This window comes from Chitinophaga nivalis, from assembly GCF_025989125.1.
Classification (GTDB): Bacteria; Bacteroidota; Bacteroidia; order Chitinophagales; family Chitinophagaceae; genus Chitinophaga; species Chitinophaga nivalis.
This window is the reverse complement of sequence record NZ_JAPDNR010000001.1, coordinates 922744-974202: the sequence shown is the minus strand read 5'-3', so window position 1 is coordinate 974202 and position 51459 is coordinate 922744. Positions and strand designations below refer to the sequence as shown.

At 45.9% G+C, this 51459-nt stretch carries 38 protein-coding genes and 4 tRNA genes (1 of these 42 only partly in view); 18 read left to right on the top strand and 24 right to left on the bottom strand.

What is annotated here, in order from left to right; genetic code table 11:
* The first annotated feature begins 191 nt into the window (after positions 1 to 191).
* The 4 genes from OL444_RS04060 to OL444_RS04045 all read left to right on the top strand — a co-directional run bounded on the left by OL444_RS04060 (position 192) and on the right by OL444_RS04045 (position 2162).
* Positions 192 to 266 (top strand) — tRNA-Phe (locus OL444_RS04060).
* A 198-nt stretch (positions 267 to 464) separates the two neighbouring features.
* Positions 465 to 523, top strand: a tRNA-OTHER gene (locus tag OL444_RS04055).
* Positions 524 to 806: 283 nt separating this feature from the next.
* Positions 807 to 1904: a slipin family protein gene (locus tag OL444_RS04050; RefSeq protein ID WP_264734513.1), complete on the top strand. Its 1098-nt coding sequence runs from the start codon at positions 807 to 809 to the stop codon at positions 1902 to 1904.
* 51 nt (positions 1905 to 1955) lie between these two features.
* Entirely contained in the window at positions 1956 to 2162 is a 207-nt protein-coding gene (locus tag OL444_RS04045) for a YwbE family protein (RefSeq protein ID WP_264734514.1), read from the top strand.
* Positions 2163 to 2165: 3 nt separating this feature from the next.
* On the opposite strand, the gene pth2 is transcribed toward OL444_RS04045, so the two are convergent.
* The 3 genes from pth2 to OL444_RS04030 are packed head-to-tail and all read right to left on the bottom strand — an operon-like array spanning position 2166 to position 4050.
* On the bottom strand, positions 2166 to 2561 hold the full coding sequence (pth2, locus tag OL444_RS04040) for an aminoacyl-tRNA hydrolase (protein ID WP_264734515.1): 396 nt from the start codon (positions 2559 to 2561) through the stop codon (positions 2166 to 2168).
* Between the two features lie 30 nt (positions 2562 to 2591).
* The gene (locus tag OL444_RS04035) at positions 2592 to 3470 is read right to left on the bottom strand and encodes a hypothetical protein (protein ID WP_264734516.1); all 879 of its coding nucleotides are present in this window, start codon (positions 3468 to 3470) and stop codon (positions 2592 to 2594) included.
* A 19-nt stretch (positions 3471 to 3489) separates the two neighbouring features.
* Complete coding sequence (locus OL444_RS04030) at positions 3490 to 4050, bottom strand: hypothetical protein (RefSeq protein ID WP_264734517.1); 561 nt, start codon at positions 4048 to 4050, stop codon at positions 3490 to 3492.
* 190 nt (positions 4051 to 4240) lie between these two features.
* On the opposite strand from OL444_RS04030, the gene recD reads away from it, so the two are divergent.
* From recD to recB, 3 genes are read left to right on the top strand one after another with little or no spacing between them, the layout of a single operon-like run.
* Complete coding sequence (recD, locus tag OL444_RS04025; RefSeq protein ID WP_264734518.1) at positions 4241 to 6058, top strand: exodeoxyribonuclease V subunit alpha; 1818 nt, start codon at positions 4241 to 4243, stop codon at positions 6056 to 6058.
* Positions 6059 to 6085: 27 nt separating this feature from the next.
* On the top strand, positions 6086 to 9274 hold the full coding sequence (recC, locus tag OL444_RS04020) for an exodeoxyribonuclease V subunit gamma (protein WP_264734519.1): 3189 nt from the start codon (positions 6086 to 6088) through the stop codon (positions 9272 to 9274).
* A gap of 13 nt (positions 9275 to 9287) precedes the next feature.
* The gene (recB, locus tag OL444_RS04015) at positions 9288 to 12707 is read left to right on the top strand and encodes an exodeoxyribonuclease V subunit beta (protein ID WP_264734520.1); all 3420 of its coding nucleotides are present in this window, start codon (positions 9288 to 9290) and stop codon (positions 12705 to 12707) included.
* Positions 12708 to 12732: 25 nt separating this feature from the next.
* On the opposite strand, the gene OL444_RS04010 is transcribed toward recB, so the two are convergent.
* Positions 12733 to 13845 (bottom strand): glycosyltransferase family A protein, encoded by a 1113-nt coding sequence (locus tag OL444_RS04010; RefSeq protein WP_264734521.1) that lies wholly within the window; start codon positions 13843 to 13845, stop codon positions 12733 to 12735.
* 108 nt (positions 13846 to 13953) lie between these two features.
* A tRNA-Gly gene (locus OL444_RS04005) sits at positions 13954 to 14026 on the bottom strand.
* Positions 14027 to 14418: 392 nt separating this feature from the next.
* Here OL444_RS04005 and OL444_RS04000 point away from each other — a divergent pair.
* From OL444_RS04000 to OL444_RS03990, 3 genes are all read left to right on the top strand, one after another.
* On the top strand, positions 14419 to 16002 hold the full coding sequence (locus OL444_RS04000) for a vitamin K epoxide reductase family protein (RefSeq protein WP_264734522.1): 1584 nt from the start codon (positions 14419 to 14421) through the stop codon (positions 16000 to 16002).
* 87 nt (positions 16003 to 16089) lie between these two features.
* Positions 16090 to 18279 carry a peptidase domain-containing ABC transporter gene (locus OL444_RS03995; RefSeq protein ID WP_264734523.1) on the top strand — a complete coding sequence of 730 codons (2190 nt, stop codon included), beginning with the start codon at positions 16090 to 16092 and terminating at the stop codon, positions 18277 to 18279.
* 12 nt (positions 18280 to 18291) lie between these two features.
* Entirely contained in the window at positions 18292 to 18780 is a 489-nt protein-coding gene (locus tag OL444_RS03990) for a restriction endonuclease subunit S domain-containing protein (protein WP_264734524.1), read from the top strand.
* Between the two features lie 116 nt (positions 18781 to 18896).
* On the opposite strand, the gene OL444_RS03985 is transcribed toward OL444_RS03990, so the two are convergent.
* Positions 18897 to 19085, bottom strand: coding sequence for a hypothetical protein (locus OL444_RS03985; RefSeq protein WP_264734525.1), 189 nt, complete (start codon positions 19083 to 19085; stop codon positions 18897 to 18899).
* Between the two features lie 85 nt (positions 19086 to 19170).
* Entirely contained in the window at positions 19171 to 19371 is a 201-nt protein-coding gene (locus OL444_RS03980; RefSeq protein WP_264734526.1) for a hypothetical protein, read from the bottom strand.
* 249 nt (positions 19372 to 19620) lie between these two features.
* On the opposite strand from OL444_RS03980, the gene OL444_RS03975 reads away from it, so the two are divergent.
* Positions 19621 to 19824 carry a hypothetical protein gene (locus tag OL444_RS03975; protein WP_264734527.1) on the top strand — a complete coding sequence of 68 codons (204 nt, stop codon included), beginning with the start codon at positions 19621 to 19623 and terminating at the stop codon, positions 19822 to 19824.
* Positions 19825 to 19936: 112 nt separating this feature from the next.
* Here OL444_RS03975 and OL444_RS03970 read toward each other — a convergent pair whose 3' ends face one another.
* From OL444_RS03970 to OL444_RS03960, 3 genes are all read right to left on the bottom strand, one after another.
* Entirely contained in the window at positions 19937 to 21067 is a 1131-nt protein-coding gene (locus OL444_RS03970) for a rhomboid family intramembrane serine protease (RefSeq protein WP_264734528.1), read from the bottom strand.
* A gap of 772 nt (positions 21068 to 21839) precedes the next feature.
* On the bottom strand, positions 21840 to 23036 hold the full coding sequence (locus OL444_RS03965) for a cytochrome P450 (RefSeq protein ID WP_264734529.1): 1197 nt from the start codon (positions 23034 to 23036) through the stop codon (positions 21840 to 21842).
* Positions 23037 to 23334: 298 nt separating this feature from the next.
* The gene (locus OL444_RS03960) at positions 23335 to 24528 is read right to left on the bottom strand and encodes a cytochrome P450 (RefSeq protein WP_264734530.1); all 1194 of its coding nucleotides are present in this window, start codon (positions 24526 to 24528) and stop codon (positions 23335 to 23337) included.
* Positions 24529 to 24892: 364 nt separating this feature from the next.
* On the opposite strand from OL444_RS03960, the gene OL444_RS03955 reads away from it, so the two are divergent.
* The 4 genes from OL444_RS03955 (at position 24893) to OL444_RS03940 (ending at position 30318) form a co-directional block, all read left to right on the top strand.
* Positions 24893 to 25765, top strand: coding sequence for an isoprenoid biosynthesis enzyme family protein (locus tag OL444_RS03955; protein ID WP_264734531.1), 873 nt, complete (start codon positions 24893 to 24895; stop codon positions 25763 to 25765).
* Positions 25766 to 26338: 573 nt separating this feature from the next.
* Entirely contained in the window at positions 26339 to 28153 is a 1815-nt protein-coding gene (locus OL444_RS03950; protein WP_264734532.1) for a M57 family metalloprotease, read from the top strand.
* Between the two features lie 349 nt (positions 28154 to 28502).
* Complete coding sequence (locus tag OL444_RS03945) at positions 28503 to 29537, top strand: hypothetical protein (RefSeq protein WP_264734533.1); 1035 nt, start codon at positions 28503 to 28505, stop codon at positions 29535 to 29537.
* A 229-nt stretch (positions 29538 to 29766) separates the two neighbouring features.
* Complete coding sequence (locus OL444_RS03940; RefSeq protein ID WP_264734534.1) at positions 29767 to 30318, top strand: hypothetical protein; 552 nt, start codon at positions 29767 to 29769, stop codon at positions 30316 to 30318.
* A 137-nt stretch (positions 30319 to 30455) separates the two neighbouring features.
* Here the strand turns inward: OL444_RS03940 and OL444_RS03935 are convergent, their stop codons facing one another.
* The 7 genes from OL444_RS03935 to hflX form a co-directional block, all read right to left on the bottom strand.
* Positions 30456 to 30953 (bottom strand): SRPBCC family protein, encoded by a 498-nt coding sequence (locus OL444_RS03935; protein ID WP_264734535.1) that lies wholly within the window; start codon positions 30951 to 30953, stop codon positions 30456 to 30458.
* Positions 30950 to 31270 carry an ArsR/SmtB family transcription factor gene (locus OL444_RS03930; protein WP_264734536.1) on the bottom strand — a complete coding sequence of 107 codons (321 nt, stop codon included), beginning with the start codon at positions 31268 to 31270 and terminating at the stop codon, positions 30950 to 30952. Before OL444_RS03930 ends, OL444_RS03935 begins: the two co-directional genes overlap by 4 nt.
* Before the next feature lie 415 nt (positions 31271 to 31685).
* Complete coding sequence (locus OL444_RS03925) at positions 31686 to 33356, bottom strand: RNA-binding domain-containing protein (RefSeq protein ID WP_264734537.1); 1671 nt, start codon at positions 33354 to 33356, stop codon at positions 31686 to 31688.
* Positions 33357 to 33497: 141 nt separating this feature from the next.
* Positions 33498 to 33571, bottom strand: a tRNA-Asn gene (locus OL444_RS03920).
* 160 nt (positions 33572 to 33731) lie between these two features.
* A complete protein-coding gene (locus OL444_RS03915; RefSeq protein ID WP_264734538.1) occupies positions 33732 to 35366 on the bottom strand; it encodes an ArnT family glycosyltransferase in 1635 nt (544 codons plus the stop codon).
* Between the two features lie 68 nt (positions 35367 to 35434).
* A complete protein-coding gene (locus tag OL444_RS03910; RefSeq protein ID WP_264734539.1) occupies positions 35435 to 35776 on the bottom strand; it encodes a Rieske (2Fe-2S) protein in 342 nt (113 codons plus the stop codon).
* A complete protein-coding gene (gene hflX / locus OL444_RS03905) occupies positions 35776 to 36966 on the bottom strand; it encodes a GTPase HflX (RefSeq protein ID WP_264734540.1) in 1191 nt (396 codons plus the stop codon). Before hflX ends, OL444_RS03910 begins: the two co-directional genes overlap by 1 nt.
* A 185-nt stretch (positions 36967 to 37151) precedes the next feature.
* Between hflX and OL444_RS03900 the strand changes: the two genes are divergently transcribed.
* Together OL444_RS03900 and OL444_RS03895 are read left to right on the top strand one after the other, a co-directional pair.
* Complete coding sequence (locus OL444_RS03900; RefSeq protein WP_264734541.1) at positions 37152 to 39179, top strand: S9 family peptidase; 2028 nt, start codon at positions 37152 to 37154, stop codon at positions 39177 to 39179.
* 101 nt (positions 39180 to 39280) lie between these two features.
* The gene (locus OL444_RS03895) at positions 39281 to 40057 is read left to right on the top strand and encodes an enoyl-CoA hydratase-related protein (protein WP_264734542.1); all 777 of its coding nucleotides are present in this window, start codon (positions 39281 to 39283) and stop codon (positions 40055 to 40057) included.
* Positions 40058 to 40191: 134 nt separating this feature from the next.
* On the opposite strand, the gene OL444_RS03890 is transcribed toward OL444_RS03895, so the two are convergent.
* Positions 40192 to 40896, bottom strand: a complete 705-nt coding sequence (locus OL444_RS03890; RefSeq protein ID WP_264734543.1) for a porin family protein — start codon at positions 40894 to 40896, stop codon at positions 40192 to 40194.
* A 283-nt stretch (positions 40897 to 41179) separates the two neighbouring features.
* On the opposite strand from OL444_RS03890, the gene OL444_RS03885 reads away from it, so the two are divergent.
* Positions 41180 to 44128, top strand: coding sequence for a PAS domain S-box protein (locus OL444_RS03885; protein WP_264734544.1), 2949 nt, complete (start codon positions 41180 to 41182; stop codon positions 44126 to 44128).
* On the opposite strand, the gene OL444_RS03880 is transcribed toward OL444_RS03885, so the two are convergent.
* From OL444_RS03880 to kdpA, 6 genes are all read right to left on the bottom strand, one after another.
* Entirely contained in the window at positions 44125 to 45840 is a 1716-nt protein-coding gene (locus tag OL444_RS03880; RefSeq protein ID WP_264734545.1) for a sensor histidine kinase, read from the bottom strand. The two genes, OL444_RS03885 and OL444_RS03880, sit on opposite strands and share 4 nt — an antisense overlap.
* A 2-nt stretch (positions 45841 to 45842) precedes the next feature.
* The gene (locus OL444_RS03875; RefSeq protein ID WP_264734546.1) at positions 45843 to 46967 is read right to left on the bottom strand and encodes a sensor protein KdpD; all 1125 of its coding nucleotides are present in this window, start codon (positions 46965 to 46967) and stop codon (positions 45843 to 45845) included.
* A gap of 9 nt (positions 46968 to 46976) precedes the next feature.
* On the bottom strand, positions 46977 to 48059 hold the full coding sequence (locus OL444_RS03870) for a porin (protein ID WP_264734547.1): 1083 nt from the start codon (positions 48057 to 48059) through the stop codon (positions 46977 to 46979).
* Positions 48060 to 48179: 120 nt separating this feature from the next.
* Positions 48180 to 48743 carry a potassium-transporting ATPase subunit KdpC gene (gene kdpC, locus OL444_RS03865; RefSeq protein ID WP_264734548.1) on the bottom strand — a complete coding sequence of 188 codons (564 nt, stop codon included), beginning with the start codon at positions 48741 to 48743 and terminating at the stop codon, positions 48180 to 48182.
* A 26-nt stretch (positions 48744 to 48769) separates the two neighbouring features.
* Positions 48770 to 50815, bottom strand: a complete 2046-nt coding sequence (gene kdpB, locus OL444_RS03860) for a potassium-transporting ATPase subunit KdpB (RefSeq protein ID WP_264734549.1) — start codon at positions 50813 to 50815, stop codon at positions 48770 to 48772.
* A 19-nt stretch (positions 50816 to 50834) separates the two neighbouring features.
* Positions 50835 to 51459, bottom strand: partial view of a potassium-transporting ATPase subunit KdpA gene (gene kdpA / locus OL444_RS03855; protein ID WP_264734550.1) — the 3' portion only. Its footprint extends 1088 nt past the window's final position; only the last 625 of its 1713 coding nucleotides appear in the window; its start codon lies off the right edge, out of view — the gene reads right to left on this strand; it ends in the stop codon at positions 50835 to 50837.

The following is a 51459-nucleotide window of genomic DNA, read 5'->3' as shown; positions in this document are numbered from 1 at the left end:
TATTCGTTGCGGGGTATTGTCAGGAATGCCATGTATCACGACACTGTTGTTTATGTTAGCCCCGGTTTGTTTAACCCTATACCTGGTGCTGGTAGTTTAAAGGCAGAACATCCGGTTGTGACCCGGAAAGTCAGGGTTCGAATCCCGCCTGCACCCTTTAGGCAATGGTGTATAACGCACCATTGCCACATGAACAAATAGCTCCAATGGCAGCGCAGCGGTTTGAAGCACCGCCCGTGCAGGTTCGACTCCTGCTTTGTTCACCAGGTAAATGAAAAGCATTTACCCAAAAGCTTCCTTTACCGGAAGAGACGTATGGTTGTTGTCCGGTATGGCAAACCAGGCGAGGGTTTCAAAGCACCCCGCAGTACAACGGTAGTAACTGGTTGTATGCTATTGCCCCGGAACGTCATATGTCTGCTCATCGTCCGTGTGTCGAAGGTTCGATCCCTTCCCGGTTTATACCGGTAGCTCAGTGGTAGAGCAACAGACTACCTTGCAGGTTCGAATCCTGCTCTGCGTATATGCGTGGATAGCAAAACTGGTAACGCAAAAGGAAGTACGCCGCTTCCCATCAAATGGCGACCCAAAATTGAAGGCCAGCGCTGCCCGCCGGCTATGGCTGCTCAAAAGGGGCAGTCAGCAATTCCCCGCATGCCCCGCAAACAGGCGCATCGCATCGGACCGTAACTATCAGCCAGTACTTCCGCCCTGACCTGGTAGCTTATTCTGATGGTAACCTGTTTCCGCATATTTGGAATGGCAGCAGCACTGGCTTTTTTTCACAACCCCCAAAACAAAAAAACATGAAAAGAGTAACTGTAAATGCCTATGAAGCAGGATTGGTTTTCAAAAACGGCGTATACAAACGTATGCTGCGGGAAGGCCACTACTGGCTGTTTGGAGAAGATATCATCCGGTATGATCTGAACAAACCATTTGTACCCAATATAGAACTGAACATCCTTTTGCAGGATAAAGATATCGCTGCCGCCCTGGAAGTAGTGGCCGTAAACGACGATGAAATTGTACTGCAATATGAAAACGGTTTATTAAAAAATGTATTAACAGCGGGCAGATATGCTTATTGGAAAAACAGTATTGCGTATACCTTCATTCGTGCAGATATCAGCAAAATTGATATCCGGGAAGATATTACACCGGCTACCCTGAGCCATAAGCTGGTAGCGCCCTATGTGCGTACCATCCGGGTAGAAAACTATGAAAAAGCCGTATTACTGGTAGATGGTAAATATGCACAGATTTTATCTGCCGGTGTATATCACTGGTGGAAAAATGATATCAGCATTTCGGTGAGTAAAATTGATACCCGGCAGTTGCAGGTAGAAATCAATGGACAGGAAATACTGACCAAAGACAAAGCAGCACTGCGTATCAACGCCTGGGCACAATACCGCATCACCGATATTGAAACGGCGGTATTGCATCATAAAGACTATGAACGGCAGTTGTATGTATTGTTTCAGCTGGCATTGCGCGAATATGTAGCGGCATTGACTTTCGATGAATTGCTGGAGAAAAAAGAAACCCTGGCAGCACATATCCTGCAGGCAGTGAGCGAACATAGTGCAGCGATGGGTGTATCAGTCACCGGCTTCGGTATCCGCGACATCATTTTACCCGGCGATATAAAAGATATCATGAACCAGGTATTGGTAGCGGAAAAGAAAGCACAGGCCAACATCATCATGCGCCGGGAAGAAACTGCCAGCACCCGCAGCCTGTTGAATACAGCGCGGCTGATGGAAGATAATCCAATGTTGTTCCGTTTAAAAGAAATGGAATACGTGGAAAAAATCGCGGAGAAAATCAACAACATCAGCGTCAACGGCAATGGTGTATTGATTGATCAGCTTAAGCAGCTGTTTATCAGCAAATCATAATTTTAAGAAAAGAGTTAGCTTTGCGGCTGACTCTTTTCTAATTTCATTGCTATGCACGGACGTAACAGAAGTGATATATATCCCGGCCTGGAAGTGGCCATCATCCTGAAAAAGGATCAACGCAGCGGAAAACTGACCTATGGTATTGTACAAGATATTCTTACGTCTGCCCCTTTTCATTCCCGTGGTATCAAGGTACGCCTGGAAGACGGCCAGGTAGGCAGGGTGGCCGAAACCAACGTTACGGAAGAAGATTAACGGCTACAACAGCTTTAAATCTTTGGTAATCCGGTCTATCGATTCATTCAGATCAGGCCCGATCGCACAACAGGTTTTGGTGGGCACACCGCCAAACTCTGTTAACCCCGAATCGGTAATCAATGTGGCATTCAGCCCGTCTTCCACCGCCAGTTGGTAGATACGTTCCAGTTCTTCTTCAGAATCTACCGACAAACAAATTTTTGTAAATCCTTTTGTCATCCATTCTGTTAATTCTTCGGGATTTCTAACATGTGTCCGGAAGGTATGCCCCTCTACCACGGCCTGCCTGGTGAGAAATGCAATGGATGCATGCGCTCCCTGTGCTATCATTTTACCTTTGCGCATATTCAGGTCTTTGCGCATCACGATTACCTGCTTAATTATCCTGGATGCCATATAAATTATTTAATTGCTGAGCTACTTTTATTATTCCCTATGCTGCTGTTCCAGCAAAAATAAATCATGATTTTTCAGCTGATCATCTTTGTATAAAATATATTTTTTCCCTGCCAGCAGGATGGTGCTAAAAGCATTAAAATATTTTTTATCCTCATTTACTTTAAACCACAGCGAATCTTTTCCTTCCACCAGCCGGTAATAGCGGAGATAGGAGGGATAAAAGTAAAATACAAAATGATTACCGGAACTACGGTTGGCCACCACAACACTGTCGAATGCCTGCAGCCACTGCGACGGGGAAGGCGCCGGATGCGTATGCAGTTTATTACCCGCCCTGATCATGCTGTCAGTGGTGGGAATATCGGTATATCCGTACACGGGCCCTTTGGCCGTTTTAAAAATATAGTAAGGCCTGTCAATAATGCGATAGTCATAGGTTGCCACCGAAGTGCTGGCATCCATATATTGCTGCACCTGCTGTGGTGTTTCCAGCTTCACTTCCGGCATCGTTTGTAAAGTATAGGCAGGTGCTTTAAAATACTGATCCCCGAAAAACAGGTTGTGTTGTTCATCGATATAATGCAATGCCGATGTAGGATAGGAGGCGGTGAAAGGTGTTGCCTGTGTTCTGCTGCCATTACGGAAGATGATTAACCGGTAGGTATCACTGGCGATTTCCGGACTGGTAGGATTGATCACATTCACTACCACCAGCAGGCAGCTGCTGTCTGCCGGAATGGTGGCCCATACCAGACTTTCATCGGGCAGCGTTAGTTTTTGTAAGGTATATGCCGGGCCGTTGTATGCCGGAAAATCCGGAAATGCGGGGTATTTATCTGCATGCGTCCGGGAGTAGCCACATGCCATTCCCAGGCACCAGACAGCCAATAGCCAATAATGTTTCATACTGTAAAATAGTGAGATCCTACCAGATCACATATCCCACTCCCAGCCGGGTGCTGGGAAAACCATCCCAGGAGCCGGTACGGGAGATATATCGTAATGCCCATCCGAAGCGGACATCAAAATTAATCCGTTTACCCCAACTGCGCTGTATGCCCCAGGCCGGCGCAATGGAATACATGGCATCCATCTCTTTATTTTTGGCGATCAGCGGTACCATGCTGTAACCAGCGGTGAGGCTAAAGAAATTACCTGCATTGTTCCTGATTTTTCTGCCATGGGCGGCAGATCGGCGCAAGCCATAGTACTGCCGGAATTCTCCGGAAACAACCGGGGTGAAAATATATCCCCAATGGCTGCCATTCATATCGGAACCGGCATAACCAAAACTGAAATCGATACCGGCTTCCAGATTCATGGTAGCTGTGCGGTATACCCGCCACTCGTAATGCAGGCCGACGCCCAGTAAATTGAGGTTGGCTTTAAACTGACTGGCTTTTCTGTCCAGACTATCCTGTGCGACGGCACAAAGATTCATCAATAATAATCCTGTAACAATCCGGGAAAACAATCTTTTGCTCATAACAGTTGTGGGTATCATCTCCGATAAAAATAAAATCGTGCTCAAAAGTTGCGCAAACCTAAATTTTATTTGCGATAAGTGTCAAAATACCGGTCTCCGTCATATCCGGTATGGCTATACGTAGCATCACTTTATACAGATGACGCAGAAAATGTCGTACTTTGATATTTATCAAGTGTATCACCAGACCATGCGAAACATTTCGACCCTGAACGACGTTCACCAGCAATTTGCAGAGTACTTCGATATTCCTGCATTAAAGCCTTTCGCTTACCTGCTGTCGAAGAAACTGAGTGAAGGGCATATCTGTCTGCATCTCGATAAAATTAAAGCCGACCAGGACGCACTTCCGTCTTTTTATTATATACCGGAAAACATCCCGGCGGCACTGGCGGCCATTCCGCTGATTGGTAAGCATGGTGACGACCGGCAGCCCTTTGTATTATACCAAAACCGGCTGTACCTGCAACGGTATTTCCGCTACGAAACCAATTTCCTGGAGCGCCTGCAGGCCTTTCTCACGGCCGAACAGCTGCTATTACCGGAAAGAATGGCATTGCTAAAAAATCAGCAACCATTTATTACCCGGTTGTTTGAGGCGCCCGCTGCCACGACAACAGGCGGTGATCCGGTCAACTGGCAGCTGGCAGCTGCTATTACCGGGGTGTTGAATAATTTCACCATCATCACCGGCGGCCCGGGTACGGGTAAAACTACTACCGTAGCCAAACTGCTGGCTATCCTGTATGCGACCGACCCCGCCCTGAAAGTAGCGCTGGCAGCACCTACCGGTAAAGCCGCCGCACGTATGGCGGAGAGTCTCCGTAATACTACCATCGATATAGATCCGGCGATTGCTGCCCAATTCCGGCTGCTGCAACCGGCTACCATTCACAGGCTGCTGAAGCCCGAAAGAGATACCCCTTACTTCCGGCATAACCGGGAAAATCCGCTTAACTACGATGTAGTGATTGTAGATGAGTGTTCCATGATTGATGTGGCGCTTTTTTCCAAACTGCTGGACGCCATCCATCCGCATACCCGCCTGATTTTGCTGGGCGACAAAGACCAGCTGGCCTCTGTAGAAGCGGGCAGCTTGTTTGGAGATCTTTGTCAGGCGCAGGAACAACTCAACCTCTTTTCACCGGCACGGCGACAGTTCATCAATACCTTTATTACGGATACGCTGCAACAAATTCCGGCAGCACAGGAACGGGATCATTATCAGCACCCGCTGTTTCAACACCTCGTGGAATTGCGGCGCAGCCACCGTTTCACAGGACATCAGGGTATCGGAAAATTTACCCGCGCGGTTATCGACAACAACGTGGCCGCTATTCAGGCGTTTCTGCCTGCCGATGCCGATCCGCAGGTAATCATAGACCAGGCTGCCGATCCGGCATTGTTTGAACAGTTCATTGCCGGATATACTGCTTTCATCACAGAAAAAGATACGGCTACCGCACTCCGTAAACTGAATACCCAACGGGTACTCACCGCTGTCAGAGAAGGACCGCAAGGCCTGTACGCCGTCAACAAACAAATAGAAAAATACCTGCACGATAAAAAACTCATTACTGCCAATGCAGAATTTTATGAGAACCGTCCTATTATCCTCACCCGTAACTATTACGAACACGGCTTATTCAACGGAGATACCGGCATTATCCGGCCCAACAGCAACGGCACGCTGATGGCCTGGTTTGAAGACAGTACCGGTGGACTGAAAGGTGTATTACCGGGCTATCTTACACAGGCGGAAACAGCTTTTGCCATGACGATTCACAAAAGTCAGGGTTCTGAATTCGGAGAAGTATTGGTAGTATTGCCGCAGGTAGCGGAAGTACCCATCCTTACCCGGGAACTGCTGTATACCGCCGCCAGCCGGGCAAAAGAAAGGGTATACCTCCAGGGGCCCGCCACCGTCATATTGATGGCAGCCGCCCGGTTTGTAGAGCGTGCCTCCGGTATTGCCGCCAGATTCCTGGCAGCAGGCGCCGGCAACTAATTTAACAGACTAAGCTCAGATACATACATGGCATTGTATTTAAAAGTGTCTAATTCACTGAACAGCCTGGCGCAGGGCCTTTCTCAGGACCTGCAAGCCGCCGGCAACAGTGTTTTTCAGCCACATTACATTATTACCCAAACCGAAGGGATGAATAACTGGCTCAAGTTGCAACTGGCCTACCAGCTGGGTATTGCAGCCAACTGCCGGTTTATGAAACCCAACGACCTCCTGCATCAGCTATACATGATGCTGGGAGGGCCCTACACTGCCGTGCTTTCTCCGCAAAATCTCAGCTGGCTGCTTTTCAAACTGCTGGGAGAAAAAGCGTTTACAGAAAAATATCCGGATACTGCCGCCTATTACCAGGATCAGGGCCCCGACAGCGCATTAAAACGGATGTCGCTCGCAGAAAGAGTAGCCGATCTTTTTGACCAGTACCAGGTGTACCGGCCGGATATGATCCAGGAGTGGACCCGCGCAGATGTTGCGGCCATGCAGCAAGCCGACTGGCAGCAATGGCTGTGGATGAAGATAAAAACCATGTCTGGCAAAGCTCTGCCCGACAAAACCATTATTGGCGCCTATATCCTGGATACCTTACGCATAAATGGACCCAAAGTGAATCTGGCAAGCAGGATACCCGCCATCCACCTCTTTGGGTTATCCATTATCACAGCGTATCACGTAAAGATCCTGCATGAATTATCGGCTTATATAGATGTCTATTTTCATATTATTAACCCGGCGCCGGCTGTCTTCTGGTTTGACGACAAAAACGAAAAACAACTGGCCCGCTGGCGGCAGAAAGGCCTGCAGGAACTAGCGGCCAACACGGCCGGCAACACCCTTCTCACCGGGTGGGGGAGTGTGATACAAAACAGCTTCGGCCTTTTCTTCGCCTACGATGCTTTTTTAAATGCCTACGAAGACATCGACATCGTGGAACCGGAACCGGATTCGCTGCTGCACAAAATCCAGCACGATATCTTTATGGCCGCCACCAACGAACGGCAGCCCCTTTCCCTGGAAGATACCAGAGATGGTTCCGTCACCATCAACTCCTGTTACACCATCGCCCGGGAAGTGGAAGTACTGTATAACTACCTGGTACACCTGGTAGATCAGCGGCATGAAGCCTTGTCGCCCCGCGACATTGTAGTCATGGTCAGCGACATTGATGCCTACGCACCTTATATCAAAGCGGTATTTAATCATGCGCCATACCGGTTCCGCTACACCATTGCCGATGAAAGCTATACTGATAACGACAACCTTTTTAATGCCCTGCATGCCATCTTAACCGTTACGGCCGACAACTTCAAAGCCGAAACCGTAATACAGCTGCTGGACTTTTCATATATCCGTAAACGTTTTGCCCTGCAGGACCCGCTGCGGATACGCGCCATTGTACAGGCAGCCAACATCCGGTTTGGTATTGAAGGCGACAAAACGGAAGAAACCCATTTTGTCAGCTGGCGGTACGGTATCCAGCGGATCATGTATGGTATCTGCATGAGCGGCAATGAAGAATACGGCACAGGCGCCGACAGCTTTTTCCCGCTGGACCAGCTGGAAGGCAGCGATGCCCACGAAATCATCCGCTTCTGCCATTTTGCGGCGGTACTCATGGACTCCATCGAAGACCGTACACATGACCGGAGCATTGCAGAATGGGTGACCTATGCAGAACGCCTGCTGCATAACCTCGTATTTGAACCGCAGGAAGAAGTAGATGAGGACTATACCACCCTCATGAAAGAACTCACCGATTACAACACGCTAAATGAGTACATGGATGATAAAATATCCTTTGAGGTATTTAACCATAGCTTCCTGCAAACCCTTACAGGTACTACCCGCGCCGGACTATTTGTAAACGGGGGCATCACCTTCTGTTCGCTCATTCCCATGCGTAGTATTCCGTTTAAGGTAGTAGCGTTGATGGGCCTTAACTACGATAAATTCCCCCGCCGGGAAAACAAGTCCAGCTTCAACCTGATGGAACAACAACGGCAACGGGGCGATCGTAATGTAAAAGAAAATGATAAACACCTGTTCCTGGAAACGGTATTATCTGCCCAAAACTATTTATACATCAGCTATGTAGGTAAAAATGCCAAAGACAATACCATCCAGCCACCTTCTGCCCTGGTAGATGAACTGGTAGATTACATAGAAGCCGGTACCGATCCGGCTGAACAATCCCAGGTACGCTCCCTGCTCATTACCCAGCAGCCCTTACAGGGATTCAGCCGGAAATATGCTACCGGCAACGATCAGCTGTTCAGCTATCTGAATAATAATACCCTGCATAAAAAGACGGTACTAAAGGAACAAAAGATAACAGACCCGTTAAACTTCGATGAAATTACGCTGGATGAACTGGTCAGCTTCTTCCGGAATCCTTTCCGCGCTTATTACAATAAAGTGCTGGGCATCTATTACAACAATGAACAAATTCTGCTGAAAGAAACAGAATTGTTCAGCCTCGATAACCTGGATCAGTGGGATATCAAAAACCGACTGTTGCCCGTGGCGGCAAATGAAACCGGTATCCTGCAAAAAATGCTGGTCCGCAAAGGCAGGCTGCCGCTGAGTAATATGGCTACGGTAGCCCTGCATCAGGTAGAAGAGCTGGTAGTACCGGTACGCGCCCTCTATGATACCCTCACAAAAGGCACTGAAGAAAAACGGCTGCCGGTGGAGTTATCGGTAGATGGCAGCTTACTGAAAGGTACTATCCCCCAGGTTTTTGATGATAAATTCCTGCAGGTATCCTGGTCGAAAAAAGAAACCAAATACCTGATAGCAGCTTATATCCGTTACCTGGCAGGTACGGCAGCAGGCGTATTAACCGGTATGCATTTTATTTCCGGCACTAAAAAGGAAGCCGTTTTTGCCGCAGTACCTTTGTCGCAACAAACTGCCCAACACCGGCTGCAGGAGCTGGTTCGCCTCTATAAAAGCGGATTCAGTAAAATGCTGCCATTTTACCCTGACTTTGAAACGGAACCTGCCGAACTGGACACCCTGGGTACAGATAAGTTTCTGGTGATGATCAGTAAAAAGCTGGAATCCAACACAGATCCGTATATCATGCAGGAATATGAAAAAGGATTTTTTGAAGAGGAAGATACCCTGGCAGCTTACAAGGCCATTTGTCAGTTGCTGATTACGCCACTGGCCACCATCTTCCCTGAATATTATGTGTAAACAGCCCTGTGACATGATTGAGGTAAATACATATCAGCATTTCGACGCCGCCACCGTATCACTGGACAGCAGTAACCTGATTGAAGCCAGCGCCGGTACCGGTAAAACATATTCTATTGCCATCCTGGTATTACGCCTGATACTGGAGCAAAAGCTTTCCATCAAGGAAATCCTGATGGTTACTTTTACCAAAGCAGCAGTAGCCGAGCTGGAAGACCGTATCCGGTTGTTTATACGCCGGGCCTATAAGGTCAGCTACGGCTTTGCTGTCAATGACGAAAAGATAGAAAACCTGGTGATACAGGCGGTGGAAAATACCGATGTACACCAGGTGCGGCAACAGCTGCGCGATACCATCCTGCTGCTGGATGAAACAGCTGTATTGACGATTCACAGCTTCTGTCAGCAAACCCTGACCACATTTGCCTTTGAAACCAACCAGCTGTTCGGCGCTGAAATGGTACCGGATCTCACTCCCGTCATAGAAGATGAACTGAACAAATACTGGCGTAAAAATATTACTACCCTTCATACCTGGCTGCTGCAGCGGATCTGGATAGAAAAGATGCGGGATGAGCTGCAACAGGTAATTACAGAACATCTCAGCGGTAAAAAGTACCTGGACTTCGACGAAAGTATTGCCTACGCCATTGACAAGCCACAGCAACTGGAATGGGTACACACCTTCCGGGAACTGGCTGAAAAGGAAAAGCAACTGACCGAAGCATTACATCAATACATCCATCAGCATGCCGACGAAATCCGTACGGCGTGTATGGCTAACCGTTATGCCAAGAAAAACTGGCCCGACCTGATTGCCGACCCGGAGAAACTGATTGCGGAAATCAAAAAGAAACGGAGCTCTGCCTACATCCCGATTGTTTTTCCGGAGATCCTGGAACAACTGGACATCATTGCATTGGAGCAGGAAGCCACTACCGGACTCGCACAAACGATCCGGCGGCAGCTATACTGTATGGCCATCAAAGAAGTAGGAGCAGGGGTGCGCAGCTTCAAGGAACGCAGCAATATGCTGGGCTATGATGACCTGATCACCAACCTGCACAATGCCCTGGTAAAAAGAGACAACCCACAGCTGATAGCTGCCTTGCAGGAAAAATACAAAGCTGTTTTTGTGGATGAATTCCAGGATACCGACCGGCAGCAGTTCGAAATATTCGATCGCGCTTTCGGCCAGCAAACCATCCTGTTCTATATCGGTGACCCCAAGCAAAGTATTTATGCGTGGCGGAAAGCGGATATATTCACTTACTTCAACGCCAGAAACAGCGTACAGCACCTCTACGACATGAACCTGAACTTCCGTTCAGCCGCCAATCTCATTACGGCCATGAACCAGTTCTTTCAGCCTAAAATACCTTTCGACACCTTTTACTTTGAAGGAGAACGCGACAGCATCGAGTATATTCATGTAGATAGCCCGCCGGAAAATAAGAAAGGGTTTTTATATCATGGCGCAGAGAAAGTTACGCCTATCATCATCTCCGAAAGTTCCAGCAAAGACAAAATCAGTATGGCTGTAGCCACACAGGTAGCACAGCTGTTGCAGGATCAGTCGTATCGTATTGGCCAGGAAAACGGGATGCGTAGCATTACGCCCAGCGACATTGGCATATTGGTACGTACCGGAAAAGACGGTAAACTGGTGAAAGATCAGCTGGCCCGCTTAGGCATTCCGGCAGTAACCATCGACGATGCCAAAGTACTGGATGCACCCGAAGCATTGTATGTACTGTATCTGCTGGAAGCCATGGAAACACCGGACCGGTCTTCCATCAACCGGGCATTGTTATCACCCTTCACCGGTTTTGATATTCCGCAGATCCTGAAACTGGACGATGAAGTAACGCTTTCCCTGTTCAGCAAATACCGCGACCTATGGCAACAGGATGGCGCCTATACCGCTATCATGGCGTTTATTGCCGATTTTGGCGTACGACATGTACTCCTGGACGAACATCCGGAAAACGGCGAACGTATCATCACCAACCTGTTTCAGCTAACAGAACTGGTACATCAGGTACAAAGCCGCAAAAACCTGTCCATGCGCGACCTGATTTCCTGGTTGAAACGTGGCATCGATGGAATGGCCACTACCGGCGATGAATATGCACAACGGGTGGAAAGCGATGAAGAAGCCGTGAATATTGTCACTATTCATAAAAGCAAAGGACTGGAATACAAGATTGTATTAGCTCCCTTCCTGGATTTTGTAGAAAACAGCCGGATCGAATTTGTCAGCTTCCGTGATCCGGATACCGGCGACTATTCCGGTGCAGAGAAGCAACGCCTCACCGATACGCAGCAGGCGTCCTATAAGCGGCAGCAGGAGCAGGAAAACCGCCGGCTGATTTATGTGGCGGTCACCCGGGCAGTATATGCCTGTTATCTCTACCGGAACACTTATTATCCGAAGTCTTCTTTAACTGCTTTTACCGGCGCTTTACTGGAAAACATGCCTGACCCGACCCTGATCCGGTTTGCCACAGGTTTACCGGAGAAACCGGCACAAAGCTACCGGCAATATATGCAGCGTGCCATCATTCCCGTTAGTCAGCCCGCAGTAGCCTTTCAGCTGGAAGAAGAAAACTGGCGGAAGATGAGTTATACCATGCTGGCCGCCAAAGCAGAACAACGGCCACGTACCCGCTCTTTTCAGCAGGACGATACCTACGATAACTTTATTTTCAACACCCTGCGGCGGGGCGCTAAAACCGGGAACCTCCTGCACTTCATCTTTGAAAATATCAACTTCTCTGACAACAGCAAGTGGGATGAATGGCTGGAAGAAGCCGTCCGGCGTTTTGTGCCGGGGCAGCGGGAACTGTACCTCCCCATGTTACTGCAGCTATTACAGCATGTTTTTCAAACTACCATCGACATCAATGGTGCCCGTTTTCAGCTGGCATCTGTAGGCCGGCACAAACGGCTCGCTGAATTTGAATTTGATTTTCCGGTGCCTGTATTCCAGGCCAATCTCCTCAATCACCTATCTGACGATATACTCACGGTGGGGGTTAAACGATTTTCAGAATACAGCAACCAGGAGCTGGAAGGCATTATGAACGGGAAAGTGGATCTGTTCTTTGAACATGGCGGACGTTATTACATCCTGGACTGGAAATCCAACTACCTGGGCAGCCAGGTGGAAGACTATGCGCCGGAAAACCTGGCAGCAGCCATGAATGAGCATAACTATCACCTGCAATACCTGATATATACCGTGGCGGTGAAAAAATACCTGGAAAGCCGTATCCCCGGATTCGATTATAACACCCAGTTTGGCGGGGTCGTTTACCTGTTTGTACGGGGAGTGAGGAATAACAGTAGTCATGGTATTTTTACGGCGATCCCTTCCACAGAGAAAATCAGTTTCCTGGAACAATTACTAACCGGTAGATCCACCAGGTAACCACCCTTCTCTGGTGAAGCTGGTGTTATGATACCCCGACTTCTTCCAGGATAATACGCTCGGCAGAAAAATTACGGTATACCTTTCCGGCGCCAAAACCCTGTGGGTTAATGATGTGGGCATGTTTCCGGTTTTGCATGTAAATTTTTTTGCCCAGATGTATGGCACGTTCCAGTAAAAAAGTTTCACGTAAATCACAGGAATCCACCCGGTAAAAGAGACGTTTATCTGCCGCCAGCAGATGCCCCTGTGGCTGGTTGGCCAGTATCATCCATATCTTCTCATTTTCTTTCATCAACCAGGTGGTATTGCCTTCTGTTCTGTAGGTGCCTGCATATCTTCTGCGGGGTTTCAGCAGGTAGTTATTTCCTGGCTGTGCGTCAAACTGTACGCCTGCTGCTTTGTACTGCAAGGGATCGTTGCTGACATAAAATCGTTCAAATACATTGTTTTCCTGCAAATAGATCACCTCCGACACCTGTTCATCTACCGGGGCAATAAACAGGTCTTTTGTTTTTCTGACCGATATACCTTCCGCAATCCGCATATGATCGTCATGCCGGATTGCTTGCAGATACGCCGGATTATGAATACAGGTTCGGCGCCGGCCATACTGTTCCAGCCGGCTTTTCAGGTCCTGGTCTTCATAGCCATAGTCCGTTACCTGTTCATCATAGCCTCTGTTGTAGTAGAAATCGTCTTTCCGGAGGCATAGCCGGCCTTGTACATCCCACCATTTTTTATCGGGGCCGATGCGGGGAGGAGCCAGGAAAATAGCGGTGTCTTTATTGAACATCTCATTCACATAGGTCGCAAATCCGGCACCAGTAAAGTTATCGGCGTCGACACTACAGATGATATCGCCGGTAGCCAGCCTGAAAGCCATATTTTTGGAATGGCTCATATGAAAATACTGTGGGTCTTTCGTGGAAAAATACGTCAGTATACCTGCATCAATGTAGGCGCGCAAATTGTCCTGTGCCCAGCTATATAGATCATCTTTAGAACCATAATCCAGTAAAACGAATTCAATATTGTTATAATCACGGTTATCATGAATATTCCGGGGCAGGGTTTCTTTGAGGTGCATGGCCCTGTTCATACAAACAGTGCAAAAGGAAATCTTATTATATTTCATCCGTTATTCTTTAATGGTAGGTGCGATGAAAAGATAACAAGCTGGTAACTATATTGTTCTGCGTATACAGCAAGGAAGATATCGGGCAGCGCGACAAAAACAGGAAAGAGCGGAAGACGGGACTCGAACCCGCTACCTACAGCTTGGGAAGCTGTCGCTCTACCAGGTGAGCTACTTCCGCAGGTAACCTCTTAAAGATATAAAAAAAGGAAATAATTATCATCTGCTTATTTATAAAAACACCAGGAAATCCACCTCCGGGGCCACTGCATGGTGGATACAATAAAAAAGGGTAATATCTAAGTATGCCAGTGCGATTCTATATCAGTGGCAGTTACTAATTTTAAATGGATCGATCGTGTTTATCCTATGCATAAACAGGGCAGAACGTGAACTGTTAAGACAAATTACCTGTAGTTTTTATTATATTGAGGAAACTGTGATTTATCCGTAGCAATAAATGATCGGCTGAGATAAAAGATCCTGTAATATCCTTATCTGGTTTATAATGTCTGTCATTCAAACAACGATTTCCTGTGCCCTTTAACTATAACCCAAAAAACCTTTCCGGTTATGAAAAAACAAGCAAAAGACGATCTCTTTGAAGATATTGCCTGGCGGTGGCTGCGTAGCAACAAGATTAATGTTGATAAAAAGTTTATGGCCACAGAGTTGCAAACCCACCCCGACTATCCTTCTCTCGTATCCCTGACGGATTTCCTGGAAGTTGGCGGCATGCAATACTATGCCATTGAAAGTGAGTGGCAGTATGTTTCTCAATTTAACTACCCGCTACTGGCGCATGTAAAAGAAGAACATACAGAATACATGCTGCAGGTAGATACCATTCAGGACTGGACCCGGAACAAAGACCTGGAAAAGGGCTGGACCGGTATTGTGCTGATTCCGGAAGAAAATACTTCCTGGCATAATGAAGAAAATACCCGCCAGCTTAAACAAAACCGGTCTTTTAACCTGATGTTCGCCGGTTTCCTCGCATTGTTGCTGGGGGTAGTAGGCTATATTTTTCACGACAACTTCACGCCACTGAATATCATATGGGGACTGTTGTCTCTCGCTGGTCTGGCTATAAGTACCGCCACTATTGCCACCGAACTGGGCGTACAGATCAAAGTGGTAAAAGAAGTCTGTAATTCCGTGAGCCCGCGGGGATGTGATGCCGTACTGAAAAGTAAATATGCAACCGGTTTATGGGGCATTACAGTAGCCGATGCGGCGATTACCTACTTCGGTGTACAGTTTGGCTGTTTCCTTTTATCCAACAGCCATCCGCTGTTATTTGCCACGATACAAATGATTGCCTTGCCACTGACGGCTGTAGCACTGGTGAGCGTATATGCGCAGAAATTCATACTTAAAAGATGGTGTGCCCTGTGTTTGGGTATTGTAGCCATATTGGTGGTACAAGGTATATTGGCAGCTGTGAGCTTCCAGGCCTTTTACCCGGCGGTGGAACCACTCACCATCCTGTATTTTTTCATTGCCCAGGCTATCTGCTGTGCGTTCCTGATACCCCTGAAAAAGTCTGTAAAAAGCATCCGGGAACAACTCAGCCGTGCGATGGAGCTACAACGCTGGAAAAGAGACAGCTCCCTGTTTATTGCCCAGTGGTCGCAACAACCAGCGGCAGACATCACACCGTGGGAACATGAACTGCAATATGGCAACCCTGAAGCACCCATCGACATCACGGTAGCCTGCAGCCCCCATTGCGGCCCGTGTACACATGCACACAAGATGCTCGACGAACTATACGAATTGTATAAAGATACCGTACGCTTTAAGGTTCGTTTTGTTTGCAGTCCGGGTGAAACCAACCAGATCACCACTTCCGTGACCGCCATCCTGCAACGGGCAACAGTGGCGCAATCCAGCGACGACATCCCACATATGCTGTCAGATTGGTTCACCATGGGTAATGTTGAAAAATGGACCCAGAAATGGGATACTTCCGCTAAGGTAGATGTAACAGACCAGCTGAAAAGACATTCCGCCTGGATAGATGCTGCCGGTGTAAAAGGTACGCCTACCGTATTTATCAACGGACGCCAGCTCCCTAAGAATTATCAGCTGCAGGATATGACACAGCTGATACCGGCACTGGCAGAAACGTCCATCGCCCTGCAACATTCCTGACCGAAAAAACATTCATCACAGATACTAACCTCCAGGCATACACGACAACCCGGAGGTTAGCATCTTTAGATCCTCTACGCACGATATATGTTTTCCCGGTTTAAAAAATTCGCTGCTTACCACCAGTTGGAAATGATGGACTGCGGCCCTACCTGTTTGCGGATGATCGCCCATCATTATGGGAAGCATTACAGCTTACAGACGCTCCGGGTACTGACCCGGCACGGAAAAGAAGGGGTCAACCTGCTGGGTATTGCAGAAGCAGCAGAAAGTATTGGTTTTGAAGTAAACGGCACCATGCTGTCTTTTGCCGAACTCCGGACAGAAGCACCCCTGCCTTGCATTGTGCACTGGCGGCAACAGCATTTTGTAGTCGTATACAAGATCACTGCCCGATATGTATATGTAGCCGATCCTGAAACCGGCCGCATGAAATATACCCATGCTGATTTTTTGAAACACTGGTCCCAGGAAAAAGAAGATGGCATTGCCCTGCTGATGGAACCTACCGACGCCTTCTATCAGCAAACCGGAGAAACTAAATCCCCGCAGGGATTCCGGATGTTATGGGGACATGCCGTACTGTATAAGAAACTTATCCTGCAGATCATACTCGGCCTGGGAGCCGGTACCCTGTTACAACTGGCCTTTCCTTTCCTCACCAAAAGTATTGTGGATGCCGGGATCAAGGAACGGGACTTTTCACTGATTCTGGTTATTCTGGCCGGACAATTTATGCTGCTGGCTGGCAGAACCAGCCTGGAGTTTATCCGGCGATGGGTGCTGTTGCATATCAGTACCCGGATCAATATCTCCATCATCAGCAACTTCTTACTAAAGCTGATGAAGCTGCCCATTCCTTTTTTTGATGGCAGAATGACCGGCGACATCCTCCAGCGCATACAGGACCAGAACAGGATTGAGCAATTCCTCACCGGCTCTGTATTGAATATTTTATTTGCGCTCCTCAACCTGGTGGCATTCACCATTGTACTGGTCTGGTATAATCCGGCCATATGTGGATTATTTATTGGGGGCAGTGCCCTTTACCTCTTATGGATCAGTGTATTCCTACGCAGAAGAAGAACGATTGATTACCTGAAATTTGAAATATCTGCCCGTAATCAAAGTAAACTGATGCAGCTGATTCATGGTATACAGGAAATCAAATTAAACAGCTGCGAAGCACAGAAAAAAGAAGAGTGGGGAGACATACAGGGCAGCCTGTTTAAAGCCAATATCAAAAGCCTCTCACTCACCCAACAACAAGAAGCCGGCGCCTTGTTTATCAATGAAGGCAAAAACCTGCTGATTACCGCTTATGCCGCCACCTGTGTCATCAACGGACAATTATCATTGGGTGCCATGCTTGCCATTCAATATATCATAGGCCAGCTGAATGGCCCTGTAGAACAGATGATTCACTTTATTCAGGCCACCCAGGATGCCCGCATCAGTATGGAGCGGCTCCAGGAAATACATGAACTGGGTGACGAGGAAAGCGATAGCGTACATATGACGAAACAGCTGCCTGCCTGTAAGGACATCACTGTTTCCGACCTGACCTTCACCTATCCCGGTGCAGGTAATGAGCCTTCCCTCCGGGATATCAGCCTGTTTATTCCCTATGGTAAAGTAACAGCCGTCATAGGCAGCAGTGGCAGTGGCAAAACCACCCTGTTGAAACTATTGCTTAAATTTTATCAGCCGGAAGCAGGGGGGATCACGGTGGGTGATACGCCGCAGGAATATATCAGCCATGCGGCATGGCGCGCCAAATGTGGAGTAGTGATGCAGGATGGTTTTATTTTTTCAGATACCATCGCGCAGAACATCTGTATTATCAACAGCGAAATAGATGAAGCCCGCCTGGATTATGCCATACATATTGCCAACATCCGCGACCTGATCGACTCGCTGCCATTGGGCATCCACACGCAGATCGGGCCGGAAGGACATGGCATCAGCCAGGGACAACGCCAGCGTATATTGATTGCCCGCAGCGTGTATAAAAATCCGGATTTCATTTTCTTTGATGAAGCGACCAATGCCCTGGATGCTACCAATGAGAGTATCATCATGCATAATCTCGCTACTTTCTTTAAGGGAAAAACAGTGGTCATTGTAGCACACAGGCTTAGCACCGTAAAAAATGCAGATAATATTATTGTGTTGCAGAAAGGTGAGATCATTGAACAAGGTACACACCGGCAGCTGGCTGCAGCCAAAGGCGCTTACTATACATTGGTAAAAAACCAGCTGGAGCTGGACGATTAAAAGCCCTACATTATGACAGAGGAATCCTTGTATTCTAACACGACCACTACTGAAACCGCCATCAATGAAATACTCAACAGCAAACCCAACTGGCTGATCCGCTGGGGCACCTTGTTATTGATAGGTCTGATGGCAGCCTTGTTTGGCCTTGTCAGCATACTACCTGCGCGTATATCCACCACCGTTAGTATACTATCCATCCAGCCTGATACGCTTGCCACTACGCCAGGCTGGATAGCCACTGTGCGTGCTCCCCATACCATCGTAAAGCCCGGAACAGCCATTACGCTGATGATCGGCGAACCCGCCGGTCAATCACTGCCAGGAGAGATGGTGGCCTATCGTAGCACAGATGATACTACCAGTGTGCTGCAGTTACGTATATATCCCACGAAAAGTATGCTTCCCGGCCAATACGCCAGCATACTGTCTGGGCGGCCACAACAGGGTGTATTGATTAAAAGAGGCCGGCTACTGGAGAAACTTAGCCAAACAAACTGATATTATTCTTTTTCGTTGTCCTACAGTATCTATCTGATATTATTCCAATTAACCTAACAACGTTTCTGGTCGTTGTTAAAAATAAAGGCTGACTTTATAGCCAGCCTTTACTGTTTTTACCGGGGCCCTGGCAAACAAACGAGATTTCCGCTTCCCAGCACTTTACAATGGCAGCCCCGTTCCGTACAGGTATTACAATCTTCGTCAAAGAAAGGACAATGTGTAGCGGCGGCTCCTGCACCACCGTGTACATTTTTCAAGGCATGTCTGTCCAGGGTCTTACCAGGGAATAATCGTTTTTTCATATTTACATATTGAAAATGGAAGAATAACAAACTGCTGCTGACAGCAGGTAAGCGAAACGTATTTTTTCATAGCGGTATAGCAGCGTTACTCACATGCCACCACACAATTATCCATGCAGGCCAGCAAATCGGGAATTACATCTCCGTAGTTGTTGCGGCAACAGATATTACAGCGCATGAATCCCTCGTCACAGCTGCAGACAAAAGGGTAGGAGGCGGAACTGTATTTAATGCTTTTCAGCCGGCTTCGGTGGAGCAATTTACCGGGTAATGACAGTTTTTCCATGAGTTAAAAGGTTTATTACAGGTATCGCTGTACAGCGGTTTACGTATAGCAATTGTAATTTAAGAGAAAGGGTTGCTGTACGGCCGCATTTGTGATGAGTAGTATACCGCACTATTCCTGCATACATATTGCAGCAACCGGTACTACCTTAGTTATCAAGGTTGTTAGCTTTCTGAAACCCACAACCTTATTTACATGAACCCTACTGTAGTTCTTGCATGCTTTCATTAACACGCAAATCTCATTATTATGAAACACTTACAAACTTTAGGTAAAAACCTGAACAGAGGCGATCTTAAAACCATTAGCGGTGGCAACATGGCCAGTATTAAAGACCTCTTTGGCACCCGATGCACCAGCTCTTCCCAATGTACCGCGCCTTGCCAGGCAGATGGCTACAGAGGTGGTATCTGTATTGGCCTGGGGATTATGACGTGCAGATGTTATGCATAATTCACCCTCTTTTCCACTTACATTCAGCCGCCCCGCTTCTGCAGCCACTCGCCGGAAGCGGGGCGGCTATTATGTTGATAGCAGCAGGTTAGCTGCCAGCAACTTATTCTAATCATTCAAAGATATGCTTACCCGTATTGCGAATGGGGAGCACCGGCAGTACACCGCAAATAAAACCAGCTATCAGGCCGCTGAGATGTTCAGCATTGGTTGCATTGGGAGTAACCCATCTAATCGTCAGGTTCAATCCCACATACAATGCCAGGGCCCACCATATTAGCACTCTCGATTCTGCCGGTATTGCTTTTCGTATTAATAGTCCGGCTAATACACCATATAAACCGAATGTAGCACCGGGGGGACCCAGGTGTACCACATCCTTTCTCCATAACATACTACATATCGCGGCAATAATGCCGGTAATAAGGTATACTGCCAGTAATCGTCGGGCACCGATAAAGCGCTCCAGAAGCAAGCCTCCCGACACCAGACCTATCATGTTGTAACCAAGGTGCATCAGGCTTGCATTCACAAAAATACTGACCGGGATACGCCAGTATTCTCCGGTTGTCACCAAAGGATAATACAGCCCTCCAAATGGGAGCAGCGAAGAAGCCGATACGCCGAAAGGATTTAAACCACCTAAAACCATAAAAACAAAATACAACAGGTTGAGATGAATCAGAATGGCCGTCATCGGGTACTTCCCACGGGGATGCAGGAACTGAAATACCCACTGGAACATATCATCCTGTAGGGGTAATCCTTTTTTGAAACGGCGAAGTTCTACATCATCTATCCTACAAAACAGCACGACCATAAAGTAAAGCAATACACCTATACCGATTGTACCTATTATCCATGGCAACGAATTCATCCCCCTACTTTCAAATGCTGTATAACGAGGTATTAGTATCACGGCATGCTTTCCTGCATCAGGAAACCGGCTGGTTATCGCCTTTTTGAACTGCTCCGATTCATCACTCCAATGCAGGCATTCAAAATAAGTTTCCTGATGAGAATTATACCTTCTCCATTTATCATCTACCGACTGCAAAAAAGAGGTGTATTCCGCTTCTGTCTCTGCTATGCTCAACCGATTATTAATGCGATGCTGATATTTCTGCCCCAGCCACACCAAAGGAACCGAACCACTATTATAACGGCGCAGGGGTATTGTGATGTAAAATGAAAAATTGAGATCCTCACGATGTTTTCCGCTTGCGACCTCCTCTCTATGCATAGTGGCAGCAGTAGTATCTATCTGATAATGAGCGATCTTATAATACCGGTTATAAACAGCAGTCCCGATATCTTCCGGGTATTGTACCTCTATTAATGGATAAGCGGTACGGGTAATATAAGCCTGTGCCATCATTACAGGAAGTACCAATGATACAAATACTCCCATCAACATAGAAACGGAGGCTCCCTTTTTAAGCTTTAATATTTTATACCTGCGTCTGATAACCAGGGTAAGTATTACCGCTATCACACCAGGTAACAAATCGTCCAGTATCAATCGCTTTACAGGCAATATCTGCCATTTAATATCCAACAACCATCTCAGGAAGGTATAACAGGGAGTAAATAATAAAACTGCTATCAGATAGGGCAGGCATATAATGAAAAATTTATCCTTCAAAACTTCTTTTTGCACGTTATTATTGATTGGCATATATCTCAGGTACCCGGGATGGCGGAAACCATTTTAGCGGGCAAAGGTACATGTCTGCGCTATTATTGCACGGAAAAATAATGCGGCGTTGATAACATAACGCCTCCATCATTGCTGCCAATAGGGATGGGAGTAGCCTATCCGGGAAATATATGCCGGAATAAAAAGTTGTCTTGCCACAGTACAAACAGGTAATACAACGTGATCGATAGCCGGAAACGAAAGTTAACAGCCGGGCGCCATGGGGAGGGCCTGTTTGAATAAGCATTTCGTTTCCAGCCTGCTGTTATGGGTTACAAGTATTCTTTGCGTGCTTGCTAATAAGGGTTATAGATGGTTATTTCTCGCCATTATACGTGAAAGTAATGGGTAAACTTTTCAAACAATTAACGGTCGTACTCGGGTGCAGGGTTAATGCAGCGCCTTCTTTCAATTTAATGTCACTGAGCTGTGGCAGGAGATAACCAAAAGCAGCCCTGGCCTCTTGTCTGGAAACCGCTTCACCCGGGCAGTAATGAATACCATGACCAAAGTTTAATATCTGTCCCAGATTTTTCCGGTTGATATCAAAAACATCCGGCTCAGGAAATATCGCATCATCAAAATTAGTGGCGCCTAACCAGGGTACCATAAAATCTCCTTTATGGATTTGTTGCCCACCCAACTCTACATCTTTAGCTGCTACTCTGGAAAAGGTAAATATGGAAGGATAAAAACGCAGCACCTCATTGAGCATAGCGGGGAGATCTGCCGGCTGCTGTCTGACCTGGTCTTGTATATCCGGGTAAGTAATCAGTGCCCTCATCACATTGCCCAGAAAAGCGGTGGTAGATTCCACGCCTCCCAACATCACCGAAAAAGAAAGGGATACCATATCCAGCACAGATACCGACTGATCTTCGATCTTGGAATTGAGTAAAATTCCGATGAAATCGTTCTTCGGTTCTACTTCATGTTGCCGGATAACTTCCTCCAGAAATTGTTTGCCTTCCAGCTGAGCCTTAAAGAACATTTCATAATCTCTCGTCATTTCCGGGCTGGCCAGGATGGTCCCTGACAGGTTCTTCACCACCTCAAAATCTTCATCCCTGATACCCAGTATTTTCATTACAATCCACAACGGTAACAGATCTGCAAAGTCTTTCATAAAATCCATCTCGCCTTTTTCCAGGAATGGCGTCAACATCTGCTGGGTTAGCTCGACTACTGTTGACTCCATGCGATTTACCAGGAAAGGGCTTAAACCTTTACTGAGTACCTTACGCAGTTTTGTATGATCCGGCGGGTCTTTAAAAATCAAGGATTCTCCCAATAAGACATTATTGGCTGATTTAGGTATATATGCAGAAGTAAAGGAACCGTGATCCCGAAACACCTGTGCAACATCTTCATACCTGAAAACATGCCATGCTCCCGTAGTACCACTAAATAGTGTGAATCTGCTGTCAAAAAAAACCGGGTTATCCTTTTGCATCTGCCGAAACCAGGGTATCGGCGCTAATAATGAGTCTGGTACGCTATTGATTTTTTCCATTGTAAATAAAATTTACTTGCAAATAACTGTTACACCACATGAAACAATTTATCAGTGCAATATTTTAACATAGGAAGTGCCAATAAAGGCCTCCAGCCGGTATCGACACGGTATATCCTGAAAATATATGGCGGAGCAAGAAGCTATCTGCAGTAATAGGAGCGGAAAAAGGCTCCCACATGATATGGGCACAAAGGCAAACTTAACAGCCAGATACCTTATTGGGGCTGTTCTTATAAATTATTTTCTGTTACGGGTGGCTAATACAATCGTGTATTGTACTAATGCGCTTATGTAGTTATTGCTCCCCATTATACGTGAAAGTGATGGGCAGATTTTTCAAACAGTTAACAGTTGTACTAGGATGCAGTGTTAATGCAGTATCCTCTTTCGGTTTAATGTCACTGATTCGCGGCAGGATATAACTAAAAGCGGCCTTGGCTTCCTGTCTGGAAATAGCTTCCCCCGGACAGTAATGAATACCGTGACCAAAGTTCAGTATCTGCCCCAGGTTTTCCCGGGTTATATCGAAGATATCCGGCTCAGGAAATACCGTATCATCAAAATTAGCAGCACCTAACCAGGGTATTACAAAATCTCCTTTATGGATTTGCTGTCCTCTCAGCTCTACATCTTTAGCTGCCATCCTGGAAAAGGTAAATAAGGGCGGATAAAAACGTAATACCTCATCGAGCATAGCGGGCATATCATCAGGATGGCGGAGCACCCGCTCTTGTATATGCTGATGCGTAATGAGTGCTCTCATAACATTACCCAGAAAAGCAATGGTTGTTTCTACGCCCCCTAACATTACTGAAAAACAAAGGGATACTATTTCCTGAATAGGTAACGACTGATCTTCTATCCCTGACTTGAGTAAAATTCCGGTGAGGTCATGCTGCGGTTCCAGCTCATGTTGCCGGATGACTTCCTCCAGAAAGTGTTTGCCTTCCACCTGCACCTTAAAGAACATGTCATAATCTCCGGTCATTGCAGGATTAGCCAGTATTTTCCCAACCAGGTCTTTCACCACATCAAAATCTTCATCTCTGATACCAATTACTTTCATGATAATCCATAGTGGCAACAGATCCGAAAAATCCTTCATAAAATCCATCTCTCCTTTTTCCCAATAAGGCGCCATCAGCTTCCTGGTTAGCTCATCTACAGTTGGTTCCAGCCGGGTCATCAGGAATGGGCTTAAGGCTTTACTGAGTGCCTTACGCAACTTGGTATGATCGGGCGGGTCTTTAAAAATCAGCGAGTCTCCCAGCAAGCTATTTGTGGATTTAGGTACATATGCGGATGTATAAGCGTTGTAGTCCCGAAATACCTCTGCCACATCTTCATACCTGAAAACCTGCCATGCGCCCATACCGCCGCTAAATAGCGCGAAGTTACTATCAAAAAAAACCGGATTATCCTTTTGCATCTGCCGGAACCATGAAATGGGAGATAATAATGAGTCTGGTACACTATTTATGTTTTCCATTGTTGATACAATTTACTTGCAAATAACAGCTACACCGTATGAAAATATTTATCAGCACCCTGATTTCACAAGAAAAAAATATACTACAATCCTATTGCTGTACAATCCTATATCTTTAAACCATTACCGGATATCCCTCCCTGACAAAAGATAATAAAAGTATTGTATCACATCTTCCTTTAATGGCGAGCCATTAACAATACCGTATTGTTTTTACTCTCTGTTGCTGCTGCTGTATTTAGTCAGCAGCAGGAAGATGGCACCCGGAGAGTTGTATAAGCGATACTTGTTATCGATGTATCAATTAAGCTGATAAAAATGTCGTCTGTTAAAAGCATACTTATAACCAAAATCAAATTTAATTATGAAAACAGCACTAAGAGATATCCTAAAAGCAACCATAAAAGAAAGAATACCTTTTTCCTATGTAGAAAGTATGGCTGTCAGAGAACTGGAGTCAAAATTCAGATACTGGTGTGAAGAGGAAATCAGCCGGTTCCATCCCCATCAGAATTATTTTGAAATTTCGTACCGGGTATCGCTGTATTGTTATCCGAGAATTGATATGCCACATGATCTGTTATTTTCCTTCATGAAATGGCTGGCCGTTATTTTTTTTATAGATGATAAAGTGGTAGAAGATCGAAAAAATTATTTCACACAGGGATACAGCAGTTTTATTCATAACACGATCGCTGAAGATGAACTCGTCGCATTTTATATTGATCAGGCAAGGTCTTTCATGCACAATGCCTATGCCACCGACGCACCGCATGTGGTAAGGGTTATGCAACACTGGATGTCTATATCTGTAATTGAAGATGTGATTACCAGTACGGATTTTGAGAATAAGCATTTAATGAACTATATCAGAATGGGAACAATAGGGATGTATATGCTTTTTGAAGTCAATAAAACCTTGCTGCTAAAAGAAGGTAAAAGTGCACGCACGGCCGATCTGGAAGTATATCGGCTGGGTGCCTATGCTGTAGCCTTAATAAATGATCTTTATTCCTATAAAAAAGAATTAAATGAAGATGGTACGGAAATTAAGGGCAACGCTTATATCAGACAATTCCCCAATACTGACTTTGATATTATCTTTAACAAAGCACTGGAAGAAATCATTATTGTTTTTGATAAATATAAAACACTTATTACCCCTTACAATCAATACATCACGGAATCGGTACTGGGCCAGCTGATAGCGCATGATTATCTGGACAGATATAGCTGATTCACTTTCATACTGCATCATTACAACCTGCAGTTATCCTGGTAGTCATGCAGACACTTTAGAAAATACCGATCCTGTTTTTATTCCGCCGGATGACATTTCATACATGCCCTAAAACGTCAGTCCGGCGGATGTCGCATTAACGGCTGTCTTATTATCATAATTTGTCTTTCTCGCATCTTAAACATCTCTATTAAAATCAGGCAATAGATGCATCCATCAGCATAACGGATACGGATATACATTTTCGCTGTTGCCGTCTGCATATAAAGTGTTGTAAAAAAATATCACTGTATATATTCCCGGCAAATGCTGTATGTAATAACATTGCAGCCGGAATGAATATTTTTAACAAGTGTAAAATACAGGTATCCCATATACACACTATCATTGAACAACAATACTTATGATAGCAACTCCTATATTCAGCAACCTACAATAGCCTATTATTAACTATAGTATAATACTTCAAAATCTCTCTTTTGTATTTGCATGAATAACCATTTTTATACTTGAACATTATTCCTTTCCGGAATGCCAATTTTTATGTTTAAAACCCTTCAAATGAACCTCATGAAAAAAAGTAAGTACCTGGCGTATGCCTGTATGCTAACGAGCATACTCATCTCTTCCTGCCAGAAGGAACAAATCCATCAAAAAGAAAAACCTGGTGAAATTACCAGTACAGTACTCAACCAAATAAAATCGCTGGGATTCAGTACCAAAAACATCCAAAAAACAGCCGAAGGTTATCTGGTAGAAAATGATATCCTCTTAACTCCCCAAAACCTGGAGCAGGCGGGTACTATTACCAGTCTGCTTATTGCCAAAACAGAGCAATACCAGACTACCAATCTTGTAACATCCCTTCCTCGTACTATCACAGTCACCGTTTCCGGGCTGAATAACTATTTTGTTCAGGCAGCACAGGAAACGGTTAACAATTACAATGCGCTGGGACTCCGGCTGCGCTTCCAGTATGTAAGTGGTAGCGCTGATATTATAATACGGGGCGAATGTCTTGGTGCCGGGCAGTTAGGCTATTCCGGTTTTCCTACTGGTGGCAATCCATATCCTACGGTAGTGATGAACTCCTGTTCTCCTTATTTTGGCAGTAATGTGGGATTTATCAGAAGTGTGCTCGAACATGAAATTGGTCACTGTATAGGATTCAGGCATACTGACTGGTTCGATCGTTCCTATAGTTGCGGTTCGGGGGGCAATGAAGGCGATGCAGGAGTAGGCGCTATCCATATTCCGGGCACGCCTTCCGGCACAGATGCCGGTTCCTGGATGCTGGCATGTAACAGTGGCACTGCACAGAGCTTCAACGAAAATGACAAAACAGCATTGCGTTATCTCTATGGCGCCCCTCAACCTGCCCTGCAATTAACCTCTGCTCCGGTGGTGATCGCAAGGGGAGATGATACCTATGGCGTTGGTATTTATGCGAAAGGTCCCAACAACAACCTGTTCCACCGGTATTTTAATTCTCAAACAGGGTGGTCTGTCTGGGAAAACCTGGGTGGACAACTGGCTGAAGCACCCGTAGCGATTCATAGAAGTACAGATGGTTATGGTGTAGGCATTTACGTTAGGGGGGTTAATAATAATCTCCTGCATAAATACTTCCAGTCAGGAGTAGGCTGGTCGGCCTGGGAAGACCTGGGTGGACAGCTGACTACCCCACCAGCAGTTATCAAAAGAGGGACCGATCCTTCCGGTGTCGGCATCTATGCCAGAGGCACTAATAATAATCTTATCCACAAATACTTTACGCCTGGAGTAGGCTGGTCTGCATGGGAAGATCTCGGTGGACAATTAACCTCCGCTCCCGCAGTTGTATCAAGAGGCAATGATGTTTATGGTGTTGGCATTTATGCCAGAGGTGTCAACAATAATCTTATCCATAAATATTTCGAATCAGGTTCCGGCTGGTCTGCCTGGGAAGATCTGGGTGGCCAATTAACTTCTGCCCCTGTAGTCACCAGGAGAGGATTTGATGCCTATGCGGTAAATATTTATGCGAAAGGTACCAACAACCATCTCATTCACAAATTCCTCCAGGCTGGTGTAGGATGGTCGGCATGGGAGGACCTCAGTGGCCAGCTGATTTCTCCACCAGTAGCCGTCATCAGAGGCAATCCCGATGGCATAGGTATTTATGCAAGAGGGTTCAATAATGAGCTGATACATAAATACTTTGCTCCAGGTGCAGGATGGTCAGCCTGGGATATCCTGGGCGGACAGCTAACCAGTGATCCGGCTGTCGTAAGAAGAGGCAATGATCCTGTTGGGGTAGGTGTTTATGCAAAAGATATAGACAATCACCTGATTCATAAATATTATGACCCGGCAACGGGTTGGTCCGGCTGGAGCACCCTGTAACCAACAACAAACTGCTATCCCTCTCCGGCGGCCACTTTCAGCCGGAGAGGGTAGGAGGTTTACCCATTCTGCCCCGGTAATTAACAGCTAAACACCTGTCTGTATTTACCACTATCGTATAACGGACATGACTATATGCTCCTTCATACGATAGCTATTGGCAACATTTTAATACCAACAAACCATTCCGGAAAGGAATGCCCGTTTTTATGTTTAAAACGCTTCAAATGAATTATATAAGAAAAGTAATTGCTTTTCTTATATCAGCCTGTCACCTCTTTTTAATTTAAAATAGTGTATATCTCAAATGCAAAAAGTATCTTTAATACATCAGTAAATATGCATTGTCATGAGAAACATCATGAGATATATCCCTTTCTTTCTATTGAATAGTTTAATCGTTTGCTATACGATTCCGGCAAAAGCACAACAAACAACTACATCTGCCGCAGCCAGCATCCAGCATTGGATGACAGCGTGGGAACTGGTCAGTGACCATATTTTTCATTTATCTCCTACCTCTGCTCCTGAGTTATTATTTTTTGACGATACCTATAGTTATACCACCTCAGCAACCAGTGCACCCAACGGCACGCCTTTCAAAGGCCCTGCCTTCCGGGGAAAGCAGCTACCCTGGCGTGTTGCCCCCTATCGCGACAGCCTGATCCTACCCAATGCCACCAAAGTACCTGTGGGTCTGATGAGCTTTGCCGCCCCTTTCAAAAACGGGAATGGTTTCTTTGTAATGGGCACACCACCATATTGGGAAAAAGCAGGTATTCAAAGCCAGGAGCTCGGATTGAAAAAAATGCTGACAGGTGTATTCCTACATGAATTTGCACATACCCGTCAATTCAACGGCATAGGCAGACTGGTAGATAGTATTGAACAACAACACGCCTTTACCACTATTAACCTGACAGATGATATTGTACAGGACTATTTCAAAAAGGATAGCATTTATGTGCGTGAATTTCAGCAGGAAGTAAACAAATTTTATGAAGCGGCATTTACAACAGATAACACCCTATTCATCAAACTGGTTAAAGAAGCGCTCTCCCTGCTACGCCAGCGACAAGCAAAATATTTCACCGGAGAAAAAGCCGTGTTGAAACCTTTAGATGATATTTTTCTGTCGATGGAGGGATTAGGACAGTATACAGCGGTGCGCTGGTTAATACATCCCCGTGGTGGAAACCTGTCTTTTGATACCGCCGTTGAAGGCTTCCGCAGAAAGCGGAACCAGTGGTCTCAGGAAGAAGGATTAGCCATGTATTTAGTGCTGAATAAGCTGGCGCCTCCCGATTGGGAGCATGATATTTTTGGGAGCCAGCCCCGCTTTATTACCGACTTACTGGAAGCTGCAGTGAATAGCCGCCAATAAAAAGCGACTCGTTTAACGATTGTAAAATTATTCCATCTTAACCCCAATTTTAGATGCTGCATTCGCAATGCAGCATGCGGCAATATCTTTATATTCTTTTTTGCCCAATCCATCTTATCAGTTACACTTTCCGCTATATCTATTGTCATTACGTCCTATAGCTTGTTTATTTATCTATTGCTAAACTGGAAGCACTACACAAATTTTTACCCCCTTAAACTATCACCCAATGAAAAAATTATCTTTTCTGTTGTTAGCAGTTATTTTTTTCTATGCCTGTACCAAACAAAGCATTCAACCAGCTATTCCATCTCCGGCATCCCCAACAACCGCTCAAAAACAAGATGACAAAAAATTACAAGATCCCAACAAGGTCCTCCTATATAATTTTTATTCAGCAACATATGGACACCTGTTTACGACCAACAGTAATTACGCAAATGACCATCCAGGCTGGAGACGAATTACCGGCAACGATCTCATTTATGTATATAACACCCAGATTGGCAACTCCGTACCCGTCTACATCATGCAACATAGAACCCGGGCCGTATACTGCCTGACCACCAATAATACCATTCACCTGAATGAATGGGCCACTACCGGCGTGGCTGATTTTTACGCCTTTTCGAGTCAGGTCCCCGGTGCCGTACCGGTACACCAGTTTTATCATTCACTGAATCCTGCATACGGATATTTTTATGACCTGACGTTAAATCCGGTTGTAAATGGCTGGGTAGAAAATACCGTGAAGTTTTATGCTTTTAACTCTCCTAATTAATTGCAGGTAAATACATTTTAATTGCCAACACAAAAGGTATGTGCATAAGCAGCTGATAACAGCTGCCTGTGTACATACCTTCAGCTGAATAAGCACGGAATCAATGATATCATCGTTCATCCCGATAGCTATCGGGATCAGGAGCGTTTCGATAAAGTCGTCAACAGGTTTTCAAGATTGGTCAGGCTCATAGTGAATCCTTCTTTAAAGCCCATTTCAATCATCTTCTCCATACGGGCAAGAGATTCATTATAAATAGTCATGTGCACGGTTGTCTTTCCGTTCTGTTCCTTAAAAGTGTAATCCCAGTCGGAACCCGGTAATTCAATGTTTTCATCTTTGTCTGCAAAAGCATTAAACAGTTTGAAATTGGTTTTGGGGCTGATGGAAATGTATTGCTGGATGGCCCAACGCTCGTGTCCTTCGGGGCTTACCATTGCATAAAATCTTCGTCCGCCTACCTTGAAGTCCATAAATTTTGTTTTTGAGGTCCAGGGTTTAGGCGCTACCCATTGGTCAAGCAATTCTGCCTGGGTAAATGCATCCCATACCAGCGATAGGTCAGCATCAAATTCTCTCGTTATGAATACCGTTTTCGCAGCTTTGTCAACAGTAAAATCAAATAGTAAATTCATTTTTTCTTACTTTTTAAGGTGTACAATACTTCATCGAGTTGTTTGAAACTTACTTCCATCCTCTTCCGGAACTGGTCTAGCCAGGTATCGATTTCTTTCATTTTATCGATTTTCAGTGCATAGTAGATTTCCCTGCCTTCCTGCTTTGGAGCCAGGAGGTCGCATTCGGATAGGATGCGCAAGTGTTTGGATATTGATTGTCTGCTGATGTCAAAATGCTCCGCAATGGCATTGGGAGTCATTGCCTGTGCGGCGATCAGGACAAGGATAGCTCGTCTGGTGGGATCTGCAATTGCCTGAAAAATATCGCGTCTCATGAATTGTAATTATGAAGCCGTTTGGTTGCAAATATATGCGAAGCCGATCGGTTGCGCAAATTTTATTTTTGCGTCATTGTTAAAAAACAAAATATGAAGTATGAATCAATACAGGAATTAAAGGATAACAAACGGGGCATGTATCAAAGAGAAAAGGCCTGCATTATTGTAAGCCTTTCTTTCGTTCCTCCTAACAGGAGAAATATCTAATCAATGGCTACCAGATCAACTCGCATTCAGCAAATTATCATTGCCCAAGCTCGAATATTAGAAGATATTAGACCACTAAAAGTCAGCCACACAATAAAACAAAACTGAAAATCAACAACTTACAATCAACCTTCACAACACTTTCTAATTAACGCTCTAATTAACTCTAATTTAAAATGTCACAATATCTCTGAATATCGAATGATTAATTCTTCCAGGCTAATACCCATTTTGGAACTGCATCAGACCCAACATTTTTAACTCTCCCTTTTTTTCTGAGAGTGGAAAGTAAATTATTAATCTTAATTTTCTTTTGCTTATCATCCATCCAATCTGGCAATTTCTTCCATAGCAGATCATCAACATCTTTCCTATTTAAATGATCATGCTCCTTAACTGATTTTTCAATAAAGTCAAGATAGTATGCATTATCAAATCCTTTATTTTTCGAATAATCTGCTTTTTTCCCTATTCCCTCCGCGACCTTTTGAGCAATATAAAAATTCGGTTTCCGTCCTTCAATAAGGCGTTTTGACTTTAACTGTTTTTCTTCTTCAATGCTTAATGGTAACCTTTTCTGAACTTTATCAAGAAGAATTATTTCTACTAAGGTAAGATCCGAATTAGAAGCAAGAATACGTGCATAAGCCTGATTTAAGATCTTTCCAGTCAACGTAACTTTGACTCTTTCATTACTCAAATCATAATCAGGTAACGGAAAAAAACGATCCCGCTGATAGTTATACATCTTTCTAATCCCACCTCCAGCAGTATCAACCATTTTCAGGTTAAACATTGCATTAGCCAAAAAATTATTTCGATACTGTTCTTCAGGAGCATTATCAATTATAACCTTCTCTACTGACCCAGGAATAAAAGTACCTACATTAGTGAATGTTAACTGATCTTCAGACTCAATCACATTAATTCGTCCCGCTTTGGTATAGTCCTGGTGAGCAATACAATTATTTATAGCCTCTCTGATTGAATAAGGCTCATATTGGTCTATTTCTTCAGGGAACAGGGTACCATCTTTTATATAACGATACTTTAAATTTCTAATTTTGGCATACACCTTATCTACAGCAAGCAACATTGGAGGTCCAAATATTGCATAGTCTTTATCATTGCCTGAGCTATCTTTTAAAAGCCAGCGAATTTTTACTTCTGCGGGATTAATGTAATGCTCAGATTCTTCTTTTCCCAATAGAATAATTGCAGTTCGTGTAATTTGTCCTTTAATAAGGAGCTTTGATTTATTTAAAAAAGTTACATCATCCCACTTGTCGACTTCTTTAGCATTTGAAGCAAACTTGCTTGTATAATTTAACCTTGCTAGCTGAATAGCCATTGGGTCCAAATCGTCTATAGTAGCATCGGGAATTATGACCACACTCCAATCTACCGCCAAAGCTTGAGATCTGATCCTATCAATTTCCTCAATATTTAGAGGGTTAAGTTCCTCATTATCCCGACCATAGTAATGACCTTCCCATGCAATCGGAATTCCTTTTGGAGCCGCCGGAATTTGAAACATTATTACTCTACCTTCTTCCAAAAAGATCTCATAAATATCGATAAATGTAATTCTATTAGTCGCTCTATTTGCAATTTCAGACTTAAGACTATCCAAATCTTTTCTATTAGGCCGAAATTGGGACCCAACTATACCATGATGCTTGTTTTCAATTCCAAATACTAACCATCCATATGGCTTTCCTTTTAAGTTGGCCTCATTCGCAATTGCAGAAAAGTACTTTCCTAGTTTATTAAAATCATAGTTAGTTTTTGCCTCTTTGAATTCAACAACTTCAGTTTCTGCAGACAAATTGCGCAAATCAGCTAATATCTTTATTAACTCAAGCTCGTTTTTCATTAAATGAAATTAAGGAAACCAGATAGAAGAATTACATTGACCATGTAAAAGTGTTTTTACTTGATCATCCATAAGTGATGGAGCAAATTATACCGAAAAACAAAAAAGGTCCGCATCACTGCAGACCTTTCTTTTTTTTCGCTCCCCCTGCTGGACTTGAACCAGCGACCCTCTGATTAACAGTCAGATGCTCTAACCAACTGAGCTAAGGAGGAGTGTTTCCCGTATCGTTTGTGCGATTTGGGATTGCAAAAATAGGTAATTTTTTATTTTCACAAAATCCTTTTGCACTTTTTTTGAAAAATTTTTTCAGAAAGAAAAATAAATCCGCTCAAACCAGCCACCACAAAGCATTCCATCAAAAGAAAAATTTTTCTATTTTTCTACACGCACCAGGGATCTTTCCACCAAAGCACTGGCACGGGTGGCTTTCCGGACGAAAGGAAGATCCAGTTTACTCACGTAAAAGTGAGGGAACGTTTTGATAATCGTACAGGTATAACCTTGCTGTTGCAAGCCCGTAATGGCTTCCGGCGTAGTAAACAATACTGCCGGCACCGTAAACGTTGCTGAATCATACCGGTTGACCGGTGCCTTCAAATAAAAATCAAACCCATAGGAATTAGCCTGATAAAGGCTTACCGGCGTTTCTGGCAAGACATTATTGGCATAAACAGCAGCGCTGCTACCACTCTGATATTGCATCATATCGGGGTAGAGGATGGTGTTCAGGTAGAGATTCAACAGTATGCTGATGGCCACTGTCCGGTAGAAAACAGCTTCCCGGGTAGTTTTATCCAACCAGTAGTGCAGCAGGATATAAAGCAGAATCAGGGCGCCCGCAGGTAGCAACCACGCATAGTGCATCGCAGGTTTGTATAACAGGTCTATCACAGTACCGGCAACGGCTATCAGGATAATGATCGTGTACTGGGTTGTCCGGTAGAACTTCATGCCTTTGTCGGTGTGTATAGACAAGATGTATTTCGCGGTAAGGATGGCGAAGAAGGGGAAAATAATGTTGAGGTAGTGCGGCAGCTGGAATTTCGACAGGGAAAACAAGGCGAAAGTGGCCAGGCCGGCACAGATGCAATAGTATTCCTGCTGTTGTTTCCAGCGCTTTACAAACAGGATGATGGCGGTATACAGTAATATGGACCAGGGCAGGAAGGCCCATAACAACGTATGAAAAAAGAAAAACGGATCACCGGCGCCTTTGATCGGACCTGTATTCATAAAACGGCCAAATTGGCTGTCCCAGAAGAAAAACCGCAGACCAGATACGCCTGTATGGCCAAATACCACTTTCTCCGGATGCAGGTCAAACTGTTGGTATAAGGCATATAGTTCCGGTATGATGAATAAGGCGGTGAGCAACAGGGCTAATACCCATCTGAGATGGAACAGTGCCTTCCAATTGCGTGTAAACAGCAAATGACCGCCAATAGCGGCACCAACGGGCACAATGGCAAACATACCCTTGGTCATGATGGCGCAGGCCAAAAACAAGGCGCCAGGCAGGATTTTTTGCCGGTAGAAATAATAAACCGCTGCGATGATTAAGCCGGTGAGATAAGGCTCTGCCCTGACATCATTATTGGAAATAACCAGGTGTTCGGCGGTGAGCAGGATACAAACAGCCCAGCAGGCTACTTTTTCACCATATAGGGAAAGGGCAAAACGATAGGTGTACCAGGCCCCCATCAGGAGAAACAGGATAGCCGGCAGTTTATAGGACCAGGTGTGTATACCGAATAGCCGGAAGCTCAGCGCAGCCATCCAGAAGGGGAAGTGGGGCTTATCCAGCCAGTCATGGCCATCGGCATACAGGTTCAGGTAATCATGTTTCAGTACCATGGTTTTGGCAATACCTGCATATAATGCGCCATCAGGCTCTAATATAGGTACAAACAGGGCACTGAACTGTAATAATATCACCGTGACAGTCATCAGCAGTAAAACCTGCTTTTCGGTGAGTACTCCGGATCTGGTTGTAGGTATAAAAAGCATGATGAAAAGTTACAGGCATATACCGGTTACTTAAGCGCCCCTTTTTACTATTAACAGAAAGATAATCCCTACCAAAGCCATCCGCTCTTCTCCATTCCTACGTACGCACCGTCATCCCGTTGTTCTATAGGATAGGTCTTCAGGTAGTAGCCTTCCCCACTGCAATTGTAACCGTTTTTAATACTGAATTTATACCGGTGCAGGGGACAAACAACATTGCCGGTGGCATCAATGACCCCATCGGCCATTATGCCGCCGGCATGCGGACATTTAAAGGCAAAGGCAAACAGCTGTCCTTCATACAGGGTACAGCAGATCTTTTTACCATTTACCTCTATTACGCTGATGGCTTTTTCCGTAAAAGGCAGGTTGCCTTCATCCAGCTTATGCCAGGAATACGTTTTGGCCATTAGTAGAAGAATTCAGTTTTATAGGGATAACGTTCCTTATACAGCTGAGCCACTTTATCCATAATGGTTTTACGCAGTTCCTCAATATTTCTTTTTTCCAGTGCAGAGATGAATACGCAGTTACCGTTGGTTTTAACATCCCAGTGCTGTTTCAGACCAGTCAGAATGTCCTGTTTCACGTCTTCTCCCAGCCATTCGTCGAAGGTGTTGGCCTCATACAGATCCATTTTGTTGAAGATCATGATAGTTGGCTTTTCAAAGGCTTTCAGCTCCTGCAAGGTGCGGTTTACCACTTCAATCTGCTCTTCATATTGCGGATGTGAAATGTCTACCACATGCATTAAAATGTCGCTTTCCCTTACTTCATCCAGGGTGGATTTGAAGCTTTCTACCAGGTGATGCGGCAGTTTACGGATAAATCCTACCGTATCGCTCAGCAAAAAGGGTGTTTGTTCAAATACTACTTTTCTGGTGGTGGTATCCAGGGTAGCGAACAGTTTATTTTCGGCAAACACTTCACTTTTACTCAGCAGGTTCATGATGGTGCTTTTACCTACGTTGGTATAGCCTACGAGGGCTACGCGGATAAATTCACCCCGTTCCTTGCGCTGCGTGAGGGCTTGTTTGTCGATTTCCAGCAGCCGTTTACGTAAGAGCGCTATTTTGTCTTTTACGATACGACGGTCTGTTTCAATCTCGGTTTCACCGGGACCTCTGCTGCCGATACCGCCTCCCTGACGTTCCAGGTGGCTCCACATACCACGCAGGCGGGGCAGGATGTACTGGTACTGCGCCAGTTCCACCTGCACTTTGGCCTGTGCCGTACGGGCGCGGCGGGCAAAGATATCCAGGATCAGGTCACTCCGGTCGATCACTTTTACCTTCAACACCTTTTCGATGTTGGCGATCTGAGATCCGGTCAGCTCATCGTCGAAGATGACCACGGAAATATTACGGCTTGCTATAAACTGATGAATTTCTTCCAGCTTTCCCTTACCTACAAAAGTGGCCCGGTCAGGATGTCCCAGCTTTTGGGTAAAGCGTTTGATGGTCACGGCGCCTGCTGTCTCTGCGAGGAACACCAGCTCGTCCAGGAACTCCTGTACCTGACGCTCCGATTGCTCCCGGGTAATAACACCCACAATGACAGCTCTTTCTTCCGTTTGTACCACTTGTTTTTTCTCGATCAATGTATTTCAGAATTTGCAGCAAAATTAGGTAGAATTTAGGGATTTACGGAGTGACCCCGTCCGGCTGCGGAGATGCTGCACAGACCCGCTGCAATATGCTGTTTTTCTACCGCTGCCCCCTTTAATGTCTGCAATCCCAAAATCTCTTTTTACATTTATAAGATCCAAAACAACCTTTTTACATCATGTATAAACCTTTTTTACTGGCAGGATTATTTATTTCGACTATGACAGTAGCCCAGGACAAAATGACCCCGGAACTGCTATGGCAGTTGGGCAGGGTAAGCGGAGAAGCGGTGAGCGCCGATGGCAAAACCGTTATCTATGGCGTATCCCAGGTGAAACTGGCTGACAACAAAGGAGAAAAAAACCTGTATGCCATTCCATTGGCCGGCGGCACCCCGCAACAACTGACAAACACTCCCGGCGCAGAAGGAGATGTTGCCATCTTACCTGGTAATAAAATCGGCTTCTCCCTGAAAGGACAGTGGTGGGAGATGAATGCTGACGGCACTAACTCGGTGCAGAAAACAAAAGTAGAAGGCGGTATGCAAAATATCCGGATAGCACCGGATGGTAAGCATATCCTCTTTTCCAAAGAAGTAAAAGTGAAGAAGGTCAGCGGCGCCGATCATTACCCCGACCTGACCAAATCCAACGTACAGATATACGACAACCTCAACTACCGGCACTGGGATACCTGGGAAGACGGCAGTTTCCAGCACGTATTCTATGCTACGTACAACAACGGCGAAGTAGGCGCACCAATAGACATCATGGCCGGTGAGCCCTACGATTGCCCGCAGATGCCTTCCGGTGGCGCCGAAGACCTGATCTGGAGCCCCGATGGCCAAAGCATCATTTATGTATGCAAAAAGAAATTCGGTAAAGATTACGCGATCAGCACCAATACCGATATATACGAATACAACCTGGCTACGCAGAAAACCCGCAACCTGTCTGAAGGCATGATGGGGTACGATACCGCTCCGGCCTTTAGCCAGGACGGCAAACACCTCACCTGGCTGAGCATGGCCAACGACGGATTTGAAGCCGATAAAAATGATGTCATCATCCTGAACCGCGCTACCGGTGTAAAAACCAACATTACCAAAAACTGGGATGGTACCGCTTCCGCAGTAAGTTTCAGCAACGACAGTAAAAAAATCTTTTTCCTGGCAGTTATCAAAGGCACCGAACAACTGCTGGAAATCAGCCTGCAGAAAGATCCTGCCCAGACAACGGAAAAGCATATACGCCAGGTAACCAGCGGCGATTTCGATGTCAATGGCATCGTAGCGCAATCCGGCAATACCCTCGTGGTTTCCCGCACGGATATGAACCATGCAGCCGAACTGTTTACCGTAGATCTGCAGAAAGGAGCTATCACTGCGCTGACCAACGTCAATAAAGCTACCTATGAAAAAATAGGCCTGTCTAAAGTAGAAAAACGCTGGATAAAAACCACCGACGGTAAAGAAATGCTGACCTGGGTCATCTATCCACCGGATTTTGATCCTGCTAAAAAATATCCAACGCTCCTGTATTGCCAGGGTGGACCACAGTCCCCGCTGTCGCAGTACTATTCCTATCGCTGGAACTTCCAGCTGATGGCAGCACAGGGCTATATCGTAGTAGCTCCCAACAGAAGAGGGATGCCCGGACATGGCGTAGAATGGAATGCCGCTATCAGCAAAGACTGGGGTGGCCAGCCTATCCGCGACTACCTGAGTGCCATCGACGAAGTAAGCAAGGAAAGCTTTGTGGATAAAAGCCGCTTAGGCGCTGTAGGAGCCAGTTATGGCGGCTACTCCGTATATATGCTGGCTGGCATACACGAAAACCGCTTCAAAACCTTTATTTCCCACGATGGTCTCTTTGACCTGAGAAGCTGGTATGGTACCACCGAAGAGCTGTGGTTTGCCAACTGGGACCTGGGTGCTTACTGGGATCCGGCCAATGCCAACACCTATAAACACTACAATCCCAGCGAATACGCCAACAAGTGGAATACACCTATCCTGATCATTCAGGGGGGTATCGACTTCCGCGTTCCCATTGAACAGGGCCTGCAAGCCTTCCAGCTGGCACAGCTGAAAGGCATCAAAAGCAAGTTGCTGTACTTCCCGGAAGAAAACCACTGGGTGCTGAAACCACAGAATGGTGTGGTATGGCAGCGGGAATTTTTCAGCTGGCTGAAAGAAACCCTGTAGTATCACGTTCTATCAATATCATACAGCGCAGTGGCCACTTCCCCAATAGCCACTGCGCCTTTTTCCTTCCACGATTGATCTCACCACCAAAATTCCATATCATGACAGCTTTATTATTGGATATTCAAGATGGTATTGCCACCATCACCCTGAACAGACCGGAAGTATACAATGCCTTTAATGATCCCCTCAGCTACGAACTGCAGGATGCCCTGAAACAGGTAGAAAAGGATGCTGCTGTAAGAGTGGTGGTACTTACCGGTGCCGGCAAAGCCTTTAGCAGCGGGCAAGATCTGAAAGCTTCTATGGCAGCAGGTAAACGAAATCTGAGTGAGTCGCTGCACAAACGGTACAATCCTATTATCCGGGCGATCCGCAATATGCCCAAACCGGTTATATGCCGGCTCAATGGGGTGGCTGCCGGCGCCGGATGTTCCCTCGCCCTGGCCTGCGATATGATTATTGCCGCCGAAAGTGCCTCCATGATTGAGATATTCGTAAATATAGCCCTGGTACTGGATTCTGGTTCTTCCTATTTCCTGCCCCGCACCGTAGGCTACCACCGTGCTTTTGAACTGGCTACCAAAGCCACGAAGATCACGTCGGCAGAAGCCCTGCAAATGGGACTGGTCAACAAAGTAGTACCGGATGCCGAACTGGATGAGGCGGTACAGGCAGAAGCAGCCTATTACGCCAGCGCCCCCACGAAAGCCATTGCCCTGATGAAAAAGATGCTGACCAAAGGCATGACCGAAAACCTGGATGCGGCACTGGAGTATGAGGCGTACTGCCAGGATATTGCCGGTAATTCGGTCGATAATGCAGAAGGGATACAGGCATTCCTGGAAAAAAGGAAACCGGCCTTTGCAGGCGCCTGAGGAAGGAGTGATATTACAGCATCACCAGGGGTGATGCCATAAAAACATTACGCATGGCAGAACAGTTGGTGCGGAAATCATCCGCCAGCCGCTGTTTTACCATGCGTAATTTTTATGAGATGTAAGCTGTAATCTTACAGGCCACTGATACAGATACCAATCTGGTATGGTCTGATATCGATATTGTTGTTATCTTTTAATAAGGTGTTGAGCGAGTAGGCGCCAAATACAGCGAAGTTACCATAACCTACACGAGCCGTAGCGGCAAAACGCCATGGGTTAAAGAAACCTTTGTTGGCCACCTTGTCAATGTTTTTGCTACCATTGGCACCGGTATTCTTACCTTTTGTATGTGCATCTACCAATGCGCCGATTTTCATACCGATGGCTGCTTTGAAGCCTTTGTTGGCATTATCCGGTACACTGCGGTAACGTATTTCAATTGGTAACTCCACATAAGTGGTCGCTACTTTGAATTTCTTGTATGCATTATTATTGGCAGGGAAAGAAGCCGTGTTGCGGTTAGATTTTCCTGAGATGTCCATGATGTTATCTTTCAGAAACACACCACTGGTGCTGACACCCAGACCTGCAGCCAGACTGATAGGCGAATTCTTTAAGGGAACATCGTACATCAGGGCTACGTTGAAGCCGCGGTTGAACCCTGTCTTTACATTGTCAGGGGCACCGGACCATCCATCATAGGCCAGTTGTATCATCAGAAAATCCCTCGAATGGGTAGCCCTGTTCACCGCTTTATTCATCGGCGAGCCGCCATCCTGTGCAAAAACGCCCATAGCTGCAGCTATCAAACCAAGGGTAAAAATTATTTTCTTCATAAAATATACATACTTAGGAAAAAGAATATTAGGCAAATTTAATGGAATGATTGTAAAACAATTGGTTAAAATATTGCAAAAACATATTTACCAGCTCGCCTAACCGGCGGGAAGTTACACAAAAAGTAATATTGATAGGCCTATTCTTTCCCTGATAACCAAATTATATTGAACAAGATGAATAACGATAATGGCATAAAATATACTTAATTTGAAGAGAGAATCTGTTACCTGATCCCTTAATACCCTTGAATATATCTTTTATTTAAGTCTGCGAAAACCCATGAAGAAAATCGCAAATACCGTCATTGTCCTCGTAGTAGTGGTGCTGATAACACTATGTGTCTTCGTGTTTTATGCATGGATGGTTCAGAAAAGAACAAGGGATGCAGCTACTTCTATTAAAAACAGTAATCTCATTATAGATAAAGCCCGTAGCATTGCGGCACTTGATAACAGCTATACCACCAGCATCCGGGATATGCTGCTCATGGATCAGCAAAAACTTCCCCCACTGGGATTTCAGCCACCAGACAGCATGCAACGGGCCCTGCACCAACTCATGCAAATGGTTAGCCTCAGTCCCCCCAGCCAGAAAGTACTGTTATCCATCCAACACATCCTCCGGGAAAAAATAGCCTACAACCAGGAAATATTACAAACCGCCACCACCAACCTGCCCAAAGCCCGACAACTCATTACCGCTCCCAAAGGACAACAACTACGCCTCCGGCTGCAGCAACTGGTAAGCACCTTCCTGGAAACAGAACGGACGCTCCTCATCCAAAGCATCGACAAAGACGCCTACTATACCCGGTATTCTTTCTGGTCCATGGTACTGGCCAGCCTCCTCATACTGATCCTCCTGGGCGGAGAAGCCCGGTACATTTTCCGGCTCTTCGAAAAATTAAGAAACTGGTCCAACCAGCTGCAAAAGAGTGAGCAGTCTTTCAAACGACTCACCGAGGAAATGGAGCCCATCCTCTTTACCACCGACACCAACGGCCTCTTTACCTACGTCAGCAAAGGTGTTGCTGACATCACCGGCTATTCACATACCGCCCTCATAGGCAAACATTACTCCCTCTTTCTGGAAGAAGATATATTTGAAAACCTGGATACCTTCTACCGGCAACAGGTAGAAGAAGGGCAGGACTATTCTTCCCGGGAGTTTGAAATCATTACCAAAACAGGCGCAAAACGCTGGGTAGAACAACTCACTTCTATTGTACGCCGCGAAGATGGTAAGCTAAAAGAGTTCCAATGTATCGTCCGGGATATAGACAGCGAAAAAAGAAATGATGCCACAGTAGAATACCTGCAAAAACGCCTGGAAGCCATCATCGACTTTATGCCTTCCATGATGTTTGTGAAAGATATGCCCGGCAAATACCTGCTGGTCAATAACCGCTTTACGGAAATCATGCAGGTAGATAAAGATGATATCATTGGTAAAACAGATGCGGAATTATCCCATCATACCTGGGTAGCCCGCTATGCAGAGCTGGACCGGCAGGTGATGAGCACCGGCAACCGGTTTAAAATGGATGATACCATCGAAGTAAAAGATAAAACCTATCACTTCCTCATCACCAAATTCCCGCTTCGCAACAATGCCGGCGAAATGATCGGCGTCTGCGGCATCGGACAAGACCTCACAGAAAAAGTAAACTATATCGCCGGCATCGAAAAAGCCAATAAAATAGCCAAAGAAGCCGTCAATTCCCAGGAGATATTCCTGGCCAATATGAGCCACGAAATCCGTACACCCATGAACGGTATCATTGGTATGACCAATCTGCTCATCCAGCAACAACAGCTTACGCCTACGCAGATTGATTATGTCATGGGCATAAAAACCTCTGCCAGTAACCTGTTGGTGATTATCAACGATATCCTCGACTTCTCTAAAATAAAAGCAGGCAAACTACAACTGCTACATGAACCATTCGAGCTGTTTGAAGTCATTAACCAGGTATTGTTCCCTTTAAAATTACAGGCGGAACAAAAAGGCGTGTCTTTTTATCAGGAGATAGATGATAATATTCCTGCCTATTTACTGGGCGATGAGGTAAGACTGAATCAGATCCTGGTAAACATTGTGGAGAATGCCATCAAATTCACAGTAGCCGGCAGTATCCGGGTAAAAATATGTCTGGCCGGAGAAGATAAAGACCGCTCCACCATCCGCATTGGCTTTACCGTAAAAGATACCGGCATCGGCATTCCACCGGAAAAACAGGCTTCTATCTTCGAAAGTTTCTCCCAGACACATACCGGCAGCAGCCGCAAGTTTGGTGGCACCGGCCTGGGACTGGCCATCTGTAAACACCTGATTGCCCTCCAGGACGGCATTATCCGGGTAGAAAGCAATATCAACGAAGGATCTGTTTTTTATTTTGAATTACCTTTTACCAAAGATCTGTTTGCGACCCAGCAAAAGAAAGATCCGCAAAAACATGCCACGCAGGATAAAGCCCTCGCCGGAAAATTAATACTGGTGGTAGAAGATAATGATATCAATCAGCAGGTAGCTTTCCATACCCTGCGCAATGCCGGCGCCCGTACCGATGTGGTCAGCGATGGTGAAACCGCCCTCCAGATGCTGCGACACAAAACCTACGACTGCATTATCATGGATATCCAGATGCCCGGCATGGATGGTTACCAGACCACCCGCGCCATGCGGCAACAGGGCATTACCGCCAGTATCATTGCCATGACAGCTTCTGCTATCAAAGGAGAGAAGGAACGTTGCCTGGAAGCCGGCATGAATGATTACATCTCCAAACCCTTTGAACCCGAAGAACTGTTTTATAAAATCCAGAAAGGAATGGGAGAGGAGGTAGCTGATTATGTAGCCCGGCCGGTTGCTGCCAACGCCTCACAGGGACCTGTTAATTTCAATACTGTCTATAAAATCATGTCTGGCAACAGTGAAAATATCCGGGTACTGCTGGAAGACCTCCTGAGAAGCGTACCGGTAAAATTTGCAGAACTATATGCCGCTATCCGGGAAGAAAACTGGAACCAGGCTTTTATCATTGCCCACCAGCTGAAAGGCAACCTCGATATCGTAGGCATGCGGGAAGCCGTCACCATTGCCCATAGCATAGAAAGGGACGCCACCCTCACAGAAAATCTCGACACCCTGCCTGCCCGTCTCGAAGAGCTGATAGCAACATATAACAAATATGCACCCCTCATCGAAGAACACATTATGGCTTGTTAAACAGTTCCCAGGGGTGCTATCGGTAACGTGAAGTAAAAACGACTGCCTTTTCCTTCTTCACTACTCACCCCAATCATGCCGCCCTGCGCTTCAATAAATTCTTTGGAAATGGCCAGTCCCAGCCCATTCCCCTTATGTCCTTTCATACCAGGCACCTGGAAAAATCTTTCAAAGATACGCTCCCGGAAAGCAGCAGGGATACCCTTTCCATAATCCCGTACGGTAAACGACAACATATCTGTTCCGGTATCCGTAACCGTTAGTTCTATAGCAGATGACCGGGCCGAATAACGAATGGCATTGGTCAGCAGGTTCACCAGTACCCATGCTGTTTTTTCTACATCTGCCAGTACCCGCGGTAAGGTATCCGGTACCTGGAGCTGTATCGTTACCTCTTGCTGGGTAGCTTGCTTCTGTACCGTATCCAGGGCGTATTGTACGATGTTCAGGGCAGTAACCGGCTGCGGTTGCAACTGAATGTTACCACTTTCCACCTGCGACAGGTCCAGCAGTTCGCTGACAATTTTTATCATGCGGCGATTGTCCTGTTTCAGGCTGCCCACCAATTCTTTCTGCTCATCGCTCAGATGACCGGTCCGTTCATCTTCCAGCAACTTAATACTGAAATCAGATGCCGCCAGCGGTGTTTTTAATTCATGGGAAATCGTAGCAATAAAATGGGTTTTGGCAATGTCTTGTTCTTTGAAGGTAGTAATGTTACGGAGTATAACGACATAGCCTATACGTTTTTCTTCATATTGTATATCAGAAGTTTCCCGGGTAAAGAAACATTCCTTTCCATCTACCACTATTTTAAGGGGGGCATTCTCCTGTGTATTAATCAGGAAACGCAACAGGTCATTCCTTTCGGAAACCGCTGCTGCCGGTTGTCCTATCAGTTCCTTCTCCGGAATATTCAATAATTGCAGCGCCTGTGTATTGGCAAACAGGATAATATTTTTGGCATCAAAGCCGATAGTCGCATCTTTCAGGCTGCTGATCACAGCTTCTGCCCGTTGCTTTTCAAACATGATACGCGCCAGGTTGCTATGGTCGTATTCATCCAGCCGCTGCGCCATGGTATTAAAGGCGGTGGCCAGCTCTCCGAACTCATCGCCGGATTTGAAATACAGCCGTTTGCTGTATTGTTTGTCGGCAATACTTTTAATCGCTTCTGTCAGTGCATGAATGGGGTTGGCAATATAACCGGGGAAGTTATACACAAAGGTAAAGCCCAACAGAAAACAGATACCGCTGATGATGGCGATGTACAATAAGGCATTATCAGCTGTTTTTTTCACCCGTTCATTCTTGCCCACAATGGCGTTCATGTTCACATCCATGATTACATAGATGTTCTTCTTCAGGGCTGATATATCTGCCGTACCGCCCGTAGCATCGTTGGACAAATGCGTAAATATGCGTTGCACAGCCGCTGTGGCCTGCTCTTCGCCCTTTTCTGTTACGTTGCGTTGCTGCCGTTGCAGGTTGGCTGCAAAAGAATCCAGGGCTGCCTTTCTGTTCACAGGCAGCTCTTCCAGTGCTACCAGCATATTTTTGGCATATTCCAGCGACTCATAATTATCCACCAGGATCACTTTCGCTTTTACATTCAGCCGGTTCAGATAATAGTAACCCAATATGCTCACCAGCAGCAGCATGATGTAAAGGAATAATACTCCCAGGGTGATCTTCGTTTTTAATCTGAGCATGCTCATGATAATATAATGAGGTCTATATCGTTGGTAGAAAGTGTTTTCAGTAACTGGTTAAACAGATTCGTACGCAAAATGATCCGGAATAAACTGATATGTGGTTTTCCCATACAAATGGTGGTTACCTGTTTTTGCATGGCGGTGTTAATAATAGCTTCCGATATTTTCACATGATGTTCCTGTATGACTTCTGCCCCCAGTTCTGTTGCCAGTTTCAGGTTGTTGATCAGATGCCGTTGTGCAGCCAGTGCAATTTTATCTGCACTTTCCCGCGGCGTTTGTACATACAGTACATACCAGTCTGCATGATAATAGGCGGCCAGCCGGGCGGTTTTGCGGATCACTTTCCGCGCTACCTCATCATTGGTAGAAATACAAGCCAGAAAGCTCTCGTGCCGCATCTGCTGACTACGAGGCACTTCTATTTCCACTTTTCGTTCTACCTGCGTAGCTACTTCTTTCAGCGCCAGCTCCCGTAACTGCAGGATTTTATCTGCCTGAAAAAAATTGCGGAGGGCCATATCCACCTTGGATTGATCATAGATCTTTCCTTCTTTCAGCCGGGTAATCAGTTCATCTGCCGTAAGGTCTATATTCACGACTTCATCCGCCAGTTGCAGGATACTGTCGGGTACACGTTCCTGTACTTCTACGCCGGTAATGGCTTTTACCTCCTGGTTAATGCTTTCAATATGCTGAATATTGATCGCGGAGATAACGTTGATGCCGGCATTCAACAGGTCTACCACATCCTGCCAGCGTTTTTCATTTTTAGAACCGGGGATATTGCTGTGCGCCAGTTCATCTACCACTACCCAATGCGGGCTTAGCAGCAAGATGGTGGTAAGGTCCATTTCCTCCAGCATTTTTCCTTTGTAGAAAACCTGCTTCCGGGGAATGGCGGGTAAACCAGCTAACAGGGCGTGCGTTTCCGCACGCCCATGTGTTTCAATGTAGCCAATCTGAATATTAATACCATTTCTGACCATGGCCTGCATTTCCTGCAACATCCGGTAAGTTTTGCCTACGCCGGCACTCATGCCGATATAGATCTTAAACTTCCCTCTGCCGGCGCGGTTGGCCAGGTCAAGAAAATGTTGTACCGATTGTTCTTTATCTGTCATAACAACTGGTTAGAACCATACTGCCATAGATGCAGTAATTGCGGTATGGGTATTTTTTAATTCCGTTCCCTTCATAAATGTTTTGTCTTTCCCGTCAAACATCCTTCCTTCTACCCTGAACATCATATTGTCTACCGGTGTAAAATCCAGGTTCAGCGAAAATCCTGTTGTCTGGAAACCATTGGCAGTACCGGTTGCAATCACTACACCATCCTGATCGTTAAAATATTCTGCGCGGCCTGCCATCGCAAATTTATTCGTGAAGGCATAACGGGCAATAACGATCGGGCTGTACCAGTTATACAGGTCGCCTTTACCTTTTGTTTTTTGTTGCAGACCATAATCCAATCCTGCTGTGAGGCTGAATTTATCTGTAATACCAAAGGTACCGTAAACATTGTTAAAATAACGCATCTGGCGCACGCTGTCCGGCATATCATTACCAATATAGGTGCTCCAGTTCAGCAGTATTTTTGCATTGGGTTTATAGGTGATCTGGGTACCGAAATTAGGTGTCTGGTTACCATCCACTCTTTTAATCCGTTGCCAGCCGTTGAGGTACATGGCCGCAAATGTCCATTTCTCATTAGGCGTCCAGGTTACTTTGGCACCGGTTTCGTAATAAGGAGAATTTTCTGCCATCAGGCTGCGGGTCAGCGTAGGACAGTCTTTACCGATAGCGCTTTCAAAACCGATATGAGAAGGCATAATACCCGCATCGATCCATACATTTTTGCCTACCCGTACACCTACGTTGGCTTCATAAACATGTCGCAGCAGTTCCGGTTCTGCCGCCATATTGTATTGGGCATAGGTGCCGGCCATCAGGCCTACGTTGGCCCGTACCCGGTCGGAAGTATAGGCCGCTTTAACCAGACCCAGGTTCAGGTTCAGCTCATTGTGGCGATTGAAGTTGTATAGAAATCCTGGTTTCAGGTGATTCTCCGGCTTGTTCAGATCATAACTGTAATAGGCCTCCGCATATCCGGAAACAGTTAATTTCCCCTTCTCTTTTTCTTTGGTGGGCACATCCTGTGCAAGCATAGTAATAGCAGCTGCCAGCGCACCGGCGAGCAATAAAATTTTCTTCATTTTGTAAGTAGACTTTTAAGACAGGTGGTTCAGTGATCATGGGCAGCCCGCCACTTGCAGGCTGCCAGCAACAGGGTTTTCAATCAGATAGGCATAGGTCAAAGGAATAAGAGGACGGCTTTATTTCAACTCATCCAATGCCACATTCAGTTTTAAAACATTCACGGTAGCAGGTCCGAACAATCCCAGTACCGGCGCAGTGGCTTGTGCCGCTACCAGTTGTTTTACCTTATCGGCATCCAGGCCTCTTATTTTCGCAATACGAGGTACCTGTACTATTGCTGCATAGGGAGTCAGGTGTGGATCAAGACCACTGGCAGAAGCAGTCACCAGTTCCGCTGGAATATCTGCCTTTTTCACATCCGGATTATGTACCAGGAAGGAATCAATTCTTTCCTGTACTGTTTTCAGGTAGTCGGGGTTACCAGCTGCTTTGTTGGAGCCGCCGGAACCAGCTGCATTGTAATCTACCGTAGACGGACGTGGCTGGAAATATTTATCATCGGAAAATTTCTGTGCTATATTCTCATATCCCACCACTTTTCCATGTTGCATCACTTTCACCCCACCGCCTTTTCCGGGAGCCATTTTAGCTACACCTGCCAGAAACAGGGGATATAAACCACCCAATAATACCAGCAGCAACAAGGTTAATTTTATAGAAGGCCAGAGATACTTTTTCATAATAAATTCTTTTTTCAGTTAAACGATTACAGGAAAAGCGCGATCAGCATATCAATCAGCTTGATACCAATAAAAGGCGCCACAATACCACCCAGGCCATAGATGAACAGGTTTCTGCGCAGCAGGGCACTGGCGCCGATCGGCTTGTAGGCTACACCGCGTAATGCCAGCGGAATCAGCATCGGGATAATGATGGCGTTGAATATCACCGCACTTAGGATCGCAGATTCCGGGCTATGCAGCTTCATGATGTTGATGCTTTGTAAAGCCGGAATAGAAGCCACAAACAAAGCAGGTACGATAGCAAAATACTTGGCCACATCATTCGCGATGGAGAAGGTGGTCAGTGTACCACGGGTCATGAGCAACTGTTTTCCGATCTCCACGATTTCAATCAGTTTGGTAGGATCATTGTCCAGGTCCACCATGTTGCCGGCTTCTTTTGCCGCCTGTGTACCGCTGTTCATGGCTACGCCTACATCAGCCTGTGCAAGGGCAGGGGCGTCGTTGGTACCATCACCCATCATGGCTACCAGTCTGCCTTCGTTTTGTTCTTTGCGGATGTAGGTCATCTTATCTTCCGGCTTGGCTTCCGCAATAAAATCATCCACACCGGCTTTGTTGGCAATGTATTTAGCCGTGAGCGGGTTATCACCGGTCACCATAACGGTTTTCACGCCCATTTTACGCAGACGGTCGAAACGTTCGCTGATACCGGGTTTGATAATATCCTGCAGTTCAATTACGCCCTGTACTTTGCTGTTGAGGGCTACTACCAGTGGCGTACCGCCATCATTGGAAATAGCTTCTACTTTTGCCAGCGTTTCCTGCGGGAATTGAAATCCTTCTTTTTCTGTCAATCGTTTGATTGCATCGTAGGCCCCTTTACGGATACGGCTGCCATCGGGTGTATCGATACCGCTGCTACGCGTTTCGGCAGTAAATTTCACAAGTGTAGCACCGTTGGTAGATAACTGGCTGACGATATCTTTACCGGCCAGTTCTACAATCGACTTCCCTTCCGGTGTTTCATCCGCCAGAGAGCTGAGGGCACAAAGGCGGATAAAGGCTTCCCTGTCTACACCATTGGTCGCATAGAAGTTGGTGGCTTTACGGTTACCGATGGTGATGGTACCGGTTTTATCCAGTAACAGCACATCAATATCACCGGCTGTTTCCACTGCTTTACCCGATTTGGTAATCACATTGGCCCGCAGTGCACGGTCCATACCGGCAATCCCGATGGCAGACAACAAACCACCGATGGTAGTAGGTATCAGACATACAAACAAAGAGATGAAGGCCGCAATGGTAATAGGTGTCTGTGCATAGTCTGCAAAAGGTTTCAGCGTTACGCACACAATGATAAAGATGAGGGTAAAGCTGGCCAGCAGAATGGTCAATGCAATTTCATTCGGCGTTTTCTGGCGGCTGGCGCCTTCTACCAGGGCAATCATTTTGTCGAGGAAAGATTCACCCGGCTCTGTACTTACCCGTACTTTGATATGATCAGACAATACTTTGGTACCGCCTACCACACTCGATTTATCGCCGCCCGCTTCGCGGATCACCGGTGCACTTTCACCGGTGATAGCTGATTCGTCGATACTGGCCAGGCCTTGCACGATTTCTCCGTCTGCCGGAATAATATCTCCCGGATCACATACGAAAATATCACCTTTCCGCAGGGAAGCAGAAGAAACTATTTTCACTTCATTGGTGAAGATTTCACCTACCAGCTCTACTTTTTTGGCAGGGGTTTCTTCTCTTGTTTTACGTAAGCTCTCTGCCTGCGCTTTACCACGTGCTTCTGCAATTGCTTCTGCAAAGTTGGCAAACAATACGGTGAGGAAGAGGATTGCAAATACGGCTATATTATAAGCCGGGCTGCCCTGATCTGTATTTTTGGTAAAGAGAGAATACATGGCTACTACCAGCATAACAGCAGTGCCTATTTCCACGGTAAACATTACCGGGTTTTTGATCATCAGTTTCGGATGCAGTTTCACGAAGGATTGTTTCAGGCTTTCCCTCACCAGCTCCTGCGGAAACAATTTATTATCATTCTTCATTGTAGTAAGTCATTAATAATTACAGGGAAAAATACTCTGCGATCGGGCCTAATGCCAGCGCCGGGAAATAAGACAGTGCAGTCAGAATAATGATCACGGCAAATGTCATGGCGCCAAAGGTGATGGAGTCTGTTTTTAAGGTACCGGCAGATTCAGGTACATATTTTTTAGACGCCATCAGACCAGCTATGGCAACGGGTCCTATAATAGGCAGGAACCTGCCCAGGATCAGCACAAAGCCGGTGGATACGTTCCAGAATATGTTACCATCTCCCAGCCCTTCAAAACCGGAACCGTTGTTCGCGTTGGCAGAAGTATATTCATACAGCATTTCGGAAAATCCGTGATATCCCGGGTTATTGAGCCATGCAGAAGGCTTTACTGCCCAGTTCATATCCGGATGGTGCGACAGTACCCAGGATGACAGGGCGGTACCTGCCAGGATCAGGAAGGGCGACAGCAGCGTAATAAAGGCCGCGATCTTTACTTCCCGGGCTTCCAGCTTATGCCCCATAAATTCAGGCGTACGACCTACCATCAGGCCGGAGATGAATACGGCTATAATAATGAAGATGTAATAGTTAAGGATACCTACACCGCAACCACCGTAGAAACAGTTCAGCATCATACCCAGGAGTTGCATC

Coding starts and splice junctions, on each gene's coding strand:
- recC (WP_264734519.1), top strand. CDS start 6,086: ATGGCATTGTATTTAAAAGTGTCTAATTCACTGAACAGCCTGGCGCAG.
- OL444_RS03895 (WP_264734542.1), top strand. CDS start 39,281: ATGACAGCTTTATTATTGGATATTCAAGATGGTATTGCCACCATCACC.
- OL444_RS03985 (WP_264734525.1), bottom strand. CDS start 19,085: ATGAAAAAACGATTATTCCCTGGTAAGACCCTGGACAGACATGCCTTG.
- recD (WP_264734518.1), top strand. CDS start 4,241: ATGCGAAACATTTCGACCCTGAACGACGTTCACCAGCAATTTGCAGAG.
- OL444_RS03900 (WP_264734541.1), top strand. CDS start 37,152: ATGTATAAACCTTTTTTACTGGCAGGATTATTTATTTCGACTATGACA.
- OL444_RS03885 (WP_264734544.1), top strand. CDS start 41,180: ATGAAGAAAATCGCAAATACCGTCATTGTCCTCGTAGTAGTGGTGCTG.
- OL444_RS03935 (WP_264734535.1), bottom strand. CDS start 30,953: ATGAATTTACTATTTGATTTTACTGTTGACAAAGCTGCGAAAACGGTA.
- OL444_RS03945 (WP_264734533.1), top strand. CDS start 28,503: ATGAGAAACATCATGAGATATATCCCTTTCTTTCTATTGAATAGTTTA.
- OL444_RS03975 (WP_264734527.1), top strand. CDS start 19,621: ATGAAACACTTACAAACTTTAGGTAAAAACCTGAACAGAGGCGATCTT.
- OL444_RS03925 (WP_264734537.1), bottom strand. CDS start 33,356: ATGAAAAACGAGCTTGAGTTAATAAAGATATTAGCTGATTTGCGCAAT.
- OL444_RS03910 (WP_264734539.1), bottom strand. CDS start 35,776: ATGGCCAAAACGTATTCCTGGCATAAGCTGGATGAAGGCAACCTGCCT.
- OL444_RS03955 (WP_264734531.1), top strand. CDS start 24,893: ATGAAAACAGCACTAAGAGATATCCTAAAAGCAACCATAAAAGAAAGA.
- OL444_RS03970 (WP_264734528.1), bottom strand. CDS start 21,067: ATGCATAGAGAGGAGGTCGCAAGCGGAAAACATCGTGAGGATCTCAAT.
- OL444_RS03990 (WP_264734524.1), top strand. CDS start 18,292: ATGACAGAGGAATCCTTGTATTCTAACACGACCACTACTGAAACCGCC.
- OL444_RS04035 (WP_264734516.1), bottom strand. CDS start 3,470: ATGAAACATTATTGGCTATTGGCTGTCTGGTGCCTGGGAATGGCATGT.
- OL444_RS03870 (WP_264734547.1), bottom strand. CDS start 48,059: ATGAAGAAAATTTTATTGCTCGCCGGTGCGCTGGCAGCTGCTATTACT.
- OL444_RS03995 (WP_264734523.1), top strand. CDS start 16,090: ATGTTTTCCCGGTTTAAAAAATTCGCTGCTTACCACCAGTTGGAAATG.
- kdpB (WP_264734549.1), bottom strand. CDS start 50,815: ATGAAGAATGATAATAAATTGTTTCCGCAGGAGCTGGTGAGGGAAAGC.
- OL444_RS04030 (WP_264734517.1), bottom strand. CDS start 4,050: ATGAGCAAAAGATTGTTTTCCCGGATTGTTACAGGATTATTATTGATG.
- OL444_RS03950 (WP_264734532.1), top strand. CDS start 26,339: ATGAAAAAAAGTAAGTACCTGGCGTATGCCTGTATGCTAACGAGCATA.
- OL444_RS04045 (WP_264734514.1), top strand. CDS start 1,956: ATGCACGGACGTAACAGAAGTGATATATATCCCGGCCTGGAAGTGGCC.
- OL444_RS03960 (WP_264734530.1), bottom strand. CDS start 24,528: ATGGAAAACATAAATAGTGTACCAGACTCATTATTATCTCCCATTTCA.
- OL444_RS03965 (WP_264734529.1), bottom strand. CDS start 23,036: ATGGAAAAAATCAATAGCGTACCAGACTCATTATTAGCGCCGATACCC.
- OL444_RS03980 (WP_264734526.1), bottom strand. CDS start 19,371: ATGGAAAAACTGTCATTACCCGGTAAATTGCTCCACCGAAGCCGGCTG.
- OL444_RS03940 (WP_264734534.1), top strand. CDS start 29,767: ATGAAAAAATTATCTTTTCTGTTGTTAGCAGTTATTTTTTTCTATGCC.
- OL444_RS04050 (WP_264734513.1), top strand. CDS start 807: ATGAAAAGAGTAACTGTAAATGCCTATGAAGCAGGATTGGTTTTCAAA.
- OL444_RS04000 (WP_264734522.1), top strand. CDS start 14,419: ATGAAAAAACAAGCAAAAGACGATCTCTTTGAAGATATTGCCTGGCGG.
- OL444_RS03930 (WP_264734536.1), bottom strand. CDS start 31,270: ATGAGACGCGATATTTTTCAGGCAATTGCAGATCCCACCAGACGAGCT.
- kdpC (WP_264734548.1), bottom strand. CDS start 48,743: ATGAAAAAGTATCTCTGGCCTTCTATAAAATTAACCTTGTTGCTGCTG.
- OL444_RS03915 (WP_264734538.1), bottom strand. CDS start 35,366: ATGCTTTTTATACCTACAACCAGATCCGGAGTACTCACCGAAAAGCAG.
- OL444_RS03880 (WP_264734545.1), bottom strand. CDS start 45,840: ATGCTCAGATTAAAAACGAAGATCACCCTGGGAGTATTATTCCTTTAC.
- OL444_RS03875 (WP_264734546.1), bottom strand. CDS start 46,967: ATGACAGATAAAGAACAATCGGTACAACATTTTCTTGACCTGGCCAAC.
- pth2 (WP_264734515.1), bottom strand. CDS start 2,561: ATGGCATCCAGGATAATTAAGCAGGTAATCGTGATGCGCAAAGACCTG.
- OL444_RS04010 (WP_264734521.1), bottom strand. CDS start 13,845: ATGAAATATAATAAGATTTCCTTTTGCACTGTTTGTATGAACAGGGCC.
- recB (WP_264734520.1), top strand. CDS start 9,288: ATGATTGAGGTAAATACATATCAGCATTTCGACGCCGCCACCGTATCA.
- OL444_RS03890 (WP_264734543.1), bottom strand. CDS start 40,896: ATGAAGAAAATAATTTTTACCCTTGGTTTGATAGCTGCAGCTATGGGC.